This is a genomic window from Roseateles sp. GW821-FHT09H10 (assembly GCF_059415865.1).
Window position 1 is genome coordinate 1 of sequence record NZ_JBWKOB010000003.1, and the last position, 55,332, is coordinate 55,332.

Below are 55,332 nucleotides of genomic sequence, written 5' to 3' on the forward strand. Positions count from 1 at the left end.
GAAAGTAGGTCATCGTCAGGCTATTTATTAAGCAACCGCCCCAGTATCGAAAGATACTGGGGCGTTTTGCTTTGGCGTTGCAATCATGCTGGGCGGAGTTATCAGCATGACCAAAGATCAACTCGATCTGCTTGGCTTCGCCGACTCGGTGTCACCATGGACGCCAACGGCGCCAGCAGGGCACAAGCCCGCCAGGGAGTACGAGCTCTTCCTGGCGCTTCGGCCGGACATCGATGGTCAGCACAAGTCGCTGTGCTCTGCGGTCGAACGCGTGCTGCAGCGCTATCGGACATCAACATCGAAGTTGCGTCAGCCATCGCTCTGGCACATCACGTTGCTCCAGCTTGGCAAGTTCTCCGGCAGCTTCCCGCGCGGGGCGCTTGATGCGATCGAGGCTGCAGGCAATGCCGTTATCAGCCGACCCATCCCAATCTTGCATGAAGGGGTTGTCCGCTACGAGGCCAGCCATGCCTGCGTCCTGACCTGCTCAGCGGCAGCGACCCAAGCGGTTGCTCAGTTGCGGCAAGAACTGGCCGCGGCACTCAAGCGCAACGGGATCAAATGCAAATCCGGATCCAAGGCGCACATGACCTTCTCCTACGACAGCGGTCATGTCCTGCCGATGACACCGTTGGAGGAGGCGCTGACTTGGAATGCCAACGGCTTCATGCTGCTCTGCAGTCACAAGGGTTCGGGGATACCACGAAGTCGTTCGCGACTGGCCCGCCAAGCCTTGAGTACTGGCAACAAAAAAGGCCAGCGTCGAGCTGGCCTTTTTGCGCAGAGTCAGAGATTCAAACGTTGAACAGGAAATGCAGCACGTCGCCGTCCTTGACGACGTACTCCTTGCCTTCAGCGCGCATCTTGCCGGCGTCCTTGGCGCCCTGTTCACCGCGGTACTGGATGAAGTCGTCGTAGGCAATGGTCTGCGCGCGGATGTAGCCGCGTTCGAAGTCGGTGTGGATGACAGCTGCGGCTTGAGGGCCGGTGTCGCCGATATGAATGGTCCACGCGCGCACTTCTTTCACGCCGGCGGTGAAGTAGGTCTGCAGACCCAGCAGCTTGAAGGCGGCCCGGATCAGCCGGTTCAGACCGGGCTCATCCTGCCCCATCTCGGCAAGGAACATCGCGCGATCGTCGTCTTCCATCTCGGACAGCTCCGATTCGGTCTTCGCGCAGATGGCGACGACGGGGCCGTTCTGCGCGGCCGCGTATTCCTTGAGGCGTTCAAGGAAAGGATTGTTCTCGAAGCCGTCCTCCGAGACGTTGCCCACAAACATGGCCGGCTTGGCGGTGATCAGGCACAGCGGCCTGAGGATGACCAGCTCTTCCTTGCTGAAGTCGATGGTGCGAACCGGCTTGGCCTGGTCCAGCGCCGCCTGGCATTTCTCCAGCACCTTGACCAGGGCGATGGCTTCCTTGTCACCCGCGCGAGCGACCTTGTTGTAGCGGTGCAGGCTTTTCTCGACGGTGCCGAGGTCCGCCAGACAAAGCTCCGTCTGGATCACTTCAATGTCCGAGATCGGGTCGACCTTGCCATTCACATGGATGACGTTCGGATCTTCAAAGCAGCGAACCACGTTGACGATGGCGTCCGTCTCGCGGATATGTGACAAGAACTGGTTGCCCAGGCCTTCACCCTTGCTGGCGCCAGCGACCAAGCCCGCGATGTCCACGAATTCCACGACAGCCGGCATGACGCGCTCCGGCTTGACGATTTCCGCCAGGGCCGCGAGACGGGGATCGGGCAGCTCCACGATGCCCACATTGGGCTCGATGGTGCAGAAGGGATAGTTCTCGGCGGCGATGCCGGCTTTGGTCAGGGCGTTGAAGAGCGTGGACTTGCCGACATTGGGCAGGCCCACGATGCCGCATTTGAGGCTCATGGCGAGGGCTTTCCGTTGGGAGAGGCGGCCGGCGGCAAGCCGGCGCCGAAACGCTGATTTTAGTCGGCTGTCGCCCCCGGGCTCAGCCGCCTCGCCCTTGCCATGGTGCGGCCAAACCCCCTGCCTACAATCGGCGCATGCAAAGTGTGGACGTATTGGTCAGGGGGCGTGGTGCCGTGGGCAGCAGCTTGGCGCTCAGCCTTGCCGCCCAGGGCCTGACTGTGGGCATGGCTGGTGCGCAGGAGGCGCCCCGTGCCAACGACGTGCGAACCTATGCTCTCAACGCCGCTTCGGTGGCCCTGCTGACCGAATTGAAGGTATGGGACAGCCTGCCTGCGGACGCAGTCAGCCCCGTCTATGACATGGTGGTCAGCGGCGATGCGGCGGCCGATCAGCCCGCCGGCCGTCTGAGTTTTTCGGCTTGGCAGCAAGGCCTGCGGGAGCTCGCCGTCATCGTCGATGCCGCGGCCCTGGACGCCCAGCTCGCCACGGCGCTGCGCTTTTCCCCCCACGTCCACAGCGTCGCGGACGCTACGCCTGCAGCGCTGACCGCGCTCTGCGAAGGCCGGGAATCGGCCGCGCGGACGGCCCTGGGCGTCGACTTCAAGCCCAAGTCCTACGGGCATCGTGCGCTCGCTGCCCGTCTGAGTGCGGATCGAGCCCACCAGGGCATCGCCCGCCAGTGGTTCCAGCCGGGTGGTGAAGTGCTGGCTCTGCTGCCTTTCGAGAGACCGACGCCAGGAGCGTCCTATGGCCTGGTCTGGTCCTGCGCCGAGGCGAGGGCCGAGCAATTGCAGGCCATGCCGGCCGCCGATTTCGAGCGCGAGCTGAATGCGGCGACTGCCGGTGCGGCTGGCGAGCTCAGTCTGGGCAGCGAACGCTCGAGCTGGCCGCTGGCCCTGGCGCGCGCCGATGCCGTCAGCGGCCCCGGCTGGGTGCTGCTGGGCGATGCCGCCCATGTCGTGCATCCACTGGCCGGCCAGGGTTTGAATCTCGGGCTCGGCGATGTCGCAGCCCTGGCTCGCGTGCTGGCCGAGCGCGAGGCGTGGCGCCCCTTGGGCGACGAACGCCTGCTGCGCCGCTACGCGCGCGACCGCCTCGCGCCGACGCTGGCCATGGGCGAGCTGACCGACGTGCTGCAGCGCCTGTTTGCCCATTCCTCCCCCGCTGTCCAGGGCTTGCGCAACCGTGGCCTGGACGCGCTCAATCAACTCACCCCCGTCAAGCGCTGGCTCACCCAGCGTGCGCTCGGGCTCTGAACTCCAACCGGCCGTTTCCATCGTGCGTTCTCTTGTCCTTCGCCTCATGGGCGTTCTGCTCGTCGCCGCCAGCCTGCCCGCCATTGCCAACGAGGCCGTGATCCGCAAGGTCTTTGCCGAGCGCATGCCCAATGCGCCCAAGATCGACGAGGTTCGCCCCTCGGCCATGCCGGGGCTGTGGGAGGTTCGTATCGGCAACGAGATCCGCTATACCGACGCGGCAGCCAACTTCCTCGTCGAAGGCGAGCTCTTCGACCTCAAGGCCAAGAAGAACCTGACCGAGGAGCGCGTGACCCAGCTGAACCGGATCGACTTCGCGAGCCTGCCCTTCAAGGATGCGGTGGTGTGGAAGAACGGCAATGGCAAGCGCCGCATCGCCGTCTTCGCCGATCCCAACTGCGGCTACTGCAAGCGCTTCGAGAAGGGCCTGCAGGAACTCAAGGACGTCACCGTCTACACCTTCCTCATTCCCATCCTCGGCGGCGACTCTGCCGAGAAGACGCGTGCGATCTGGTGTGCCAAGGACAACACCAGTGCCTGGCTGGGTTGGATGCTCAAGAACGAACAGCCGGCCAAGGCGCCAGCCTCCTGCGATGACGCAGCCATCGAGCGCAACCTCGCGTTGTCACGCAAGATCCATGTGAACGGGACGCCGGCCATCCTGCTGGAAGACGGCAACCGGATTCCGGGCGCCGTCGGCCCCGTGGAGCTTGAGAAACGCCTGCAAGCCCTGGCCGCGCCGGCCAGCAAGTCCTGACCCCGATGACGGCCCAACACCGCGAGCTCGCGCATCGCCTGGGCTATGCGGGCCTGGTGCCCTTTGTGCTCGGCTGTGCCCTGATCTGGCTGATCGGGGACCGCGACCTCGACCAGCACACCTTCGTCAGCCTCGCGATGTCGGCCTATGCCGGCCTCGTCATCGCCTTTCTCGGCGGCATCCACTGGGGGCTGTCCTTCGCGCGCGGCCTGCCCGGGCGGCAGCCGCTGGTCTGGGGCGTCAGTGCCACGCTGCTGGGCTGGCTTGGGGTGGTGATGCCACCCTATGCGGGCCTGGCTCTGCATGGCGGTGTGTTGATCGCCTGCTATCTCGTGGACCGCCGCGTCTATCCGCAACTCGGCGCGGCCGATTGGCTGACCCTGCGTTTCCGGCTCACTGCCGTCGCGGCGCTGGCCTGCTTCCTCGCCGCCGCGGGCAGCTGATGCGTGGGCCGAGCTACCGCATCGACCTGGCCGACCCCGCGGCCCATCGCTATCGCGTCACGCTGACCCTGCCCAGCCCCGCGGCCGAGCAGTTCTTCAGCCTGCCGGTGTGGATTCCCGGCAGCTATCTGGTGCGCGAGTTCGCCAAGCAGCTCAGCGGTCTGACGGCCCGCCAGGGCAGCAAGGAGCTGCCGGTCGAGCAACTCGACAAGGCCAGCTGGCGCGTCCGCTGCAGCGGGCGTGCGGCCCTGACCGTGAGCTACGAGGTCTATGCCTTCGACGCCTCCGTGCGTACGGCCTGGCTGGACAGCCAGCGCGCCTTCTTCAACGCCAGCAGCCTGTGCCTGCGCGCCCATGGCCGTGAGGGCGCGCCGCATCGCGTCGAGCTTGCCGGCGTGCCCGATGGTTGGCGCATCGCCACGGAGATGCATGCCGCCGATGCAGGCTGGGAGTCCGCCGACTACGACGAGTTGCTCGACCATCCCTTCGAGATCGGCCCGCACTGGCAGGGCGAGTTCGTCGCGGCCGGCGTGCCGCACCGCGTCGTCGTGGCCGGCGCCTGGCCCAGCTTCGATGGCGAGCGCCTGCTGGCCGATGTCCGGCGCATCTGCGAGGCCCAGATCGCTTTCTGGGGCGCAGCCCCTTTCGAGCGCTACAGCTTCCTGCTGTGGGCCGTGGACGACGGGCATGGCGGCCTGGAGCATCGGGCCAGCACGGCCCTGATCTGCGCGCGACGCGAATTGCCGACCGCCGCGGAACCGGCTGCACCGGGCGACAGCTATGCGCGCCTGCTGGGGCTGTTCAGCCATGAGTACTTCCATGCCTGGAACGTCAAGCAGCTGCGCCCGGTCGAGTTCGCGAGCTTCGACTATCAGCGCGAGAACTACACCGAGCTGCTGTGGTTCTTTGAAGGCTTCACCAGCTACTACGACGAGCTCATGCTGTGCCGCGCGGGCCTCGTCGATGCCTCGCGCTATCTGAAGCTGCTGGCGGCCAGTGTCAACGGCGTGCTGGCCTCGCCGGGGCGGCGCGTGCAGCCCCTGGCCCAGGCCAGCTTCGAGGCCTGGACCAAGTACTACCGCCCCGACGAGAACAGCGTCAACGCCGCCAGCAACTACTACGCCCAGGGCGCACTGGTCGCGCTCTGCCTGGACCTGAGCCTGCGTGCGCACAAGTCCAGCCTGGATGCGTTGATGGTGCGGCTGTGGCAGGGCAGCGCCGGCGGCCCGGTCAGCGAGGCCGACATCCTCGACGCCGTGCGCGCCCTGTCCGACGACGACCTGGCGGCGCGGCTGCACCACTGGGTGCACGGCCGGGACGAGCTGCCGCTGCGCGAGCTGCTCGACACCCATGGCATCGCCTGGCGCGACGAGGGGCGCAACAGCGTGGCCCAGCGCCTGGGCCTGCGCGTGCGCGAGACGGCGCTGACCGGTATCGGCGTGACGCATGTGCTGCGCGGCGGCGCTGGCGAGGCTGGCGGCGTCAATGCACGCGACGAGATCCTCGGCTGCAATGGCTGGCGTCTGCGTCGTCTCGACGAGGCGCCGGCCCTGCTCGGCCCTGGCGAGACCCGCCTGCGCCTGCTGGTCAGCCGTGACCAGCGCCTGCTCGAGCTGGCCGTCGACCTTCCCGCGCCACAGTCCGCCGCCGTCGCCCTGACGCTGGTTGACGGCGGCCATGCCGCGCGCCACCGCTGGCTCGGCGCCTGATCCGTCATGAGGACGCCGCGGCCCCCGGGCCTGCTGGTGCTGGCCGTGCTGGCCCTGCACCTGCTGCTGGGCCGCGAGGTGCAGCGCATCCACGAAGGCTGGATCAGCGAAGGCCCGCCGCCCATGCCGCCCCGCATGCAGGTGGCCCTGGTGCGCGAGATGAAGCTGGAGGCGCCACCTGTGGTCCGGATGCGGGCCGTGCCACCACTCAAGGCAAAGCCCAAGGCGCCGTCCCTCAGCACGCTGCCGCCTGTGCCGCCGGCTTCCGCGCCGGAATCAGCCGCCTCGACGGCGCCAGCGCCGGCCGAGCCCGCCGTGGCTGCCGCATCCGCACCTGAAGCCCCCGCAGCGATCGCCCAGGCCGCCTCGGCGCCCGCTGACAACGAGCCCGGCCCCGAATGGCCGCTGTCCACCCGGCTCAGCTATGTGCTGACTGGCAACTACCGCGGTCCCGTCAGCGGCCAGGCCCAGGTCGAGTGGCTGCGCAAGGGGCGCGACTATCAGGTCCATCTCGACGTCGGCGTCGGTCCCAGCTTCGCGCCGCTGATCACCCGTCGCATGAGCAGCCAGGGCCAGCTGACGTCCGAGGGCATTGCGCCGCAGCGTTTTGACGAAGAGACCAAGGTCATCCTCGGCGATGCCCGGCGCGTCAGCGTGTTCTTCCAGGGGAGCGCGGTCCAGCTGGCGAACGGCGCGCGTCAGCCGGTGGAGCGTGGGGCCCAGGACTCGGCCAGCCAGTTCGTCCAGCTGACCTGGCTCTACCTGACCGGCCGTGAGCCCCTGCAGGCCGGCCGCACCGTGCAGTTTCCGCTGGTGCTGCCGCGGCGCCAGTACGCCTGGCAGTACGAAGTCGTGGGCGAGGAGATGCTGGACACGCCGATGGGCCCCCTGGCCAGCTGGCATCTCAGGCCCACGCGGGCGATCAGCCCTGGCGACCTGGCCGCCGAGGTCTGGCTGGCGCCGTCGCTGCAGTACCTGCCCGTGCGTCTCGTCATCCGCCAGGACGCCGACACCTTCATCGACCTCATGCTCAAGAGCGCCCCGCTGCAAGCCGCGCCAGAATCCACCAACGGCATCCCCAGGAGACTCTCCCAATGACCTACGAATGCATCATCACCGCCGTCCACGGCGACGGCCCGCGCAAGACGGCCCTCATCACGCTGAACCGCCCCAAGGCGCTGAATGCGCTGAACGACCAGCTGATGGACGAGATGGGCGAGGCCCTGCTCGCCTTTGACGCCGACGACGGCATCGGCTGCATCGTGCTGACCGGCTCCGAGCGCGCCTTCGCGGCCGGTGCCGACATCCCGACCATGCTGCCCCACACCTTCGCCACGGCCTTCAAGAGCGGCCTGATCTCCAAGAACTGGGAGACCATCCTGCAGGTGCGCAAGCCCGTCATCGCCGCGGTGGCCGGCTTTGCGCTGGGTGGCGGCTGCGAACTCGCCATGATGTGCGACTTCATCATCGCGGCCGACTCGGCCAAGTTCGGGCAGCCCGAGATCAAGCTGGGCATCGTGCCGGGGGCCGGTGGCACCCAGCGCCTGCCCCGCGCCGTCGGCAAGAGCAAGGCCATGGACATGCTGCTGACCGCCCGCATGATGGGCGCCGCCGAGGCCGAGAGCGCTGGCCTGGTGTCGCGCGTCGTGCCGGCCGACAAGCTGCTGGAGGAGGCCCTGGCCGCCGCCGAAACCATCAATGGCTTCAGCGGCCCCTCGGTCATGCTGATCAAGGAACTGGTCAACCTAGCCTACCAGGGCCCGCTGACCGACGGGGTCGCTGTGGAGCGCCGCTATTTCCATGCGCTGTTCGGCAGCCACGACCAGCGTGAGGGCATGGAAGCCTTCCTGGCCAAGCGGGCACCGAACTTCGAGCACCGTTGACTGGTTGTGGCGAAACGATGACGACCTAGGGATGACTATTTGCATTGAGTGAATAGTCAGTTCCCGCCAGCCTGGTATTTCTACTGAGGTCGGCTGCCTACAGTTCAGGCCATGGACACCGCGGTCGCGATGTCCGAAGTGTCCAAAGCAGGACGTTCCTGCCAGTAACTGAAGGAGCCCGTCATGAACAAGCTGTCCACCGTCATCGCCACCATCGCTCTCGTCGCCGCTGGTGTCGCTTCCGCCCAAACCACCACGCCGCTGACCCGCGAGCAAGTCGTCGCCGATCTGGTCGCCGCCCGCAACAGCGGTGAACTTGCCGCCATCCAGGGCGAAAAGGGCATCGAAGCCCCGGTTCCCGCTGCCGCCAAGGCTGCTGCCGTCGCCACCGTCAAGCTGCCCCGCCAGGCCGTGCTGACCGTCAAGCCCACCGAAGTGCGCGGCGACGAAAAGCTGGCCGCCGCGCTGGCTGCCGACCACGGCGAGAACGCCGCCCGGGAGCTGGGTGATTTCCCGGCCCAGGTCAAGCCCCGCGCCTCGGCCCTGGCTTCCGCCAAGTAAGGCGCTGGAACAAAGCGGTTTCAAACCGATGAAAGGCGACCCGCGAGGGTCGCTTTTTTGTTGCCTGCGTTCCTAGAATCCGCGGCCCGCACGACAAGGGCGTTGGAGACAAGATGCGAATGCAACAGATGTGGGCAGCGACGACGCTGTTGATGGCCTCGGTGACAGCGTTGGCTGCCGGCCCCGTGGTCGGCGTGAGCTGGTCCAACTTCCAGGAAGAGCGCTGGAAGACCGACGAGGCCGCCATCAAGGCCGAACTGGGCCGCTTGGGTGCCAGCTATGTGAGCGCCGACGCCGGTGGCTCGCCCGAGAAGCAAATCGCCGATGTCGAGTCCCTGCTGGCCAAGGGTGCCAAGGTGCTGATCATCCTGGCCATGGACAAGGACGCCATCGCGCCGGCCCTGAACAAGGCCAAGGCGCGCAAGGTGCCGGTCGTGGCCTATGACCGCCTGATCGAGGCCCCTGAGGTCTTCTACCTGACCTTCGACAACCGCGAGGTGGGCCGCCTGCAGGCCAAGGCCGTGCTGGCCGCCAAGCCCCAGGGCCGCTACGTGATGATCAAGGGCTCGCCCAGCGATCCGAACGCGGACTTCCTGCGCGCCGGCCAGCAGGACGCGTTGGCGGACGCCGTCAAGAAGGGCGACGTGAAGATCGTCGCCGAGGAGTACACCGACGGCTGGAAGCCCGAGGTGGCGCAAAAGAACATGGAGCAGATCCTGACCCGCCTGAAGGGCGGTGTCGATGCCGTCGTGGCGAGCAATGACGGCACGGCCGGCGGCGCCATCGCCGCGCTGGCGGGCCGCGGCGTCAAGGGCGTGCCGGTCAGCGGCCAGGACGCCGACCATGCCGCGCTGAACCGCGTGGCCCTGGGGACACAGACCGTGTCGGTCTGGAAGGATTCGCGTTCGCTGGGCAAGGAGGCCGCATCGGCCGCCGTGCAGCTCGCCAACGGCCAGAAGGTCGACGGCGCCGCAGCCTGGGCGGGTGGTGAACGCAAGGTGTCGCTGCAGGCCAAGTTCCTCGCGCCGGTGGCCATCACCCAGGCCAATCTGGGCGACGTCATCAGCGCCGGCTGGGTCAGCAAGGCCGTCGTCTGCAAGGGCGTCGACGCCGCCAAGGCCCCGGCGGCCTGCAAATAGGAGAGGCGATGAGCGCCCAGACCCAGCGGCTCGCCGTCATGGCGGCCGTGCTGGTGGCCATCGCCATCGGCTTTCATCTGCTGACCGGCAGCTTCCTGACGGCGGAGAACCTCTACAACATCGCCCAGCAGACGGCCGTCGTCGGCATCGTCGCCAGCGGCATGGCCCTGATCATCGTGGCGCGCCAGATCGACCTCGCGGTGGGATCGCTGCTCGGCGCCGTCGGCGTGCTGATGGCCTGGCTGCAGTACACGCAAGGCTGGTCGGTCGTCGCGTCGCTGTTCGCAGGCCTGGGCCTGGCGCTGCTGGTCGGGCTTTTCCAGGGCTGGCTGTCTGCCGTCGTCGGCATCCCGTCCTTTGTCGTGACGCTGGGCGGCCTGGTGTCGCTGCGCGGCGTGGCCTTTCTGGTCGCCGACGGCAAGACCCAGCCGGTCACCGAGCCCTGGCTGCTGGCCCTGGGTGGCGGGCTGGACGGTTCTCTCGGCGAGCGTGGCAGCTGGTTCCTCGGCGTCGGCCTGCTGCTACTGCTGTGGGGCTGGCAGCTCGTGCAGCGCCGCGCGCAGCTGCGTGCGGGTGGCGTGCCGGGCGACATCAAGCATGAGCTGCTGAAGGGCGGTCTCGCCGCGATCGCCGTGTTCGGCGCCGTGGCCGTCTTCAATGCCTACAAGATCGAAGGCCAGGAGCAGGGCCAGGGCCTGCCGCTGCCGCTGGTGATCTGGGTGGCCGTCGTGCTGTTGCTGGGCTTCGTCGCCAAGCACACGCGCTTTGGCCGCTACGTTTACGCCATCGGCGGCAATCCCGACGCGGCGCGCCTGGCCGGCATTCCGGTGCGGCGCGTGATGATCCAGTTGAACCTGCTGCTGGCGGCCCTGGTGGCCCTGGCGGCCATCGTCGCGATGGCGCGCCTGAATGCTGGCACGAACTCGATGGGGACGGGCATGGAGCTGACCGTCATCGCGGCGGCCGTCATCGGCGGCGTGAGCCTGGCCGGTGGCAGCGGCAGCGTGGGCGGCACGGTGCTGGGCGCCCTCATCATCCAGAGCATCGACAGCGGCCTGCTGCTGACCGATGTGGGCATTGGCTGGCGCATGGTGGTGCTGGGCCAGGTGCTCGTCGCCGCTGTTGTCTTCGATCGCGTGGTGCAGAAATGAGCCCCGCCCGGCCGCCCGAAGGGGCTCAACTCCCGCTTGGCGGGACAGCGCGCAGCGCGAAGGGTGCCGACATGAATGCCCTCCTTGAAGTGCGCGAGGCGCGCAAATCCTTTGGCGGCGTGCATGCGGTCGACGGCATCAGCTTGAGCCTGGCGCCCGGCGAGGTGCTGGCCGTGCTGGGCCACAACGGGGCCGGCAAGTCCACGCTGATGCAGATGATCGCGGGGGCGCTGCCCTTCGACGGCGGCGAGCTGCTGTTGAACGGCCAGCCCGTGAAGTTCTCCAGCCCGGCCGATTCGCGCGCCGCCGGCATCGAGACCATCCACCAGAAGCTGGCCCTGGCCGACAACCTCGACTCGGTCGCCAACCTCTTCCTCGGCCGCGAGCTGCGTACGCGACTGGGCCTGCTCGACGACGCCGCCATGCGCGCTGCCGCCGTGCCGCTGTTTGCGCGGTTGAACCCCAACTTCAAGAACATCGCTGATCCGGTGATGTCCCTGTCGGGCGGCCAGCGCCAGGTCGTCGCCATTGCGCGAGCCCTGCAGTTCAAGGCCCGCGTGCTCATCATGGATGAGCCCTGCGCGGCCCTGGGCCCGGCCGAGACGGCCATGGTGCACGACCTGATCCGCCGCCTCAGCGCCGAGGGCGTGGGCATCCTGCTGGTCACCCACGACATGCCGGATGTCTTCGCGCTGTCCAACCGACTGGCCGTCATGAAGAACGGCCGTCTGGTCGGGGTGACTCAGACGGCCGCGGTGACCGAGGACGAGGTGCTGGCGATGATCATTGCGGGCAAGGCGCCCGCCGCGATCGCCGCCTAGGTTCAGGCCTCTCGGCGCAGCGCCGGAGAAATCACGATTCCCGGCGCAAGGCCGGGAAGAGGATGACGTCGCGGATCGATGGCGAATCGGTGATCAGCATCATCAGCCGGTCGATGCCGATGCCGCAGCCGCCCGTCGGGGGCATGCCGTATTCGAGCGCGCGGATGAAGTCGGCGTCGAAGAACATCGCTTCCTCGTCGCCGGCATCCTTGTTGGCGACCTGGGCGTGGAAGCGGGCCGCCTGGTCCTCGGCATCGTTCAGCTCCGAGAAGCCGTTGGCGTACTCGCGGCCGGTGATGAAGAGTTCGAAGCGCTCGGTGATCTTGGGGTTGGCATCCGACGCACGGGCCAGCGGCGAGACCTCGACGGGGTAGTCGATGATGAAGGTGGGCTCCCAAAGCTTCTCTTCGACGACCGCCTCGAACAGGCCGAACTGCAGCTCGGCCAGGCTCCAGCGGGCCGGGGCTTCCTCGCCGGCGGCGACGATCTTGGCGCGCAGCACCTCGGGGTTGTCGGCTTCCTCACCGGTCAGGCCGGCGAACTGGATCAGCGAGTCGCGCACGGACACGCGGGCAAAGGGCTTGTCCAGGGCCACCGGCTTGCCGGCATAGGTCAGGGCGGCGCTGCCCGTTGCGGCGACGGCGGCATGGCGCAGCACGGCCTCGGTGAAGTCCATCTGGTCGTGATGCGTCCAGTAGGCCGCATAGAACTCCATCATCGTGAACTCGGGGTTGTGCCGGACCGAGATGCCTTCGTTGCGGAAGTTGCGGTTGATCTCGAACACCCGCTCGAAGCCGCCCACCACCAGGCGCTTCAGATACAGCTCCGGTGCGATGCGCAGGAACATCTCCTGGTCCAACGCGTTGTGGTGGGTCCTGAAGGGCTTGGCGTTCGCGCCACCCGGGATGGGGTGGAGCATGGGCGTCTCGACCTCCAGGAAGCCGTGCTCGACCATGAAGCTGCGGATGGCCGACACGGCCTTGGAGCGCGCCGTGAAGCGCTTGCGGGCGTCTTCGTCGGTGATCAGGTCGACATAGCGCTGGCGGTACTTCTGCTCCTGGTCGGTCATGCCGTGGAACTTGTCCGGCAGGGGGCGCAGGCTCTTGGTCAGCAGGCGCAGCGTCGTCACCGCGACCGACAGCTCGCCGGTCTTGGTGCGCATCAGCGTGCCCTCGGCGCCCAGGATGTCGCCCAGGTCCCAGTGCTTGAAGGCGTCGTAGACCTCGGGGCCGACGTTGTCGATGGTGACGCGCAGCTGGATGCGGCCGGTGGCGTCCTGCAGCGTGCAGAAGCTGGCCTTGCCCATCATGCGCTTGAGCATCATGCGGCCGGCCACCGTCACCTTGACGGCTTGAGGCTCCAGCTCCTCGTTGGGCACCTCGCCATACTGGGCCTGCAGGGGCTGGGCACGGTGCTGGGGCTTGAAATCATTGGGGAAAGGCACCGCCGTGGCGGCCCGCAGCGCGGCCAGTTTGGCGCGGCGCTCGGCGATCAGTTGGTTGTCGTCGGCAGCGGGAGTCGGAGGGGTCGTGGTCATTGCGGGCCTTCAGTCGAACCAGCGATTCTAGAATCTTGCGCCCCATGAGCTTGAAGCGCGCCACTCTCACCTTGCTAGCCGGCAGCGCGCTGGCCCAGGCCATCCCCCTTTTGCTGGGGCCGTGGATCGCCCGGCTCTACACGCCGGCCGAGTACGGGCAGTTCTCCCTCGTCTGGACGGTGGCCAGCAATCTGGCCGTTGTCGGCTGTGCCCGCTACGAGTTCGCGCTGGCCCTGGAGAAGGACGAAAGCGGTGCCGCGGGCCTGCTGGCCCTGTGCCTGCGCATGCTGCTGGCGATGACGGCCATGGCCATCCTCGTCGGCGGGGCCTGGATGCTGTGGGCCGACCTTGCCGTCGCCGCGGCCCTGCCGCTGATCGTGCTGGCGGCCTCGGCCAGCCAGGCCCTGGCCCAATGGGCGGCGCGGGCGGGCGAATTCGCCGCCCTGGCCTGGGCTCGGGTCGTGCAGTGGGGCGGTGGCGCGCTGGCCCAGGTCGGCTTCGGGCTGCTGCAGGCCGGGCCTTGGGGCCTGATCGGCGGCGCGACGCTGGCCACCGCCTTGGCCGCGGCGATGCAGGCCCGGCCGGCGCCCGCCGGCGGCTGGCAGGGCCTGCTGCAGCCCCAGCCGCTGCGCGAAATGGCCGCCAAGCACCGGGACTTCCCGCTGCTGAACACGCCCCATGCCTTCGCTGGCGCCCTGCAGGACACCCTGGCCATCGCCTTGCTGACGGCCTGGCTGGGCTCGCCCGAGGCGGGCGCCTGGGCCCTGGCCCTGCGCTATCTGAAGGCGCCCGCCACCCTCGTCGGCGGCTCGCTGTCCCAGGCCCTCTATCCGCGGCTGACGCAGGCCGAGAGCCTGGCCGAAGCGCGCGCCCTGGTGCGCCAGAACCTGCTGCTGCTGGCGGCCATTGCCCTGCCGCTGATGCTCGCCCTGCTGGCCTTCGGTCCCTGGCTGTTCACCACCGTCTTCGGCCCCGAGTGGCGCGGCGCTGGCGAGCTGGCGCGTTCGCTGGCACCCTATGTGGCCCTGCACTTCATCGCCTCGCCGCTGTCCGTCGTGCTGATGGCCTGGGGCGCCCAGGCCTGGGGGCTGAAGCTGGCCCTGGTCAGCCAGGTCCTCTTCCTGGCCGGCCTGGCGGCCGGGCTGTGGCTGGGTGGCCTGGCCGGCGCGGGCTGGGGGGTGTCCGCGGCGATGCTGCTCTACTTCGGCTACTTCTTCTGGGCACTGTGGACCTGGGAATGATGCGTGTCCTCCTCAACCGCCTGCGCCGCCGCCTCATGCGGCTGCTCGGCTTTCGCATGCTTTTCGGCGAGGCCGGCGCGCCGCATTCGCGCATCGCACCCAGCACCTGCATCGAGGGCGAGACCGGGCTGCGCCTCGGGGATCACGTCTTCATCGGCCAGTTCAATTTCATCGACGCCAGCGCCGGCCTCGTCATCGAGGAAGGCGTGCAGATCACCAATTTCTGTTCCATCGTGACCCACAGCACACACGACGCGCTGCGCGTCAACGGCCGGCGCACGGCGACGCTGGGCGGCGAACTGCCGGGCTATCGCAAGGCCGCCATCCGCCTCGGGGCCTACAGCTTTGTCGGCCCGCACAGTCTCATCGAACCCGGCGCCGTGCTGGGCAAGGGCGCCATGCTGTGCGCCTATTCCCAGTTGCGCGGCGCGGCGCCCGACTTCGCCATCATGGCCGGCCAGCCGGCCCGCCAGGTGGGCGACACGCGTGAGCGCGATGCAGCCCTGATTGCCAGGCATCCGGAACTGCGCGAGGCCTACGCTGCCTGGTCGGGAGTCCGCTCGTGAGCCTCGGTGGCGGTCTCAAGCTCGTCCTCATCGGTGACGGCGAAAGCCCCCATCTGCTGAAGTGGGCGAGGGCACTGAAGCCCCGCGTGCAGCTGCACGCCATCTCCTCGCGCGGCTTCCTGCCCGAGTTCCACCAGCTGCTGCCCGATGCCCAGCGCCTGGCGCTGCACACCGCGCCCGACCATGGTGGCGGCAATGTCGCCCTGATCAAGCAATTGCCCAAGGTGGGGGCCTGGCTGGCCGAGACCGACCCTGACTGGCTGCATGCCCATTACCTGACCTCGCACGGCAGCCTGGCCTGGGCGGCCCGCATGGGCTGGCGGCTGCGCGCCCAGATCGCCGGCTCGGCCTGGGGCAGCGACATCCTCGTCACGCCCCAGCGTGGCGGCGCCTGGCGCTGGATGACCAAGAAGGTGCTGCGCGAATGCGCCGTGACGACGTCGGACTCGGTCCACATGGCCGAGCGCATGCGCGAACTTGGTGCCAAGGAGGTCATGACCTTTCCTTTTGGCCTGGAGACCCTGCCCAAGCAGAACGCGAAGAAGCAGCCCTGGCTGTGCTTTGCCAACCGAGGCCTGGAGCCCATTTACAGGCCCCAGCTCGTCATCGACGCCTTCGCACGCATCGCGGCGGCCCAGCCCGAAGCACGCCTCGTCGTCGCCAATGACGGCTCGCTGCGCCAGGCGCTGGAGGCGGATGTCGCCGCCCGCGGCCTGGCCGACAAGGTCAGCTTTGTCGGCCGCCTCGATGCGCAAGCTCAAGCCGGCCACTACGCCCGCTCGACCTGGTTCCTGAGCCTGCCGGAGAGTGACTCGGTGTCGGTCTCGGTGCTGGAGGCCATGGCCCATGGCTGCGTGCCGCTGCTGTCGGAACTGCCGGCCAACCGCGAGCTGATCGGCGATTCGGCGCGTGGGCTCATCGTCGCTTCACTGGACGATCTGCCGGCCCGCATGGCGACGCTGGACGCGGCCAGGCTGGCCGTCGTCAACCGCGACTGGGTGGCGGTCAACGGCCTGTTCGAGCCTCATGTACAGCGCTTCCTGACCCGCCTCAAGGAATTGACCCCGGCATGAGGATCCTCCTCGTCAACCACTACGCCGGCTCACCCGCCCATGGCATGGAGTTCCGCCCCTACTACCTGGCCCGCGAATGGGTCAGGGCGGGGCATGAGGTCACCATCGTCGCGGCCAGCCACTCTCATGTGCGGGCCGTGCAGCCCGAGATGGCCGGCGGGCCTCGCGAAGAGATCATCGACGGCATCCACTACCGCTGGCTGCCGGTGCCCGCCTACCAGGGCAATGGCGTGGGCCGGCTGCGCAACATCCTGTCCTTCCTGCGCCAGCTGCGCGCCGACGCCTGGCGGCTGACGCGCGAGTTCCGGCCCGACGCCGTCATCGCGTCCAGCACCTACCCGATGGATGTCTGGGTCGCGAAGAAGCTGGCCAAGCTTGCCAAGGCCAAGCTGGTCTACGAGGTGCATGACCTGTGGCCGCTGTCCCTGATCGAACTGTCCGGCATGTCGCCCCGCCATCCCTTCGCGCTGATGTGCGGCAAGGCCGAGGCCGATGCCTATCGTGATGCGGACGTCGTCGTCTCCATGCTGCCCTGCGTGCACGAACACATGGCGTCACGGGGCCTGAATCTGAAGCGGCTGCGCATCGTGCCGAATGGCTTCGCACCCGAGGAATGGCAGGGCGAGAGCGCGCCGCTGGGCGAGACGCTGAAGGCCCATCTCGACGCCGAGCGCGCCGCCGGCCGTGTCATCGTCGGCTATGCCGGCTCCATGGGGCTGCCCAATGCACTGGACGTGTTGTTGGACGCCGCGGCCCGGGTGCAGGACGCACCGCTGAGCTTTGTCCTCGTCGGCGGCGGCCATGAGGCCGCGCGCCTGGCCCAGCGCGCGGATGCCGAGGGCTTGAAGAACGTGCGCTTCTTCGCCCCCATCCCCAAGGCCCAGATCCCGACGCTGCTGGGCCACTTCGACATCGCCTATATCGGCTGGCAGCGCACGCCCATCTACCGTTTCGGCATCGCGCCCAACAAGCTCATCGACTACCTGATGGCGGGTCGCGCCGTGCTGCATTCCGTCGAGGCCGGCAACGACCCGGTGGCGGAGGCAGGCGCCGGGCTGACCGTGGCGCCTGAGGATGCCGGGGCCGTGGCCCAGGGGCTGTTGAAGCTGGCGGCCCTGTCGCCGCAAGAGCGCGAAGCCATGGGCCAGCGCGGTCGGGCCTTCGCGATGGCGAATCACGCCTTTCCGGTGCTGGCGGCCCGTTTCATCGAGGCCCTGTCGTGAGCGAGCTGGAGCAGATCGCCGAGCGCTATGCCCGCCGCGACGCGGGTGACCGCTACAGCCTGCTGCGCCCCGAGGTCTGGCAAATGTGGCAGGAGCGCCAGCGCGCGCTGCTTTCCATGCTCGCCCAGCGTCCCGGCCGCCCCGCGGACTGGCGTGCCGCCGAAGTGGGCTGTGGCGCCGGCGGCAATCTGCTGGACCTGCTGCGCGTGGGCCTGCTGCCCGCCCATCTGACCGGCATCGAGTTGCTGCCGGAACGCCTCACTGCCGCCCGCGCAGCCCTGCCTGAAGGCGTGCGGCTGCTGGCCGGCGATGCCGCAGCCGCCGACGTCCCGCCCGCCAGCCAGGACCTGGTGCTGCAGTCCACGGTCTTCTCCTCCATCCTCGACGATGCCCTGCAGCAGCGCGTGGCCGATGCGATGTGGCGTTGGCTCAAGCCGGGCGGCGCCGTCGTCTGGTACGACTTCACCGTCAACAACCCACGCAACCCGGATGTGCGCGGCGTGCCCTTGAAGCGGGTCCGCGAGCTGTTCCCGCAAGGGCAATTCACGGCCCGCCGCGTGACGCTGGCGCCGCCACTGGCCCGCGCCCTGCCGGCGGCCTATGGGCTCTTCAATCTCATCCCCTGGCTGCGCACCCACCGCCTGGTCCTGATCACGAAACCCTGATCGTCGAAAATCCCGCCCAATGAGCGCCCAGCCCTTTCTCCCCTTTGCCCTTCCCGAACTCGGTGACGACGAGATCGCGGAAGTCGTCGACACGCTGAAGTCCGGCTGGATCACCACCGGCCCCAAGGCCAAGCGCTTCGAGCAGGCGTTTGCCGAATTCCTCGGCGACCCGCAGATCGAATGCATCGCCGTCAATTCGGCGACCGCCGGCCTGCACCTGGCGCTGGAAGCCATCGGCCTCGGCCCCGGCGACGAGGTCATCACGACGACCCACACCTTCACGGCCACGGCCGAGGTGGTGCGCTACCTCGGCGCTGACGTGAAGCTGGTCGACATCGACCCGGCCACGCTGAACATCGACATCGCCGCCATCGAGGCGGCGATCACGCCCAGGACCCGCGCCATCCTGCCCGTGCACTACGCCGGCCTGGCCGTCGACATGCTGGCCATCCTGGACATCGCCCGCCGCCACGGCCTGCGCGTCATCGAAGATGCCGCCCATGCGCTGCCGACGACGCTGGAGAAGGAGCTCATCGGTACCCTGGGCAGCGACGCCACGGTCTTCAGCTTCTATGCCAACAAGACCATGACGACGGGCGAGGGCGGCATGCTGGTGACGCGCAATGCCGAGCTGGCCAAGCGCGCCCGCGTCATGCGCCTGCACGGCATGAGCCGCGACGCCTTCGACCGCTTCACGGCCAAGACGCCGTCCTGGTACTACGAGATCGTGGCGCCTGGCTTCAAGTACAACCTGACCGACATCGCCGCCGCCCTGGGCCTGCACCAGCTCAAGCGCCTGCCGGCTTTCCAGGCCCGCCGCGAGCAGATCGCAATGCGCTATCACGAGGCCTTTGCCGATCTGCCGGTGATCCTGCCGCCGCAGGCGCCCGAGGGCGACACGCATTCCTGGCACCTCTATGTGCTCCGCCTGGCCGACGCAGCCGGCATCACGCGTGACGCCTTCATCGAGGGCATGTTTGCCGCCGGCATCGGCTGCAGCGTGCATTACGTGCCCCTGCACCAGCATCCCTACTGGCGCGACCGCTATGGCCTCACGCCGGAGCAGTTCCCGCAATCGCAAAAGGCCTACGAGCGCACGGCCAGTCTGCCGCTGTACACGGCGATGAGCGATGCGGACGTGGAGCGCGTCATCACGGCCGTGCGCGGCCTGCTGGCTTGAGCAAACGCCTGTTCGATGTGGTCTGCTCGGCGCTGGGGCTGCTGATCCTCGCGCCGCTGCTGCTGCTGGCCGCGGTCTGGGTCAAGCTCGACTCGCCCGGCCCGGCCCTGTTCCGCCAGACCCGTGTCGGCCGCTTCGGCGTGCCCTTCACCATCCACAAGTTCCGCACCATGCGCGTCGAGGCGGGGGCGGCCATCACCGTCGGCGCCGACCCGCGCATCACCCGTTCGGGTCAGCTGCTGCGCCAGACCAAGCTGGATGAGCTGCCCCAGCTCTGGGACGTGCTGCGCGGCGCCATGAGCCTGGTCGGCCCGCGGCCCGAGCTGCCGCGCTATGTCGAGCTCTACCCGGCCGACATGCGCGAACGCGTGCTGGCTGTGCGCCCCGGCATCACCGACCCGGCGTCGCTCGCCTTCAGTCATGAGGCCGAACTTCTGGCTGCCGCCGCCGACCCCGAGCGCGAGTACCGCGAGGTCATCCTGCCGGCCAAGCTGAAGCTGTCGGCCGACTACGCCGCCCGGGCGAGCGTGGCGACCGACCTGCGGCTGATCGCGCGGACACTGGCGCGCGTGCTGGGTGGTTGACGCGATGGCGGATCCAGACACCTCATCGGCCGCCAGCCTCGAGGCCGCGCGCCAGGCCAGCCTCGCCGGGCAGCACCAGCAGGCGGTGGACCTTTGCCTGGCTGTGCTGCGCCAGAGCCCGGGTGACGCGCGTGCGCTGGCCTTTCTGGCGCTGGCGCTCTGGCGCGCGTCGGCGTTTGTGCAGGCCGTGGAAGTGCTTCAGCAGGCCTTGCAGCACTTCCCAGCCCAGGAGGAACTGAGCCTGGCGCTGCTGGACTCATGCCTTGCCATCGGCAGGGGCGAGCAGGCACTTGGCTTCGCGGCCACATGGCCCGAGGCCTTGCTGGCGAAGCCGGCTTTCAGGTCGCGGATCGAGGGGCGGTTGGCGGCGCTGCTGAATGCCGGAGAGTTCAATCAGTGCGAGAAGGAGCTGCGGCCCTTGATGCGGGCGCAGCCGCGGTGGGCCTTTGCCCAAACCTTGCTTCTTGCCATCCTGTTCAACTGCAGTGGTCGTGGCGTGCCCGCCGCTGCCTTGAGCGCCCAAGGTACGGCGGCCGAGACTGGCAAGGCTTGGCGCAGCGAGCTGGCAGCCGCGATGTCGAACTACCGCGGCGCGATCCTGCAGGGGATCCCCGGCGCGCTCGGCAAGGGGCCGACGGATACGCAACTGCTGGAACTCCAGGCACTGGTTCGATTCGAAGAGGGGTTCAGCCTCGGTGCTGCGGAACTGCAGCAGCTGCAGCAACGGCTCGGTGCTGACTTGAGGGGGCCTTTCCCGCTCAGGTCTGCACTTGCACCGGGCGGTTGCGCCAAGGTGGAGTTGCTGGAGACGGCAAGGCTGTACACGATCCCCGAACCGCGCAGCGTCGGCGGAGCACTTCGGCTCGACGGATCCATAGGGCCTGTGCTGACCAGCGATCGCTATGTGGCGGAGGGTCGCAATGCCACGGTTTGCCCCGGTAGTGATGTCGTGCTGCTGGACGGCGGTGAAGCCTGGTGCGATTCGCTCACGCATCCCTTGGGTGAAATCACGGGCTGCTCCAGCGACAGCTGGATTGCCGTGGGGGCAGTTCAACAGGTGCTGCTGCGCAACGTGCCGATGACGCGCATCGGTGGGACGGCCTTGTCGCTGCTGGGCAGTGCCGCCAAGCATTACGGTCATTGGCTGCTGGACTATCTGGTTCGGCTGCGCGCCTTCGAACAGCATCCGGAAAGCGCATCTGCTCAGGTCCTGGTGGAGGACGACATGCCGGCCAGTCACTATGAGGCCTTGGAGTTGCTGCTGGGGCCACAGGCGCCTTTGCGGCGAACAGCTCGCGGACGCTGTGTTCAGGTGGATCGATTGCTGTTCTCTGGCCCCGATGTCTTCTTTCCTCACGCCACCCGCATCGAGGCGCCAGCGATTGCGTCGGTGGCACCGTCGTCCGCTGAGGGCATGGCCTGGCTGCGACAAAGCATGCTGGAGGCACTGTCCGGAACGACGGCGACGCGTGGTGGTCGGCTTCTCGTCAGGCGCCACAGTGTCACCCGCCGGGTGCTGAACGAGGATGCGTTGAGCGACATGCTGGTCAGCGAATGGGGTTTCGAGGAAGTGCAGCCGGAAACCCTGAGCTTTGCCGACCAGGTGCGGCGCTTCCATGCCGCGGAGGTCGTCGTCGGCGCCCAGGGGTCGGCGATGTCCAATTGCGTCTTCTGTGCACCGGGCACGCGGATCATCTCGCTGTGCTCGGACTTGGCGGCCAATTTTCCGTCGTGGGCGCATGCGCTCGAGCAGTTGGGCGTCCAGCATTGCTTCGTGGTGGGCGAGGCGCAGCAAGGTTCGCACGTCCTGCCGATACAGCGCGATGTGCTCGTTGACCCCGCTGCCCTTTGCGACGCCCTGCTTGGCCTGGGCGTTGCGCCGATGGCCAAGTCGACCTAAGGAGCGCAGCAGCATGTCCAGGCAGTCGACAATGGCGGGTTGGCCGACCCTGAACGGAATCCCGTCCCCGAACTGGACATGTTGAACTGGCAAGCCCTTGACACCTTCCTGACGCGCCTGCGCCCGAATCGCGAGGCGCTGGCCCTGCTGCTCGATCTGGCCGTCGTGGCGCTGGCCTGGCAGGCCACCTATCTCTTCCGCCTCGGCTTCGAGCGCTGGTTTGCCGCGCGCCCGGACTACGACGGCTGGGTGTTGCTGGGCCTGCTGGGCATCTACGCGGCCGTGCTGTGGCTGCTGCGCGTCCCCAAGGGCATGTGGCGCTTCTCCGGCTTCGGCGAGGTCAAGCGCCTGGCCGTCGCCTGCGCGCTGGCCGGCCTGATCGCCGCGGCCGCCGTGCTGATGGCCCATCTGCATGCCGTACCGCGCGCCGTGCTGGCCCTGCACCCCCTCTTCACGCTGATGCTGCTGGCCATGATGCGCATGGGCTACCGCATGCTCTACGAGCACATGCGCAGCCGCATCAGCGGCAGCGCCCAGGAGAAGCGCCGCGCGCTGGTGATGGGGGCGGGCGACGCCGGCCGGCTGCTGGTGGCGGGCATCCAGCACAGCCAGGGCTGGGTGGTGGTCGGCTTCCTCGATGACGACCCGGGCAAGCTGGGTGGGCGGGTGGCCGGCCTGGCGGTGTTGGGTGATCTGGCGCAGGCGGAGCGTTTCGCCGACATGCATGGCGTCACTCACGTCATCGTGGCCATGCCCGCGGCCTCGACCGCGCAGCGGCGCCGGGCGCTGGACCTGGCAGGCGCCACGGGGCTGCCCGTGCTGACCGTGCCCAGCAGCATGGAGTTGATGGCCGGCCGTCGCGTCAATGAAGTGCGCGACATCGAGCCCGAGGATCTGCTGGGCCGCCCGCCGGTGCAGCTCGACGAGGCGGGAATTTCCGAGACCATCAACTCGCGCGTCGTCATGGTGACGGGGGCGGGCGGCAGCATCGGCAGCGAGCTGTGCCGCCAGATCGCGCGCTACGGCCCGCGCGCCATCGTGCTCTACGAGCTCAGCGAGTACGCCCTCTACGCCATCGAGCAGACGCTGGCCGAGACCTTCCCGCATCTGCCCCTGGTGCGCGTCATCGGCGACGTCAAGGACCTCGACCACCTGCGCGCCTGCTTCGCGCGCCACCGGCCGCAGCTCGTCTTCCACGCCGCGGCCTTCAAGCATGTGCCGCTGATGGAGGAGGTTGACAACTCGGCGGCCTGCGTTCGCAACAACACCCTGGGCACCTACAACGCGGCGCTGGCCGCGGCCGAGATCGGCGCCGAACGCTTCGTGCTGATCAGCACCGACAAGGCCGTCAACCCGACCAATGTGATGGGTGCCACCAAGCGCGCCGCGGAATTGGCGCTCGTTGCCCTGGCCCAGCGGCATCCGGCCACGCGCTTCATGGCCGTGCGCTTCGGCAATGTGCTGGGCTCCAGCGGCAGCGTGATCCCGAAGTTCAAGGAGCAGATCGCCCGCGGCGGCCCCGTCACGGTGACCCATCCGGACATCATTCGCTACTTCATGACCATCCCCGAGGCGGCCCGTCTCGTCATCCAGGCCGCCGCCATCGGCGAGAGCGGCCAGGTGCTGGTGCTGGACATGGGCGAGCCGGTGCGCATCGCCGACCTGGCGCGGCAGATGATCCGCATGAGCGGCCATTCCACCGACGACATCCGCATTGAATACACCGGCCTGCGGCCCGGCGAGAAGCTCTTCGAGGAACTGCTCGCCGATCAGGAAACCAGCCTGCCCACGACCTGCGCCGGCGTGCGCGTGGCGCGGCTGGTGGACGATGGCGCCGGCGAGCGCGTGCTGCGCGATCTGGCCGGTCTCGATACTTCCCAGCCCAGGGCCCTGCTGGGCGCCTGGCTGGGCCCTGAATTCCACGCCCCCCATTCGGAACCTTGATGATGTTGTTGAACTCTTCTCGCCGCCCCCACTGGACCTCCCGCTTGTTGGCACCGCTGTCGGCAATGTTCATGGCCGTTGTGGCTGCGCCCGCAAGCGCCACGGCGACTCCGGGCGTGACCGAAACCGCACAGCCCACCTTGGCGCTGCCGGCCAAGCCCAGCGAACTGCTGCGCGCGCCGGCGGCCACCTGGAAGCCGCTGCTGGCCCAGGTCGGCACCCGCCTGGATGAGCGCGGCAAGGCCGTGCTGATGCTTCGCAAGCAGGCGCTGATCGAGCTGAATGTGCAGCGCACCGTCTATTCCCAGGCGAGGCAGGACTGGCCGGCGGTGTTCGAGGCCGTCAAGAAGACGCGCCAGCTGCAGGACGGCGAATCGGGCCGGCAGACGGCGGGCCTGCTCAACGAGGTGTTGGCTCGTCAGGCCGTCAGCCGCGGGGATGCGGCCTGGCTGCAGCGCCATCTGCGCGATCAGGTGCTGGCCATGTCCTGGGCCGACGTCGAGCCGGCCATCCGCTCGCTGCGCCAGCAACTGGCCGCGATGAAGGTCGAGGACATCGAGAACTATGTGCTCACCAAGATGGATGTGTCCGCGGGCGTGGCCGAGAACAAGGCCAACCTCGGGTATGTGATGCAGCTGATCGCGATCCGCTTCCAGTTGCTCGAAGTGATGCCACGCCGGGACGCCCTGCTCGCCGGCCTGGACGAAGCGATTGCCCAGCGCAGCGTTGTGCCGAAGTGAGCGGGCGGTGAGTGCGCTTCTTCAACCGCGCGTGCTGTGGCTGACCGGCCTGTCCGGCGCCGGCAAATCCACGCTCGCGTCCGGCTTGCATCGCCGCCTGGCTGAAGCCGGCGTCAAGGCCGCCGTGCTGGACGGCGACGCCGTGCGCGCTGGCCTGTGCCGTGGCCTGGGCTTCAGCCCCGAGGACAGGCGCGAGAACATCCGCCGCGTCGCCGAGGTCGCCAAGCTGATGCGCGAGGCCGGCCTCGTCGTCATCTGCGCGCTGATCTCGCCGCTGCGCGAGGACCGCGCGATGGCGCGTGACATCGTCGGCGCGGAGCACTTCCGCGAGGTGCATGTGGCGACGCCGCTCGAGGTCTGCGAGCGGCGCGACCCGAAGGGCCTGTACCGCAACGCGAGGGCCAACGCGCTGACCCAGTTCACCGGCGTATCGGCGCCCTATGAGGAGCCGCTGTCGCCCGCCCTGCGCATCGATGCCAGCCGCGACGACGCCAGCGAGGCCGTGACGGCCCTGCAAGCCCTGCTCAGGGCCTGAGCAGCTGCGCCGCGAGCGCGGCCGCATGCTCGCGCAGTTCCGGCACGGCGGTGGCCTCCCAGCGCTGGGCGCGCAGATGCGGGCCGAGGTAGTAGAGGCCGGCCTGGCCTTGGCCGTCGGCAGCGCGGATGCGATAGCCCTCGTCCACCAGCAGGCCCAGGCCATGAGGGCAGGGCGTGAGGCGGCCGGACTGCTGCAGCCGCCACATCAGCGGCGACGAAGCGGCATCGATGGCCGAGCTGGGGCCCGAGCAGTTGACGATGTGCGTCGCATCGAAAGTCTCGACGTCGCTCTGGCCACGGGCACGCCAATCGAGACGCAAGCGGTTGTCGAGGGCCTGGACCGACACGACCCGCCCCGCCGCCTGGCGCAGCCGGCCGCTGGCGAGGTCTTCTTCCAGCACGGCGCGCGCGCCAGGCGCTGCGCGGTGGCGATGCACATCCCAGTAGGGCAGCAGATGGCGCAGAAACTGGCCGCGGCCGCGCGCATCCAGGGCCTGCCAAGCCTTGGGCGTTTCGGCGCGGAAGGCGGCCCAGACATCGCGCCAGTCGACGCCGGCGGCCAGGGCGCGCTGGAGTTCGGCGCGGAACAGGCGCAATTGCTTGCGCAGAGGCTGGCCGCTGGCGATGGCCGGGTCCAGCGCCCAAGGCTTGGGCGGCCCTTCGTTGCGGCGGTGGCCTTGGGGCAGCAGGCCGCGGCGCGACAGGGCCAGCACCGGCCCGTGATGGCCGCGGGTGCGCAGCGTGATCAGCACGTCCAGCATGGTCAGGCCGCTGCCGATCAGCGCGACGGGCGCTTCGGGCGCCAGGTCCTGCAGGGCAACGCTCGCCCAGGGGTCAGCGACATAGCCGGGCAGGCCGGCCAGCGCGGGATTCGGATGCCGCGGTGCCAGGTGGCCGATGGCAAGGATGACGGCATCGAAGCCGACCGTCATGCCGTCGGCGAACTTCAGCTGCCAGCCGCCGCCGACGGGCTCGCAGGCGTCCACCAGGGCAATCTTCTGGCGCAGCGACACGCCCGCGCATTCGGCAGCGCGCTGCTCCAGCGCCGACTGCAGATAGTCGCCATAGCGCTGGCGTGGGACGAACTCGTGGCCGTCGATGGCCGCGTCGTCGCGACGCAGCCAGTCGACGAAATGATTCGGCTGGGCCGGGTCCAGGCTCATGCGCGCCGCAGGCACATTGAGCAGATGGTCGGCCGAGTGGGTGCCATAGGCCAGGCCGCGCGCGAAGCGGCCCGAGCCGTTGATCATCGTGACCGTGCTGCCGGCCGGCAGACGGCCCAGCAGCTGCCAGGCGATGGCGACGCCGCTGAAGCCGGAGCCGACGACGGCGACGTGCATGCCGGGCTCAACCGCCCGTTTCAACCGGCTTCACACACCAGGTAGATGGACGAGCAGAGGTCGGGGTATTGCTGGCCGAGCTGGAAGCAGCCTTCCAGGTAGGCCGGCGTGATGATGTCGGTCTTCAGCAGGCGGTCCCACTGGAAGTTGGCCAGGGCCTTGAAGAAGATGCCCGAGCGGTGGATGACCTTGAGGCCGGCGCGGGTGGCGTCGCGCTCCAGCGTGTCCAGCGCATAGGTGATGCGGTGGCCATGCTCGGCTTCGGCCGGCGTGACGGCGGCGTTGTGGTCGATCAGGCCCATCTTGACGGCGATCTGGCGCGACGGCGCGTTGGCATTGGGGCAGGCCAGGAAGAAGCGGCCGCCCGGGGCCAGCCATTCGCGGTTGATGCGGGCCAGCACGGCGATGGGGTCGTCCAGGTGCTCCAGCACATGCGTCATGACGATGTTGTCGTAGCGGCGCGGCAGCTGGACGGTCTCGAACAGCGAGTTGAAGTACTGCACCTTGTCGCCCAGGCGCTGGCGGGCTTCTTCCATGGCCTGGTCGGACGCCTCGACGCAGCTCAGGTCGCTGAAGTGCTCGGTCAGGCGGGCGGTGAAGTCACCCTTGAAGCTGCCCAGCTCCAGCATGCTGCCCGGACGGAAGAAGGGCGCGAAGGAGCGCACCATCAGCGGGTGCATGACGTCGAAGTCGAAGCCGTAGGCGTATTTGCGCGCGTTGTCGACGTGTTCGGCGTTGTAGTCGCGGGTGTTGCTCATCAAAGCTCTCGGTGCAGAAAGAGGGTGGGGCTGGCGGCAGCCGGTGGCTCGGGGCTGAAGCCATGGCGGCGGTACAGGGCCAGCGCGGCCGTATTGTCGGCGTAGACCTCCAGGCGCAGCCGAGGCAGGCCCAGCCTGGTGGCCAGGGCCAGGGTGCGGGTCAGCAGTTCGCCGGCAATGCCCTGGCCTTGATGGCCGGGCAGCACGCTGACATTGGTGATGAAGCCGCCTAGGGCGGCGTCGTTGGCGTACAGGGCGATCAGGCCGACCAGCACATCGTCCTGCCAGGCCTCGATGCGGCGGGCGCGGGCGGCCAGTTTGTCGGCGTAGTCGACGAGATCGATGCGGCTGCTCAGCGGCGGCGTGAAGCCGGTATCGGCTGCGCGCAAATGGGTCAGCAGCTCGGCGGCACCGACGCTGTCGAGCCGGTAGTTCATGCCTCGAGCACGGCCGCGCCAAAGCCTTCGCGGCCAAAGGCATTGCCGTTGTAGAGCAGCACGATGCGGCCGTCGATTTCCGTCAGGTGGGGATAGCAGACCATGTCGCCATCCCAGGCGCCGGCATCGGCCTCGAAGCGCGGCAGGTCGTCGGCGCGCGTCCAGGTGACGAGGTCATCGGACCAGGCCTGGCCCAGGCGGTAGCCGCGCGACGGATCGGTGCGGAAACCGTGGGCCTCGCGGTAGCAGAACACCATCAGCCAGCGCTCGCCGACGCGGATGACGGCCGGCAGGGCCTGGCATTCATCGGGGCCGAGGCGGTCGGGCACCAGGGCCTGGCCTTCGTCCTTGGTCCAGTGGATGCCGTCCAGCGAGCTGGCATGGCCGATCTTGTAGATGCGATCGGGCGCGGCCTCGCCGGGGAAGTGCTTCCAGCCGGTGCCGAACATCGTCCACATGTGGAAGCGCCCGTCGAAGCGGCGCACGAAGGCATCGCCGACCAGGCAGGGCTCATGGATGCTCGGGCCGAGCACGGGGCCGGGGCCGGCGCGCTCGAAGGTCGCGCCGCCATCACGGCTGATGACCAGGCCGACGGCCGTCTCGACAGACACGGCGACGCGCCGCGCCCAGCCGGTGGTGTAGGCCCAGATCTCGTTGCCGACCGGCGTCGGGCTGAAGGGGAAGATGCCGTGCTCGTCGAAGCAGCCCAGGCCGCCCAAGCCCAGCACCGGCTCGGTGTTGACGCGCAGCACCTGCTGCAGGTCCTTGCTGAAGTCGGCAAACGCGACCTGACTCAAGAACTTGCCGTCGGCGCCCTTGGCGCGCGTCGAGAAATAGATGCGCACGAAGTCGTCGAAGACGACGGCCTGAGGGGACTGCGCAAAGCCGGCGCCGGCCCCGGGCAGCTCGTGCTCGAAGGGGTTGAAGATGCGGCCGAGCTTGCGCCAGTGCATCAGAGTTCCCCTTCCAACCTGGCGAGGCCGAAGCCCTCGCGGCCCACGCCGTTGCCGAGATAGCCCATATAGGTCACGCCATCGACCTGGAAGATGTGGGGATAGGCCAGCATCTCGCTGTCCCAGCCTTCCTCGGACAGCTCCAGGCCGGCCTTGGCGTCGTCGCGCGTCCAGTGCTTGAGGTCGGTGCTGGAGGCGTAGCCGATGCGGTAGCCCTTCTCCTTGCCACGGAAGCCAGCGCTGTGGCGGTAGCAGAAGAACATGTGGAAGCGCCCGTTGGCCTCGAAGACATCGGGGCTGGCCTGGGCCTCGTCGGGCTCGATGCGGCTCTCGATGAGGTCGCGGTCCTCGCGCTTCCAGTTCAGGCCATCGTCGGAGGTGGCCATGCGAATCTTGTAGACCGGCTCGGCGCGGCCGTCGACCATCTTCCAGCAGCGGCCGGCGATGTAGAAGAGCTGGTACTGGTTGCCGTAGCGGCGGATCTTGGGGCCGCTGATGACGAAGGGCTCGTTCAGGCTGGCGGCCAGCACGGGGCCGTCACCCTCGCGCTGAAAGGTCTTGCCGCCGTCGCGGCTGATGGCCGTGCCGATGGCGGTGTCGAAGGGCACGGACTCGCAGCGCGTCCAGCCGGCGTAATAGGCGCGCAGCACGGCGCTGTTTTTGTGGTCCTGGATCACCGAGACGGGATAGGTGCCGAATTCGTCGAAGCAGCCCAGGCCGCCCAGCGGCAGGATGGGCTCGGTGGCCATGTCCAGCACGCGCAGCGGGTCGCGGCGGTCCAGGTCCACCCAGGCCGAGTAGCTGACGAACTGGCCGCGCGCATCGGGCTCGGGCCGGCAGGAGAAGTAGACGCGGATGCGGTCTTCCAGCAGCAGGGTGTGGGGCGCCTGCGCGAAGCTGCGCAGCCAGGGTCGGCCCTCGATCTGCTGGGGCACGAAGGGGCGGCCCAGCTTGGTCCAGCGGTAGGAGGTCACAACAGGTCGAACTGGTGGCGCACGGTGTCGTCGACGACCGCGGCGGGGTTGAACATCAGCACGTCGAGGACGGACAGCCAGGGCACGAAAGGCTCGCCGAGCTGGGCGTATTCGAAGGATCTGGCCTTGTGGAACTTGAGCTCGATGCCTTCGGCGGCAAAGGCTTCGCGCTCATAGAGTTCCATGCCGCCGATGGCATTGACATAGGTCGTCGCGCCGACGGCCTTGCAGATGGCCAGCACCTTGTCCTGGGCCTTCAGGCTCTCGTCGTGCTCGACCTCGGAGGACACGATCAGCTTCGTCGTCAGGCCGAGGTGGTCACGCGTCTTGACGATGGATTGCCAGAGGTAGTCGAAGAGGTTGTTGGCCGGGTCCAGCACGACGCTCTGCAGCCAGGGGCGCAGGGCTTCGAACTGCGGTGCCTTGCGGTAGGCGCCTTCGAACTGAGCCAGCAGCTTGCGGCGGTCGAAGCTCGGTGCGAGCTCGCGCTCGCAGACCATGAGCTGGTCCGAGCCCGCGGCCAGCTGCAGCGAGAACATCGCATCGCTGCCGTTGAGCAGCATGCGGTTGCGGTTGATCCAGCCCTTCTTGGTGTACTTGATGCGGTCGTAGACGACGAAGGCATCCACCGCCCCCATCAGCTGCCAGTAGCCGATGTAGGGCAGGAAATAGGGCTGCATGATGGCCAGCCGCATCGGCGCTTACTTCCGCTGGGCGCGGATCAGGTCGACGATCTGGTCCTGCTGCTCCGGCGTCAGGCCCGGGTAGATGGGCAGGCACAGCACCTGCTCGGCGGCGCGCGAGGCGACGGGCAGGTTGGCCGGCGCCGCCGAGGGCAGGGCGCGGTACATCGGGAAGCTGCTGATCAGCGGATAGAAATAGCGGCGCGCGTAGATGTTCTTGGTGCGCATGGCCGTGTAGAGCTCGTCGCGCGTGCTGCCGTATTCCGGCTTCACCAGGATGGGGAAGTAGGAATAGTTGTGCTTGCTGCCCGGGCTGGGCGGCAGGCATTCGATGCCGGGGATGTCGGCCAGCATGGCGCGGTAGCGGACGTCGATCTCGCCGCGCTGGCGCAGCGCGTCGTCGACGTGGTTGAGCTGCAGCAGGCCCAGGGCCGCATTGAACTCGCTCATCTTGCCGTTGATGCCGGGCGCGACGACGGTGGTCTCGTCGACGAAGCCGAAGTTCTTCAGCTGGTCGATGCGCAGCTTGGTCTTGGCGTCCTTGCAGACGATGGCGCCGCCCTCGAAGGTGTTGAAGACCTTGGTGGCGTGGAAGCTCAGCACCGACAGGTCGCCGGCGTTCAGCACGCTCTGGCCGTCGGACTCGACGCCGAAGGAGTGGGCGGCGTCGTAGATGACCTTGAGGTTGTAGTTCTCGGCGATCTTCTCGATGGCCGCCACGTCGCAGGGGTGGCCGTAGCAGTGCACCGGCATGATGGCCGTCGTCTGCGGCGTGATGGCGGCCTCGATCTTGGCCGGGTCCAGGTTCAGGTTGACCGGATCGACGTCGACGAAGACGGGCTTGATGCCGTTCCACAGCAGCGAGTGGGCCGTCGCGACGAAGGAATAGGGCGTAGTGATGACTTCACCCGTGACGCGCAGCGACTGCAGCGCCGTCAGCAGGGCCAGCGTGCCGTTGGAGAACAGCGCGATCTCCGGCACGCCCAGGTATTCGCACAGCGCCCGCTCGAACTTCTGGTGCATCGGCCCGCCGTTGGTGAGGAACTTGCTGTCCCACACCTCCTTCAGATAGGGCAGGAACTCCTCCAGCGGCGGCAGATGGGGCTGGGTGACGTAAATGGGTTTCTGGCTCATGGGATTCACGCGGGAATGGGTTCGCCGACCTTCAGCAGATGCTGGGAGCTGGCCTGCAGGGCTTCGTGGTTCTTGTACATCCAGTCGAAGGCGTCGACGAATTCGGTTTCATCCTCGGGGCGCGGCGGCTGGAAGAGGGCGGCCTTGACGTCGGTCGTCTTCAGATGATCGACGATGGCCTGGCGGGCTTCGTCGTCATGGATGACCTTCATGGCGGCCTGGAAGTAGTCCTCGTCGTTGTCGGACACCAGCCAGCTCGGCAGGCCCACCATGCGCATCACGTCGCGGTCGCCGATGCTCAGCACCTCGTTGGCGTAGTAGGCGACGGTGGGCACACCGAGCAAGCAGGTGTCGACCGTGCTGTTGGTGTTGCCGAAGGGGAAGGCGGCCAGGGCCAGGTCGCAGCGCTTCAACTGATGCAGGAAGGACGCGTAGGGGCGCGACGGCTCCAGCGTGAAATTGCGGAAGCGGCGCTCGAAGACCTGCCGGATGCGGTCGTACATGACGCCGGACGCACTGGCGAAGAAGTGGAAATGGATGGGCCGCTTGGAGCCCTTTTCCAGGCGTTCGCACATGGCCAGGAACCGGGGCGACAGTTTCATCAGGGAGCTGTTGACGGCGATATGCAGGGCGTCGTCGTCGAAGGGCAGCTTTTCCATACCGAAGTCGATGGTGTCGCTGTAGGGCGCGAAACTGCCCCAGGCCTTGCGTTCCAGCACCTTGGCACCGAACTCCCAGGCGGCCTCGCCGTGGCCCTCCTGCACGAGGGTGTAGTCCATCGTGTCCATCATGGCCGGCGCCGGATGGCCGAGCGTCATGACCTGGATGGGGGCAAAGCGCAGATTGGCGACCATCTGCGTCCATTCCGACATGCCCAGGCTGGGGTAGTAAATGATGTCGGGCGCGATTTTCACGACCTGCGCGCCGATGTCCTTCATGTTGGTGCCGTGCTCCAGCACGACGACATCGTCGAACAGGTCGAAAGCCGTTTCGGAGATGAAACCCTTCACCGCCATGCAGACCACGTTGTAGCGGGACTTCAACTGGCGGATGCTGGCTGCATAGCTGCGATACATCGCATGGCCCGTGGACATCCGCTCGGCAGCCACCAGGATGGTGGGGCGGTCGACGAGGCGGCGGACGCTGCTGCGGGACTTGAGCCCGCCGGTCTTGTCGATGCGCAGCCAGACGGCGTTGAGCGACTTCTTCAGGTTGTGCTTGTGCGCATGGTCGGCATAGCTGCAATGCATCCAGGCCGAGGTCAATGCCTGGATGATGCCCTGCGTCGGCACGGCGTTCTCGACCAGGGCGGAGTTCTCGATCAGCAGGCCGCGGTTGTGCTCACCCTGGGCGTTGTGGACGAATGGGGCGGTGAACCATCCCATCATCAGCGGCAGCAGCTGTTCGGGCGGCAGCTTGAGCACCCCTGACATCAACTCCGCAGGCATGTCGTCCAGCGAATAGAACAGCGACAGCACGAAAACCTGGTTCGGCCTCAGTGTCAGGCTGCCGTTGGCATTGCGGATGCCGTGATAACGCAGCAGATGGAAAGGGCCTTCGTAGCCGCTGAGTTCAAAAATGGCTTCGAGCGCCGGCTTGCGGCCGCAGAGAAACTCGATCTGCCCCATATCAATCTGGAAATCCGGGCTGCACAGCAGCGCCGAAATCATCGCGGCAATTCGCGTGTAAGCCGCGCGGCGCTGCTCCGGCGTGCAGGTGGGCGCGAGGATCCCGAAAGGATTGCGCGTCTGGCTGATATGGCTCAGCAGGTTCAGCAGCAGCACGACGCCTTCGCGCGTCTGGCGTTGGAAAACGGCTTGTTCCAGCTTGTCGAGGGTTTCGTCGACAAGCGCGGGGTTGTCTGCAGTGGTCATATCGCGAAGATGGGCGTCAGCTGTGGCGCAGGAAGCGCGTGCTCGACGCTTCAGATGCAGGGTGGCCGACCTGGCGGGCTATGCCAGATCGTTCAAGTCAGCCTAAGATTCTAAAGGGCGGGCCAAGTTCGGCCGGCCTTGGCAAGGGCTGCCACCCTGGCGGGGCTTGAGCCAAAGGGGCAGTGGGAAAGCGCCGTCATTGACGCTTCCTACTGATGTCAACAAGCAACGCATCTCGGGCAAACCCCGATCCTCGGTCAGTGCTGGACGGGCAAACACCTGTAATCGTCTGCTATGCTGCCGGGCAACCTGCTGAGCTGGACGGTATTGAGCCATGCCAGTCAAAGTAGGGGAGGCGAAGCATGAGCGCTTTGTGTCGACGCAGTGGTCGCCGCGTTGGTGGCTGCGACGGTTCGGAAACGGACCGAGGCAATCGACCCAATGCGGTGTTCTGAGCGTTCAGCTTCGCTTGTGTTCGGTTAATTTGTTGCAACAACGATCCGGAAGGTTCATTTAATGAAGAACTTCACCTACAAGGCCCTGGCCGTCGCGACCGCTGCGGTTTGTGGTGCTGGTGCTCAGGCGGCAGGCTCGGTCTCCTCGACGGCCGGCAAGTACGCCGTCGAAGCCATCACTTCGAGCAGCGCCATCACGCTGAACCCCGTCGTCTACACGATGGGCGTGTCGCGCGTGGTTTCGCAGCCGTTCACCATCATCGTGCGTGAGCCTGCTGGCGCCACGACGACCCTGAGCTGCGGCGCTGTGCCGACGGTCTCTGGTGGCGGTGCTGCCAACATCACCGTCAAGCGCACCTCGGCTTCCGAGTGCGTTTGGGACGTGAACGTCACCACCGACATCAACGTCGGCGGCAACATCACCTTCCCGAACCTGGCCATCAACGGCCACAGCCTGGCTACGGTCGGCGCTACCGAGAAGCTGAACGTCGCTCTGTATGACACGGGCGAAACCGCTCGCGTCGACAACTCCAACGACATCACCGCCACGGTTGCCACGTCTGGCCGCGCCATCACGCTGACGGCTACGCAAGACAGCAACACCAAGGCCGACGTGAACTTCAACGGTGGCAATCAGCCCCTGTTCGGTTTCGTTGCCAACGGTGACGACACGACCACCAACGCTGCCGCCAACTTCACCATCGGTGTGAACGGCACGCTGCTGAACGCCGCCGGTTCCCCCGTTACGGCCAACAGCATCCTGACGAACGTCGTCGTGACGATCGCTGGCGACTTCTCCGGCCTGAACACGAGCTTCAGCGGCGCTGGCAACAGCTCCGTGCAAGTGAACGCCACCGGCCCGGTCACGAGCACCGCTCAGACCGTGACGTACAACGCCACCACTGGCACGGCCGTGTTCACGGTCTCGCCGGCTGCCATGACGCAAAACGGCACGACCAACGTTCTGGTCAGCCTGAACAGCTCCGTGACGCAGTCGCTGGGTACCGCCCGTACCTTCGGCGTGTCGGCTGTTGCCAACCCGTCGCTGGCTGGCGTCGGTGCTCAAGCCCTGGCTGGCAACGCCAGCTGGTGGGTCTGGGGTGCCAACGGCATCGAACTGCGCTCGGCGTTCTTCAACAACTTCGCCGACGCCAACAACTTCACCCGCTTCTTCTTCCAGAACACGGGTTCGCAGATGGCCGACTACTCGGCTACCTGCCAAGCTGAAACTGGCAAGACGGTCACCTACGGTGCCGCCAAGTCGGGCAAGCTGGCTGTTGGCACGACCGCTCTGAACGCCGCAGACATCTGCACGTTCAGCACCGGCACCCGTGGTTCGATCACCTTCACGATCAACGCCAACATCGGCGTCGTCAAGGGCGTGTTCCAGCAAGCCATCAACGGCGCTGCTGCTGGCTACATCCCCCTGGAGCGTCCGTACGGCGCCAACACGTACTAAGCAACAGCGCTTACGCGCCAAGCAAAAAGGGCACCTTCGGGTGCCCTTTTTTTGTGCCCAACTCCATCACTTACACTGCCGACCTCTTGCGAAACTGCAGCACCATGGCTCGTTCATCTTCTGTTTCTCCGCGGCGCGCGCGCGGTTTCACCTTGCTCGAAATGCTGGTGGTGCTTGCCATCATTGGCCTGATTGCGGGCCTGGTGGGGCCGAGGCTTTTCCGCAAGGTCGATCAGTCGCGCATCCAGGCGGCGACGATCCAGATCAAGCAGTTGCGTGGCGCGGTGGAAAACCTGCGCCTGGATATCGGCCGTTATCCGACGGCCCAGGAAGGGCTGGCGCTGCTCAACAAGCCGCCGGCCGACCCCGCCTTGGCTTCGCGCTGGCGCGGCCCCTATCTCGAAGAATCGGTGCCGTTGGATCCCTGGTCCAAGGCTTATCAATACGCCCTCCCTGGCCGAGACGGCCAGCCGTTTGCCCTGTACTCCCTGGGTGCCGACGGCCAACCCGGCGGCGAGGCCGATGCGCAGGATCTTGGCGTTCTGCCGGCCAACTGAGCCTTTCTTCAATACCGATGACGGCGGATTCGCAAACCCGCCCGGGCGAGGCTGAGATGAGCCGCAGCCGCGGCTTCACGCTGTTGGAGATGCTGGTCGTGCTGGCGCTGATGGCGCTGGCGACGGGCATCGTCCTGCCACGCATGGCGGGCTGGCTGGACAGCGCCCAGGAGCGTGGCTGGCGCGCCGACCTCAAGGCCTATGTCGAGGCCATGCCGGTCCGCGCCTTTCTGTCCGGCGAAGAGAAGCGGCTCGATGCCGCCGCCATCCTGGCTGCCGTGCCGGGTGGCCCGCCCGGGCTCGAGTTGCAGCTGCCCGAGCCCCTGACCTATGACCCCTCCGGCGCCGCGAGCGGTGGCCGCATGCAGTTCACGCGCGGTGGTGTGCGTGAAGTCTGGCGGGTCGAGCCTTTCAGTGGCCGTGTCATCGAGGGCTCCTGAGGTGGTGCGGGACGGGCACCGCTTGCGTCAACACGGCTGCGCCGGGCCCTCCGCGCGGGGCTTCACCCTGCTCGAAGTGATCGTCGCGCTGGTCATCCTGTCCACCGCCGGCCTGGTGCTTTTCGGCTGGATCAATCAGAACCTGGCGACGGCCACACGGCTGCGCGAGTCCCAGGCCCGTTCCCAGTTGCAGATCGAGGGGGTGTCCTGGCTGTCGACCATCAACCCCGTCGCAGAGCCCGAAGGGGAGCGGGAGATGGGGGGCTTGCGCCTGACCTGGCGCGCGACCCTGCTGGAACCCATGCGCCCCGAGTTCGACTCCGGCGGAGCCATCGTGCCGCGCTGGACGCTCGGGCTCTACCGCGTGAACGCCAGCATCACGCGCCTGGACGGCGGCATGCGGGCCGATTGGGAGCAGGTCGCCACGGGGTGGCGGTCCGCTTTCGCGGCTCCGAAGGCGGGCTCGCCATGAGGAAGCCTGCCGGATTCGGAAGGGGGCGCCGTGCACTCGGCTTCACGCTGGTCGAGATGCTGGTGACCATGGCCTTGATGGCCATGATCTCGTCGCTGCTGTGGCAGGCCCTCCAGCAGGTGCTGAGGGTGGAGCAGCTGCTGCAGCGCTCGGGCGTCGACGGGCAGCTGGATGTGGTGCGCCGCGAATGGCTGCGCGGCCTGATCCAGGCCAGCCTGGTGGAGCAGACCGGCGTGCCTCAGCAATTGCAGGGCGACGACAAGCAGCTCACCGTCGCCAGTGCCGAAGCCCTCGGCTTGCCGGGCATGCAGGCCGCCCACCTGCTGATCCGCTTCGAGTCGGATCCGGTGACGAAGCGGCAGCGGCTGATGCTGTCGGAGGCGCCGGCGACCGATGCTTTCGCCCAGGGCCTGAGAACGCCCGCGGCGCCGGTCGAAGTGCTGGCCTGGCAGGGCAAGCCCGGAGCCATCCGCTTTCTCGATGCCAGCGGTCAATGGCTGGAGCAATGGCCGCCAGCGTTCTCGGTACGAATGGCTGCTGCGAGCGGCGAGGACAATGAAATGCGGGCGGCACGAGCGGGCGTGCCGCGTCTACCCCGGGCCGTGTGGCTGGAACTGGGGAGCGACGTCGGTGGGCCGCTGGTGACGACGCTGAGCGTCACCGAGCCTGGCCGCATGCGGCGGTCGCAATGGGAGCAGCAATGAGGGCCGGGCGATCCCGTGCCCGGGGCCAGCAGGGCTATGTGCTGCTGATGGTGTTGGCGGCGCTCGCCGTGATGATCTTTGTCGCGCAGCGCTTCGCCCTGCGCAACGACGAGTTGCGCCGCAATGCGCTGGACTTCAGCCAGTACGCGCAGGCTCGCGCGGCGACGGCGGGCGCGTTGTCGGCCACGCTCTACTGGAATGCCACGCGCCCGCTGATGCCGGCGGGGCGCGGGGTGGTGGACAGCCAGGTGCGACAGGACGGGCAGCGCTACACGACGACCGACGGCGCTTTCGTGGCCGTGCAGGATTTCCGCGGCCTGTTTGCCGTCAATGGCGTGGATCGCCGGGTGCTGACCAATCTGCTGGTGCAGGACGGCGCCACGCTGCAGCGCGCCCAGGCCATGGCCGACGTGCTGGACGACTACATCGACACCGACAACCTCAAGCGGCTGAACGGCGCTGAGAGGCCGGAGTACCGGGCCCTCGGTCTGGACGGGCCCCGCAACGACTGGTTGCTCAGCGAGCGGGAGCTTGAAAAGATGCCGCTGTGGCGTGACGACCCGGCCCAGCTGGCGAAACGGATGCGCTGGTTCAGCAGCGACATCGGCCATCCCATCAATCCGGCGACCGCATCGCTGCCCGTCTTGAGGGCCTTGCTGCCCACCGCCAGCCCGGCCCAGCTGGAATTGCTGCTGACCTTGCGGCGCTCCGATCAGCTGCGGGACGTGCGCGGCATGCAGAGTCTGGTGGGCCTGACACTCGACGAGGATGCCTACCTGTTCGCCCCGGGCAACGACAGCCGCATCACGGTCTGGGCGCCGGGGCTGCCCAGGGCCCTTGAGTACAATGTCCGGTTGATACCTGCAGGGGAGCTCGGCCCGTGGGTCATCACAGAACAGCACAGCATCACGCGGCTTACCCTCACCGATGAAGCTCCCCCAGCTCTCCCATTCCCCCTTGCGTTCGGTACTCGGTCCCAGGCCGCAAGCAGTCCTGCGCCTTGAGGGCTTCGACGCGCTGCCGAGCGCGAGCTGGTGGGCCAAGACCACCGTCGTCGTCGCCCGCAGCCGCTGCCGCGTGCGCTGGTTTCGGCTGGCGGGTCTGCCACCCGAGGAGCGCCTGGCCGCCTTGCGGCTTCAGGTCGAGGCCTGGCGGCCTTTCGAGAACACCGCGGCCCGGCTCGTGCTGTCGGGTGAGGATGGCCTGGCAATCGCCTGGGACGGTGCGGCCGCCGCTCAGCGCCTGCTGGCCGATGGCCTGGCGCCGGAGCGCAGCCACTTCATTCCCGAGACGCTGCTCCAGCCCCAGGGCCAGGAAGGCCTGCGCCTGCTGAGCGGCGCGGAAGGTTTCGAGGCGCAATGCTGGCGCGACGGCTTCCTGCGTGCCAGCCGCTGGTGGGCCGACCCACTGACCGCGCAGGACTGGCAGGAGTTCGTGCACGCAAGCGGCTCGATGGCCGATGCCGGCGGGCTGCCCCCGCAGCCGCAGCAGGCGGCCCTGGCTTCCAGTGCCTGGATCAAGCACTACCCCCTGCACGCCTCCGCCGACGGGGCCGAGGGCAGCGAGCAGCGCCTCGTGTTCGCCGGCGCGCTGGCGCTTGTCCTGGCCGCAGGCGTGCTGGGGCATCAGCTCTGGGACGCGGGTCGGCAGGGCCGCTCCCTGGCTGCGCAGATTGCCGATGTGAAGACGGCGACGACACCGGTGCTCACTGCCCGTGACGCCACGATGGCGGCTGTCGATGAGGTCGAGAAGATCGCGGCCTGGTTCGCGCTGCCGCTGCCGGTGGATGTGGTCGGCCATCTGCACGACATGCTGGGCAGGTCCGGCGTGCAGATCAAGGACATGGACCTGGAGGCCAACAAGCTGCGCATCAGCCTCCAGCTGACGCCGAACGCGACGCGCGCGGGTGTCGTGAAAGACCTGCAGGCCGGAGGCTGGTTCACCGACGTGAACGAAGTGCGAGCGGACAACGCGCGCGGCCTGCTGACCATGGAGATGCGCATCGTGGGCCCGCGGCCGCCCGTTGCCGGGGCCATCGACGTGGCCGCCGCACCAGCCGTGGAAGCGACCGCGCCCGTGCGTGCCGCTGCGGTCGCTGCGCCCGCGCCTGCGCCGGTCGTGCAGGTCCCCCCGCCGCCTCAGCCCGCAGCCGTTGCAGCGCGCCAGGCGCCGCCCCCCGCGGGGCCGCCCAAGCCCATCATGGCCAAGCCGGATGCCAACGGCCTGCCGCCCGCCGACGTTTTCAATGCCATACCGAATCGCTGATGAGTCGTGATGCTGTGCTGACGCCCTGGTCGCAATTGCGCGAGCAGTGGCAGGAATCCCGCCTGGTGCGCCTCGGCGCCTGGCTGGGCGCCGCCTTGCTGAGCGTCTATCTGCTGCTGGCCGGCTTCGACGAGGTCGACGTGCTGCTGGAGCGCAACCGCGGCCTGGCGGTCGAGCTGACCCGCCTCCAGGCCCTGGCCAAGGAGAAGGACTGGCCCGAGCGCCGCCGCGAGGCCCTGGCGCTCAAGGTGGCCTATGACACCGCGGTCTGGATGGACCCCGACCTGGCGCTGACCGAGGCCGGCCTGCAGGACTGGCTGCGCAATGTGACCCAGCGCCTGGGCCTGAAGGTGCGCGAGATCACCCTCGTGCGTGCCGACCCAGCGGCCAAGCCCGCCGGCAATGTGCCCGCCGGCTATGTCGAACTGCATGCCCGCGTCAGCGTCGAGCTGCAGCGCACGCCGCTGTTCGTGCTGCTGGCCGAGATGGCCAACCAGGAGCGGCGCATCGTCGTCGAGCGGCTGTCCCTGCGCAGCCAGAGCCAGCCGGCGGTGGCCGACATGGACCTGCGCATCCTCGCCAGGCCCGGAGGCAAGCCATGAAGGCCCTGCCCTGGATCCTGGTGGCCGTGGCCTTTGGCCTGGGCTGGCTGATCGCGCCGGCACCGGATGCCGACGCGCCACTCGTGCAGGCCCGCAAGGAAGGCTGGAAGCTGCCGGACCTGCCGCAGCGGCCCGACCACGCCAGCCGTGCCATGACCCTGGCCGGCTCGCCCATCTTCGAACCGGAGGCCGCCGTGCTGGCCGCCGCGGCCGCCAATGCTGCAGCCAAGGCAGAGGACAAGCGCTGGCGTGTCGCCGGGGTGTTCGGGCGTGGCCAGGAGCGCAAGGTGTTGATCAGTTTTGTCGCCGCCGACAAGGCGCCGCTGCGCCTGGCCGTGGGCGACAAGGTTCCCAGCGGCGAGCGCATCGCCCTGATCCGCGACGGCGAGGTGCTGATCCGCGTCGGCAACAAGCAGGTTCCGTTGGGAGCTGATTACCGTGAGTGAAAAAAGAATGTCCCTGACGCTGCGACCGATTGCCCTCGCGGCCGGTGCGATGCTCGCCCTGAGCGGCTGCGCACCCATCGTGCCCGTGCTGCCCCCGCCCCTGCCTCTGGCCAGCCTGGCCCCGGATGCCGCGCCCCGCGTCGATGCCGAACGCCGTGACACGACGCGCGTCGTGCCGGGCCCCAAGGCGCCGGAAATCGAGCAGCCGAGCCTGGCCATCACGGCGCCCGTGGCCCAGCAGGCCCCGGACGAAGTCGTGGCCGCGGTGAATCTGCAGCAGGTGGCCCTGCCGACCTTCATCCAGGTGGTCTATGCCGACGTGCTGAAGAAGAACGTCAGCGTCGACCCCGCCGTCATCGCGCGGCCCGATCTGGTCACCTTCAAGGCCGGTGGCGGCCAGACGGCGGCCCAGGTCGAGACCGCGGTGCGCCTGCTGCTGAAGAGCTATGGCCTGTCGGTCATCGAGGTCGGCGGCCTGGTGCGGGTGGTGCCCGACAACGCCAGCCAGGGAGGCGACCTGCCCGGCATCCGCTACGGCGCGGCCCTTCCCGCGGTGCCGCCGTCGCTGCGGCCGGTCTTCCAGCTCATTCCGCTCGAATCGGTGCGCCAGGTCGACGTGACGGGCTGGCTGCGCACGCTGTTCGGCGACCGCATCAAGGTCCAGGAAGACTCGACCCGCAACGCAGTGCTCATCAGCGGCAATCCCGACAACGTCAAGGCCGCCGTCGAAGCACTGGCGGTGCTCGACCAGCCGGCGCTCAAGGGGCGCACCAGCCTGACGCTGACGCCCGCCTTCTGGTCCGCCGAGGAACTGGCCCGCCGTCTGGGCGAAGTGCTGTCGGCCGAGGGCTATGCCGTCCACCCGGTGGGTTCGCCCGTCACCCAGGGCGGTTTGCGCAGCCCCATCATCCTGCTGCCGGTCTCCAGCCTCAACCAGGTCTTCGTCTTCGCCGCCGGCGACAAGGTCGCCGGCCACATCGCCGAATGGGCCAAGACCCTGGACCGCCCCAATGAGCGCGGCGTCGGCAAGAACCTGTTCACCTACCCGGTCAAGCACAAGGACGCTGAGCAGCTGGCGGTCACGCTGGAGCGCGTGCTGGGTGGCGGCGGTTCGGTGGCCAGCACGACGCAGGCGGCGGGCGGCGCTTCGCCCTCGACGGCCACGACGACGACGACGGCCAGCCGGCTGTCCAATGTCGTCGTCGACAAGGCCAGCAACACGCTGATCTTCCAGGTCAACCCCGAGGAGTTCGGCCAGGTCTCGGCCCTGCTGCAGACCCTGGACAAGCCGGCCAAGTCCGCGCTGATCGAGGTGACGGTTGCCGAGCTGAAACTGGAAGACGGCGCCCAGTTGGGCGTGCAGTGGCTGAGCAACCATCTCGAAACCACGAAGGGCCCAGGTTACACGGTCAGCGCCGGCAGCGGCTCGGGTGCCGTGGGCGGCTTCAACGTTTCCGTCCTCAATGCGCTGGGCGGACAGCGCGTGGCCATCGATGCGCTGGCGAGCAACTCGCGCGCCACCATCCTGTCCAGCCCACGCCTGATGGCGCGCAATGGCGAGACGGCCCTGATCCAGGTCGGCGACGAGGTGCCGGTGCTGAGCCAGCAGATCGCCACCCCCGGCACCACGGGCGGCGCGGCCGGCAATCTGCTGGCCACCTTCCAGTACCGCTCGACCGGCGTCATCCTGAAGATCAAGCCCGTCATCCACTCGGGCGACCAGATCGACATCGATCTGTCCCAGGAAGTCAGCCAGCCGGTGCAGACCACCGCCGGGACGACGACGACGCCCACCATCTCGACACGCAAGGTCGAGACCAAGCTGACCCTTCGCAATGGTTCCACCATGCTGCTGGCCGGCCTCATCGACGGCACGTCCTCGGACGGCGGCGGCGGCGTGCCCTTCCTCAAGGACATTCCGGTGCTGGGCAATCTGTTCAGGAACCAGACGGTCAAGAAGACCCGGCGCGAGATGATCATCCTGATCACGCCCTATATCGCCAACGACTCCACCGAGGCCGAGGCCATCACCGAGAGCTTCCGCAAGTCGCTGGGCGACTGGGCGCGCATGCCGGCCTCCGAGAAGGGCGGCGTGACGCCGAAGCCATGACCGAAGCCGCCGTTCCGCGCCTGATCGGCGAGCTGCTGCTCGCCCGCGAACAGATCCGCGCCGACGACCTGAATGCGGCGCTGCGCTTCCAGGCGGAGCAGGGCGGCCGCATCGGCGCCGTGCTGCTGCGCATGGGGGCGATCACGGCCGAGCGCCTCTATGCGGCGCTGTCCGAGCAGCTCGGCATGGGCTGGCTGCGCTTTGACGATCTCGACGAAGCGGCGCTGCGCGCGGGCCTGCAGGAACTGCAGTCGGCCTCCAGCCAGCTGCTCAGGCTGGGCGTGCTGCCCTGGCGGGACGAAGGTGGCTGGCAGCTCGCCTGCGCCGATCCCCTCGATGCCGAGGCGCGTGAGTACGCCCAGCAGCAGCCCGCGCTCAAGCAGGCTCGCTGGTGGCTGATCGCCCCGGACGATGCGCAGCGCTGGGTGCAGCGCCTGCAGCAGGGCGATCTCGCCATGCAGACGCTGGACGAGCGGGCGCTGCGCGAGATGGCCGAGGACGCGCCCGTCATCGCCTGGGTCAACAACCTCATCGCGCAGGCCGTCGAGTCGCGCGCCTCCGACATCCACCTCGAGCCCGGTGAACGCGAGTTCGAGGTCCGCCTGCGCATCGACGGCCAGCTGCACACCCGCCTGGCCCTGGGCATGGACCGCTATCCGGCCGTCGCCTCGCGCATCAAGCTGATCGCCGGCGTCGACATCGCCGAGCGCCGCCTGCCGCAGGACGGCCGCATCTCCACGCGCGCCGCCGGCGCCGAGATGGATGTGCGGGTGTCCTCCATCCCGGCCGTCTATGGCGAGTCCATCGTCATGCGCCTGTTGCCCAAGAAGCGCGCCGACCTGACGCTGGAGCGCCTGGGCCTGCGGCCCTCGCAGCTGCGCCAGTTCAAGCGCTGGCTGGGCCTGGCCAACGGCCTGGTGCTGGTGACCGGCCCGACCGGCGCCGGCAAGAGCACGACGCTGTACTCCGCGCTGGCCGCCACCAACGACCAGACGCGCAAGATCCTCACCGTCGAGGACCCGGTCGAGTTCCGCCTGCCCCAGGTCATCCAGGTGCAGGCCCAGCCCGAGATCGGCTACACCTTCGCGCGTGCGCTGCGCGCCTTCCTGCGCCACGACCCGGACATCATCATGGTCGGCGAAATCCGCGACCGCGAGACGGCCGAGATCGCCATCCAGTCCGCGCTGACCGGCCACCTCGTGCTGGCGACCCTGCACACCAACGACGCCCCCTCGGCGGTGACGCGTCTCGTGGACATGGGCGTCGAGCCCTTCCTCGTCGGTGCTTCCCTGCGCGCCGTCATGGCCCAGCGCCTGGTTCGCCGGCTCTGCGAGGCCTGCGCCCAGCCGACCGAAGAAGCGCCCGCGCTCGGTGATGCCGAGCTGGCCGCCGCGATCGCCGACGCGCGGGGCGAGGAGGGCGCCGGCGAGCTGCCGCGCTGGCGTCGCCATGTCGGCTGCCCGGCCTGCCAGAACACCGGCTTCAAGGGCCGCGTCGGCATCTACGAGATGCTGGACGTGGGCAGCGAGATGCAGCATGCCATCGCCCGCGAAGTGGGCCTGCCCGAACTCGTCGCCATGGCGCGCCAGACCGGCTATCGCTCGCTGGCCCAGGAAGGCGCCCTCAAGGTCGTGCAGGGCGCGACGACGCTGGATGAAGTGCTGCGTGCCGTCGGCGCGGCTGACGCCTGATGCGCTTCGACTACACCGCGCGCGATCCGGGCGGCCAGCCCCACAGCGGCCAGATCGAGGCGGCTGACCAGGCCGAGGCCGTGGCCCGCCTGGCCGCCCAGGGCATGACGCCGGTCAGCCTGCAGGCGCGCACGGCCGCGCTGGCGCGCGTGAAGGCACGCGGCCAGGTCAAGCTCGCCGACCAGGTCGTGCTGCTGCGCGAACTTGCCACGCTGCTGACCGCCGGCGTCACGCTGGGCGACGCCCTGCCCAGCCTCGCCCAGGCCTATGAAGGGCAGGCGCTGGGCGCGCCGCTGGCCCAGATGGAAGCCCAGGTGCGCGGCGGCGGCCGGCTGTCGGACGCGCTGCGCACCGAGGCCCTGCGCATGCCGGTCTATGTCATCGCGCTGGCCCAGGCCGGCGAGGCCAGCGGCGACATCGCGCGTGCGCTGCAGGATTCGGCCGAGCAGATGGAACTCGCCCGCAAGGCCAACGAGGACCTGCGCAGCGCCCTCATCTATCCGAGCGTGCTCGTCGGTGCGGGCTCCCTGGCCGTCTTCTTCATCTTCGTCGGCGTCGTGCCGCGCTTCGCCAACCTGATCAAGGGCAGCCGCCAGGTGCCCGAGCTGTCGCGCTGGGTCATCGAATCGGGCGTCTTTGTGCGCGCCCATCTCTTCGAGGCCCTGCTCATCCTCGCCGCGCTGGTGGCCCTCCTCGTGACCAGCCTGTCGCGCGAATCGACGCGCCAAGCCTTGCTGCAGACGCTGCAGCGCGTGCCGGTCGTCGGCCCGTGGCTGGTGCAGGCCGAGATCGGCCGCTGGGCCACGGTGCTGGGCAGCCTGCTGTCCAACCGCGTGCCGGTGCTGACGGCCATGGAGCTGGCCCAGAACGTCATCCGGCTGAACCTGCTGCGCGCGGGCCTGGAGCGGGCCACCAAGGGCCTGCAGCAGGGCCAGACGCTGAGCGCCGGCCTGGAGAGCCAGGCCTGGTTCCCGCGCACGCGGCTCAACCTGATCCGCGTCGGCGAGCGCTCGGGCGAGCTGCCCAAGATGCTGCTCGCCCTGGGCCACAGCCAGCGCGACGCGGCCGCCGTGCTTCAGCGCCGCATGCTGGGCCTGATCGAGCCCATCGCCATCATCCTCATCGGCGCCGTCATCGGTGTCGTCATGGTGGCGGTCATGATGGCCATCACCAGCTTCGACACCCTGGTCTAGGGCTGCGCTGCCGAAGCCGCAGCCGCAGCCGCAGCCGCAGCCGCAGCCGCAGCCGCGGGAAGGAGGGCAGGCCAGCCCTGCGCCCGCACTTGGGCGGCGATCTCGGCGGCCGCCAGCGCGTGGCCTTCGGCGGTCCAGTGGCCATCGTTGGGGAAGTGGTAGCCCATGGGATGGCCGCCCTTCTCGAAGGCCGGCGCCAGGTCGACGACCGGCACGCCCAGCGCGCGCAGGCGTTCGACGAAGCCGGCGTGCAGCTTGCGCTCCTGCTCGATGTTGTTCCCGACCCAGCGCAGCCGCGACGGAATGATGACGGTGATCACCTGATGCTTGGCCGCGATCGCGGCCACGCGTTCCGCCGACTGCTCGATGGCCGCGGTGGAATAGACATTGCGCAGTGCGCCGTCGGTGGTCTTGGTGATGACGCCCATTCGAGCGAGGAGCGACTGCAGGGCCTCCGACGCATGCGCCTGATGGCCCAGGGCGCGGTAGGCGCTGGAATTGCGCTGCAGCCAGAGCTTGGTGCGGCGCAGGCCCTCGGCAAAGTTGCGGCGCTCGCGCAGCCGCGACACCGGCGTGATGCGGTCGCGGTACTGGCCGATGTCGTTCTCCATGCAGACGCCGAGAATGACCTTCTGCACCGTCGCGCCCTGCTTCTCGGCGTACTGGATCAAGGTCTCGTAGCCCGCGATGTCCGTGGGGATGGCGACGTTGAAGACGCGCTGGCCCAGCAGGCCTTCGAGGCGGTTCGAGAAGCGCTCGGTTTCCTCGACGCCATGTCCGAGCGAGAACGAGTCGCCGACGACGAAAAGATCGTCGGCCTTGGCCTTGGACAGGTCCTTCACGTCGCGCAGGCCCAGGCGGTTGATGGACACCTTGACCCGGTAGTCGCCGGTGTTCTTCCACTGCACCACCTCGGTGTTCGCCGGTGCCAGCGGCACGCCGTCGACGACGGTGTATTCGATGTCGCCAGTCGCGGCGTACTGGGGCAGCAGCCAGCGCACGGCGAACTCCAGGATCAGCAGGCTGACGACGATGGAAGTCAGCAGCAGCGCAAGGGAAAGGGCCGCCGAGCGGCAGCGAGCCATGAAGCGAGAGGTCACTGGATCAACATCCGATGAGAAAGGACAGGGGGTCGGAGGCGTGCAGGCAGCCGGGCATCAATCCAGCTCGAACGCCTCTTCATAGCGCGTGGCGAGGGACGGGTCCTGAGCCTCCTTGCGCATCAGGCAGTTGCCGATGGCGAGCACCTCGATGTCCGTCCCCATGAAGCAGCGGAAGGCGTCTTCGGGCGTGCAGACGATGGGCTCGCCGCGCACATTGAAGCTGGTGTTGACGATGACGGGCACGCCCGTCAAGGCCTTGAACCTGCTGATGAGGGCGTGATAGCGGGGGTGGGTGTCGCGATGGACCGTCTGGATTCTTGCCGAATGGTCGACGTGGGTGACGGCGGGGATCGAGGAGCGCGGCTGGTTCAGCCTGTCGATGCCGAACAGGCGCTGATCCGTCGCCGCTTCCAGCCGGTGCTTCTCCAGCACGTCGGCCACCAGCAGCATGTAGGGGCTGTCTTCGTCCAGGTCGAACCACTCGGCCACGTCCTCGCGCAGCACCGAGGGCGCGAAGGGCCTGAAGGACTCGCGGAACTTGATCTTCAGGTTCAGCAGCTTTTGCATGCTCGGCGAGCGCGCATCGCCCAGGATGGATCGGGCACCCAGCGCGCGCGGGCCGAACTCCATGCGGCCCTGATGCCAGCCGAGCGCCTTGCCCTCGCTGATGGCCTGTGCGCATTGGTCGATCAGGCGGTCGTCGTCCAGCGTCTCGAAGCGCGCGCCCACGGCCGCCAGCCGCTGCTCGATGTCCTGCTGGGAATAGGACGGCCCGAGATAGCTGCCCTGCATGCCGTCGACGCCACCGAAGGCGCGCGGCTCGTGCTTGTACATATGCGAGGCCACCAGGGCGGCGCCCAGCGCACCGCCCGCGTCGCCGGCGGCCGGCTGTACCCAGATGCGATCGAAGTGGCCGCTGCGCAGCAGCTTGCCGTTGGCCACGCAGTTCAGCGCCACGCCGCCCGCCAGGCAGAGATTGCGCTCGCCCGTTTCCGCGGCGATGGATTTGCCCAGCTTCAGGACCACTTCCTCCAGCACCGCCTGCACGGAGGCCGCCAGATCCATCTCGCGCTGGCCCAGCCGGTCTTCTGGCTTGCGCGGTGGCGCGCCGAACAGGCCGTCGAAGCGGCTGTTGGTCATGGTCAGGCCGGTGCAGTAGTCGAAGTAGTCGAGATTCAGCCGGAAGCTGCCGTCCGGCTTGATGTCGATCAGGTGCTCCTTGATCGTGTCGACAAAGCGCGGCTCGCCATAGGGCGCCAGCCCCATGACCTTGTATTCGCCGGAATTGACCTTGAACCCCGTGTAATAGGTGAACGCCGAATACAGCAGGCCCAGTGAATGCGGGAAATGAATCTCGCGGACGATGCTGAGGTCGGAGCCGCGGCCCAGCGCCAGCGAGGTCGTGGTCCATTCGCCGACGCCATCCATGGTCAGCACCGCGGCGCTTTCAAACGGCGAGGGGAAGAAGGCGCTCGCGGCGTGGCTGAGGTGATGCTCGGAGAACAGCAGGCGGGCCCGCCAGTCGACGCCCGGCAGCAGGGTTTCGAGTTCCTTGATGAGCAGGCTCTTCTGGAACAGCTTTTCCTTCAGCCAGATGGGCAGGGCTTTGCGGAATGAAGTGAAACCGCGCGGCGCGAAGGCCAGATAGGTTTCGAGCAGGCGCTCGAATTTCAGGAAGGGCTTGTCGTAGAAGACGACGTGGTCGATATCCGTCGCCGCGATATTGCCGATGGCAAGGCAGGCGCGAATCGCATGGACCGGGAAGGCGGCATCGTGCTTGCGGCGCGTGAAGCGCTCTTCCTGCGCGGCCGCCACGACGCGGCCATCGATGACCAGCGCCGCCGCTGCATCATGGTAGTAGGCCGAAATGCCGAGGATCTTCACGTGTCAGAACAGCGTGTAGATGAAAGGCGCGATCACCGAGCCCTTGGCCACGATGAGCAGGCCGCCGAGCAGCAGCATGACCAGCACGAAGGGGAAGAGCCAGAGCTTTTTGCGCGATTTCAGGAAGCGCCACAGCTCAACGAGCAAGGACATTCATTCACTCCGTCGAAAGAATCAGAACTGGTCGGCGAGGCCGCCGACATCAGGTCCAGGGGGGGAGCGTTCAACCCAATAGGAGGGGGCCGACGGATCAAGACGACGATGCAGCACGTCGCGCCCGAACATGCGCATGGCAAAGCCGGTGGGCGTGAACATGCCGAAATACAGCAGGCCGAGGGCCAGGGGGCTGAACAGGCGATGCAGGATATCGGCGAATGCCATCCAGGCGCGGTTGAGCGGTGTCAACCAGCGCGGCCTCAGCAGGGTGACCGCCAGCACCAGCAGGGCGGCGCCCAGCCACCACCTGAAGCTCATGCCGCCGTGCAGCCACTGATAGCCGCCCACCGCGCCAAAGAACGCGACGAACAAGGCGCCAAACGACAGGTTTGACGGCAATCTGGATTCCGGCTTGGTCATCATCCATTCACTCCATACGCACTGCCCGCGCGACGTTGGGCTTCATCGAGCGCCGCCACCCCCGCGGCAGCAACGCCGGGCAAGGGCCGTTCATAGCGCTCGATGCGGCCCTGGCGGGTGCGCGCCAGCGCCGCGTCCAGCGCCGCTTGCGGGCGGGCCGCGAGTTGAAGCTGGCGCATGACATCGGCCACCACCTGCTGTGGCGCTTCGGCCAGGCGCGTCTGCTCGACGGTGATCCAGCGCTGTGGCGGCAGTGTCGCCGACAGCTGCGCCAGCACCGACGCGCAGCCTTGCAGGGCGGCGCCCAGGAAGGCGTCGAGCCCGTCCGGCGCGCCCGTCGTCAGGCGGTGTTCCGCGAACATGGCCTGCCACATCTTGCGGTTGGAATGGAAGACCGTGGCCGCGTCGCGCACCATCCACACGACCTGGGCGTCGGGGAAGCGCTTCAGCAGGGCGGGCAGCCGGAAGCTGTGGTTGGGCGACTTGAGGATGAGGCGCCGGCCGGCTTGGCCGCTGGAGGCCAGCACGCCGGCCATGAAGCGCTCGAAGCGCGGCAGCCAGTCGGCCTCGCGTTCGCTCCAGTAGCGGGGGTCCAGCGTGTGCAGCAGCTCCGGCAGGCGTTCCGGCATCAGGAACCCGCGGTAGGCCGAGTCCACGCCCAGGCTCAGCAGGGCGAACTCGTCCTCCTGGGGCGACAGGGCGCTGATCTCCAGCCCGTCCATGGGCCTGGCCACGCCTATGCTTTTTGGCGGCGCCGGCAGCAGCTGGAAGGCGGTGGCGTTCATGCACTGCCAGGTCAGCGGCGTTGGCCAGCCGGTGGCGGCCGTCAGCAGCTCGTGCATGACGGTGGTGCCGCTGCGCCAGGGGCCGACGATGAAGAGGGGCGGGGCCAGCGGCGGCGCTTCGGCGACGCGGGCCTCGCTGAGGCGTCGGTTCAGCGTCGCCCAGGCCGAGCGCCAGCGCAGTTGGGCGCGCGTGCCCAAGCCCAGTGCGGGCCAGCCGGAGCCGGCCTTCAGCCAGGCCAGCAACTCGGCGTCGAAGCTGTGCAGTGGGCTGCTCATTTGCCGCCGAACTGCGCCGCGCGCTTCTTCTCGACGGCGGCGAGCTGCTGATCCAGCAGGGCGCGCAAGCGCGTCGCCGTGGCGGGGTCGGTTTTGCTCAGGTCGTGCAGCTCATGCGGGTCGGCGGCCAGGTCGAACAGCTCGGCGACGTTCTCGCCCAGGTCCAGCACCAGCTTGTGCGAACCATCGACCACGGCGTAGTGGCCGTGGCGGATGGGTTGGAAGCGGCTCTGGCGTTCCATGGCCATCGAATACACCGGCTGCACGGGCAGGTCCGCACCGAGCAGGGCCGGCTTGAGGCTGCGGCCGTCGGCCAGCGGCAGGGGCGGCAGGCCCAGCACGTCGACGATGGTCGGCGCCACGTCGTCCAGGCCGACCGGCGTCTGCACCACGCGGCCGGCGCGCTGGCCGGGCAGCTTGATGACCAGGGGCACGCGGATGACGGCCTCGTGCAGCCACTGGCCGGCGTGGCCGATATAGCCGCGCTCGAAGGATTCGCCATGGTCCGAGGTCACGATGACCAGGGCCTTGTCGAGCTTGCCCTGGCGGTCGAGCTCGTCGAAGAAGCGGCCCAGGGCCTCGTCGGCGCCCATGATGGCTTCGCGGTAGCGCAGCCGGTGCTTGTCGATCAGGCCCTGCTGCGGTGGGTTGTAGCGCGTCATGCCCAGCATCTGCGACCAGCGGTCCAGTTCGCCCTGGGGCAGCAGCTTGTGCTTGGTGCTGGCGGGCGGCAGATAGGGGTCGTGCGGGGGCAGGGTGTGCAGCCACAGGAACTGCGGGCGCCGGGCCTGGGCGATCAGCGGGCGCGCGGCCTCGTAGGTGCGCTCGGGCGCGAAGGGGCTCTGCTCCGGGAAGAGCTGCACGTCCAGCGTGTCCAGCAGCGGGATCAGGCCGGACAGCCAGAAGGGCAGCGTCGTGTCGGGGAAGGCGCTCAGTGCCACGCGCGGCTTCAGGCCCAGCGACGGCGATGCGGCGATGGCCTGGGTCGTGTATTCGTCGAAGCTGCCGTGGTGGCGCGGGCTGGCCATCAGGTTGGCGCTGATGGAATGGGCTTCGTAGCCCTGGGCGCGCAGCACGCTGGCCAAGGTCTGGCCGCGCATGGCCGGCGCCATCTTAGCGACGATCTGCACGCCCCAGTGCGACCAGGGCAGGGCGCCGGTCTCCATGGTCGCCGTGCTGGGCGTCGTGAAATTGCCCGAGGCGTAGTGGCGGTCGAAGCAGCTTGCCTGGGCCGCGAAGGCGCGCAGGCGGGGCATGGTCGTCGGGCCGCCGCTGCATACGCCGGCGTCCTCGGCCGCCAGCGTGTCGATGGTGATCAGGTAGACATCGGGCAACTGGCCCGCCACGGGCGCCGAGGCGGGGGGCGGGGTCAGGCCCGTCATGCGCGGCGGATGCAGCAGCAGCCAGCCGGCCGAGATGACGAGCAGCAGCAGGGCCGGCGCCTGCAGGCTGCGCAGCGGCGGCACCAGGCGGGCCAGCGCCTGCGACAGGCGCCGGCCGCGCAGCATCAGCGCGAAGGCCAGCAGCAGCAGGCCCACGGCCGTGAGGCGCGCATTCGCCGACAGCGTGAAGTCGCCCTCCGTGACCAGCTTCAGCCAGGCCCAGCTCGCCGAGCCGAACTGCCACAGGCACATCCAGCACACCGGCAGCAGCGTGGTGGCCCAGGCGACGACGTCGGCGCGGTGCGCGGACGCGCCCAGGCGCCGCAGCAGCCGGGCCAGCACGCTGGACAGGCCAGCCAGCAGCAGGGCCGGCAGCGTCAGCAGCAGCAGGGCCAGGGCGACGTCGCGGGCCAGTTCGGCCGTGGTCTGGAAGGCCAGGAAGGCATCGACCTGGCGCAGCAGCACCCAGGGCATCCACAACAGGCCCAGGGCCGCGAAGGCCACGCCGAAGCAGGCGAAGAAGCGCGCCGGCGGCAGCTCAGGAGGGGAGCGTTCGGCGCTCGCGCCGAGCTTCATTCAGCGCCGCGTCCCGTCAGCCGGCGCCACAGGCGGCGCACCACGGCACTGATCCACTGGCGCAGGAACAGCCAGACGCCCACGATGCCCGCGAACACCGGCGCCAGCAGCTGGAACAGCATGCCGCCGGCATTGGGGTCGATATAGGCATGCGCCGGTTGGCTCACCAGTGCGAGGCACAGCGCCATGCAAAGCAGAAGAGGGGACGGCTTCATGTCGGCTTCTTGAACGGCCCGGAGCAGCCGGGCAACAGGCCGACGCGCGCGGCGGCCAAAACCTCCATTTTATCGGGCTGCTCAAGGTGTCGATTTGTGAAGCGCCGCGGCGGGGCGGCCGCGTGGCCCCCTCCTTACAATCCGCGCCCTTTCTCTCCCTTCGCCGGCCCATCTTCTTGAAGCTCGCCAAGCACACGCTTCTCAACCTGCTCGGGCTCGGTGCGCCGCTGCTGCTGGCGCTGTTCTCCATCCCGGCCCTGATGCAGGGCCTGGGCGTCGAGCGCTTCGGCCTGCTGACCCTGGTCTGGGCCGTGACCAGCTATTTCGGCCTCTTCGACCTGGGCCTGGGCCGGGCCCTGACCCAGCAGCTGGCCATCCTGATCGACCGCAGGGACGATGAGCGCATCGGGCCGCTGAGCGCCTCGGCCCTGCTGCTGATGGCGGCCCTGGGGGCCGTGGCCGGCGTGCTGATGATCCTGCTGGCGCCCTGGGGCGTGGATCTCATCAAGGCCCTGCCGGACCGCGGCGAGGCCATCGCCGCCTGCTGGGTCATGGGTCTGGCCGTGCCCTTCATCGTCGTCACGGCCGGCCTGCGCGGCATGCTGGAGGCCTGCCATGCCTTCGAGGTGCTGAACTATGTGCGCCTGCCCATGGGCGCCTGGACCTTTGCCGGCCCCTGGATCGTGCTGCATTTCCTCGGGCCCAATCTGCTGCTGATCACCGTTGCGCTGGCCCTGGGCCGGGTGGTTGGCTTCGCGGTGCACGGCTGGCTGGCCTGGCGGGCCCTGCCGCAGCTGCGCGGGCGCCTGCAATGGCAGGGGCAATGGCTGCGCCCGCTGCTGGTGTCGGGCGGCTGGCTGACGCTGAGCAATATCGTCAGCCCTTTCATGGGCTATGTGGACCGCTTCATGATCGGCGCCACCGTGTCGGCCGCGGCCGTCGCCTATTACGCGACGCCGCAGGAGATCGTCACCAAGCTGTGGATCATCCCGGGGGCGCTGACGGCCGTGCTGTTCCCGGCCTTTGCCGCCCAGGCCGCCCGCAAGGACGCCGCAGCCTGGGCCCTGTACGACAAGGCCGTGCGCATCCTGTTCGCCGTGCTGCTGCCGATCTGCGCGGTGCTGGGCCTGTTCGCCGGCCCCATCCTGACGCTGTGGATAGGCCCGGAGATCGCGGCCCACAGCGCCCCCATCCTGCAGGTGTTCTCGGTGGGCATCCTGATCAACTGCCTGGCCCATGTGCCGCTGACCTGGCTGCATGGCGCCGGGCGCTTCCGCGCGCCGGCCCTGCTGCATTGCGCCGAATTGCCGCTGTTCCTGGCGGCGCTGTGGCTGCTGGCACGCGAATGGGGCCTGATGGGTGCGGCCACGGCCTGGCTGCTGCGCATGGTGGGCGATGCGGCGGCGCTGTTCTGGCTGTGCCGGCTGGAGCGGCGCGGCGCCTGAGGCGCCCCGCACCGGCTGCCTACAATCCGCGCGCTCATGTCCCAGCCCCTCGTCACTCTCGTCACCCCCGTCTACAACCAGGCCGAATACCTGGCGGCGACCCTGGAAAGCGTGCTGGCCCAGGACTACGCGGCCCTCGAATACCTCGTCATCGACGACGGCTCCAGCGACGACTCCCTGGCCGTGGCGCGCCGCTACGAAGCCGCCCACCCCGGTCGCCTGACCGTGCTGACCCAGGCCAACAGCGGCCAGGCCGCCACGCTGAACCGCGGCTGGGGCATGGCCCGGGGCGACATCCTGGCCTACCTCAGCTCCGACGACTGCCTGCTGCCCGATGCGGTGTCGACGATGGTCAAGGCGCTCGAGGGCCAGCCGCAGGCCAGCGTCGCCTATTGCGATTTCTGGCTCATCGATGCCCAGGGGCGGCGCATCCGCCAGGTCTTCACCGAAGACTTCAATGAGGAGCGCCTGCGCCAGGATCTGGTCTGCCAGCCGGGCCCCGGCGCTTTCTTCCGGCGTTCGGTGTTCGACCGCAGCGGCGGCTGGAACCCGGCGCTGCGACAGGTGCCCGACTTCGAGTTCTGGCTGCGCGCCCGGGCACAGGGGCCCTTCTTGCGGGTGCCGCAGGCCTTGGCCGAATACCGCATCCATGAAGGCTCGGCGTCCTTCCGCGCCATGCCGCTGGAGCGTGCCGAGGAGATCGTTGGCGTGGTCGACAGGCATTGGCAGGCCGAACCCGGCAGGGCTCAAGCCGCCGCCCTGGCGCAAGCCCGCGCCATTGCCGCCAAGAACCATGCGCAATCGGGCCGCGTGCTGGCCGCGCTGAGGCAGTTCGCCAAGGCCTGCCAGACGCGCCCGGCCCTGCTGCTGCAGCCGCACATCTGGCGGCAGATCGTCGTGGGCTTTCTGCGGCGCAGCTGGTATCAATGGCTGTCGAGGAACGGGTGATGGAGTCTCCACTCGTCCTGCGCGGTGAGGCCGCCGGCTCCGGGCCGGCCGCCGCTGCGGTCAACGAAGCGACGGTCAGGTGGCTGGGCCTGCTGTTCCTGGCCCTGGTCTTCAGCCTGCACTCCGCCTTCAAGGGCCTGCATGCCGACCTGGACGCCCTGGCCTATGCGGAATGGTTTCAGCTGATCTCGCGCTTCGATGCCGCCTCCTTCTGGGGTGCGCTGCAGGAATCGGACTTCTATTTCCAGGGCGACCTGTTCTTCAGCTTCGAGACCGGGTTCGCCATCCTGACCTTCCTGCTGACCCAGCTGTTCTCCAGCATGGAGGCCCTGTTCTTCAGCATCGCCTTCCTCAGCCTGATGCTGAAGTTCTGGGCCTTTCAGAAGATGCGCCTGCCGCTCTTCTGGGTGCTGGCCTGGTATTTCAGCTGGTACTACCTGCTGCTGGACATGACGTCCATCCGCGCCGGCCTGGCGGCGTCGGTGGTGCTGGTGGGCGTGGCCTTCCTGCGCGAAGGCGGCCCGCTGCGCGCCTGCCTGTGCTTCCTGCTGGCGACGACCTTCCACGTCTCCGCCGCGCTGGCCTTCGTCGTCCTGCTGGTGCACTGGAAGCCGCTGGGCCCGCGCGGCCTGCTGGTGCTGGCCGTCACGGGCGTGGCGCTGAGCTTCCTGTCGCTGCTGCCGCTGATCGAGGTCGCGGGTTTCTTCGTGCCCAAGCTGGCCGAGTACTACCAGATCTATACCGACATCGGCTTCTACACCGAGCTCAACCGCTTCAACGTGATCCTGTTGCTGCG

Annotated in this window: 54 protein-coding genes (1 of these 54 only partly in view); 37 read left to right on the forward strand and 17 right to left on the reverse strand. The window is 68.3% G+C overall.

What is annotated here, in order from left to right; genetic code table 11:
• Nucleotides 1-106: 106 nt before the first annotated feature.
• On the forward strand, nt 107-805 hold the full coding sequence (locus AC07OY_RS15650) for a 2'-5' RNA ligase family protein (protein WP_495043531.1): 699 nt from the start codon (nt 107-109) through the stop codon (nt 803-805).
• On the opposite strand, the gene ychF is transcribed toward AC07OY_RS15650, so the two are convergent.
• The gene (gene ychF / locus AC07OY_RS15655; protein ID WP_495043532.1) at nt 795-1,886 is read right to left on the reverse strand and encodes a redox-regulated ATPase YchF; all 1,092 of its coding nucleotides are present in this window, start codon (nt 1,884-1,886) and stop codon (nt 795-797) included. The two genes, AC07OY_RS15650 and ychF, sit on opposite strands and share 11 nt — an antisense overlap.
• 263 nt (nt 1,887-2,149) lie before the next feature.
• Here ychF and AC07OY_RS15660 point away from each other — a divergent pair, with 263 nt between their 5' ends.
• The 10 genes from AC07OY_RS15660 to AC07OY_RS15705 all read left to right on the forward strand — a co-directional run bounded on the left by AC07OY_RS15660 (nt 2,150) and on the right by AC07OY_RS15705 (nt 11,609).
• On the forward strand, nt 2,150-3,145 hold the full coding sequence (locus AC07OY_RS15660; RefSeq protein ID WP_495043533.1) for an FAD-dependent monooxygenase: 996 nt from the start codon (nt 2,150-2,152) through the stop codon (nt 3,143-3,145).
• 46 nt (nt 3,146-3,191) lie between these two features.
• The gene (locus tag AC07OY_RS15665) at nt 3,192-3,902 is read left to right on the forward strand and encodes a DsbC family protein (protein ID WP_495043534.1); all 711 of its coding nucleotides are present in this window, start codon (nt 3,192-3,194) and stop codon (nt 3,900-3,902) included.
• Nucleotides 3,903-3,907: 5 nt separating this feature from the next.
• A complete protein-coding gene (locus AC07OY_RS15670) occupies nt 3,908-4,345 on the forward strand; it encodes a DUF3429 domain-containing protein (protein ID WP_495043535.1) in 438 nt (145 codons plus the stop codon).
• The gene (locus AC07OY_RS15675; protein WP_495043536.1) at nt 4,345-6,054 is read left to right on the forward strand and encodes a M61 family metallopeptidase; all 1,710 of its coding nucleotides are present in this window, start codon (nt 4,345-4,347) and stop codon (nt 6,052-6,054) included. Before AC07OY_RS15670 ends, AC07OY_RS15675 begins: the two co-directional genes overlap by 1 nt.
• Nucleotides 6,055-6,060: 6 nt before the next feature.
• Entirely contained in the window at nt 6,061-7,152 is a 1,092-nt protein-coding gene (locus tag AC07OY_RS15680) for a DUF3108 domain-containing protein (RefSeq protein WP_495043537.1), read from the forward strand.
• A complete protein-coding gene (locus AC07OY_RS15685) occupies nt 7,149-7,937 on the forward strand; it encodes an enoyl-CoA hydratase (protein WP_495043538.1) in 789 nt (262 codons plus the stop codon). Before AC07OY_RS15680 ends, AC07OY_RS15685 begins: the two co-directional genes overlap by 4 nt.
• Nucleotides 7,938-8,120: 183 nt before the next feature.
• A complete protein-coding gene (locus tag AC07OY_RS15690; protein WP_495043539.1) occupies nt 8,121-8,498 on the forward strand; it encodes a DUF4148 domain-containing protein in 378 nt (125 codons plus the stop codon).
• 119 nt (nt 8,499-8,617) lie between these two features.
• Nucleotides 8,618-9,637, forward strand: a complete 1,020-nt coding sequence (locus AC07OY_RS15695; RefSeq protein ID WP_495043540.1) for a substrate-binding domain-containing protein — start codon at nt 8,618-8,620, stop codon at nt 9,635-9,637.
• 8 nt (nt 9,638-9,645) lie between these two features.
• A complete protein-coding gene (locus tag AC07OY_RS15700; RefSeq protein WP_495043541.1) occupies nt 9,646-10,788 on the forward strand; it encodes a sugar ABC transporter permease in 1,143 nt (380 codons plus the stop codon).
• Between the two features lie 71 nt (nt 10,789-10,859).
• Entirely contained in the window at nt 10,860-11,609 is a 750-nt protein-coding gene (locus tag AC07OY_RS15705) for an ATP-binding cassette domain-containing protein (RefSeq protein ID WP_495043542.1), read from the forward strand.
• A 31-nt stretch (nt 11,610-11,640) separates the two neighbouring features.
• Here AC07OY_RS15705 and lysS read toward each other — a convergent pair whose 3' ends face one another.
• Nucleotides 11,641-13,146: a lysine--tRNA ligase gene (lysS, locus tag AC07OY_RS15710; RefSeq protein ID WP_495043543.1), complete on the reverse strand. Its 1,506-nt coding sequence runs from the start codon at nt 13,144-13,146 to the stop codon at nt 11,641-11,643.
• A 44-nt stretch (nt 13,147-13,190) separates the two neighbouring features.
• Here lysS and AC07OY_RS15715 point away from each other — a divergent pair, with 44 nt between their 5' ends.
• From AC07OY_RS15715 to cysC, 11 genes are all read left to right on the forward strand, one after another.
• Nucleotides 13,191-14,387: a lipopolysaccharide biosynthesis protein gene (locus tag AC07OY_RS15715; RefSeq protein ID WP_495043544.1), complete on the forward strand. Its 1,197-nt coding sequence runs from the start codon at nt 13,191-13,193 to the stop codon at nt 14,385-14,387.
• Nucleotides 14,387-14,953, forward strand: a complete 567-nt coding sequence (locus AC07OY_RS15720) for an acyltransferase (protein WP_495044063.1) — start codon at nt 14,387-14,389, stop codon at nt 14,951-14,953. Before AC07OY_RS15715 ends, AC07OY_RS15720 begins: the two co-directional genes overlap by 1 nt.
• Nucleotides 14,950-16,026, forward strand: a complete 1,077-nt coding sequence (locus AC07OY_RS15725; RefSeq protein ID WP_495043545.1) for a glycosyltransferase — start codon at nt 14,950-14,952, stop codon at nt 16,024-16,026. The genes AC07OY_RS15720 and AC07OY_RS15725 overlap by 4 nt, the downstream gene beginning before the upstream one ends.
• On the forward strand, nt 16,023-17,249 hold the full coding sequence (locus tag AC07OY_RS15730) for a glycosyltransferase family 4 protein (protein ID WP_495043546.1): 1,227 nt from the start codon (nt 16,023-16,025) through the stop codon (nt 17,247-17,249). Before AC07OY_RS15725 ends, AC07OY_RS15730 begins: the two co-directional genes overlap by 4 nt.
• The gene (locus tag AC07OY_RS15735; protein ID WP_495043547.1) at nt 17,246-17,914 is read left to right on the forward strand and encodes a class I SAM-dependent methyltransferase; all 669 of its coding nucleotides are present in this window, start codon (nt 17,246-17,248) and stop codon (nt 17,912-17,914) included. Before AC07OY_RS15730 ends, AC07OY_RS15735 begins: the two co-directional genes overlap by 4 nt.
• A 19-nt stretch (nt 17,915-17,933) precedes the next feature.
• On the forward strand, nt 17,934-19,094 hold the full coding sequence (locus tag AC07OY_RS15740) for a DegT/DnrJ/EryC1/StrS family aminotransferase (RefSeq protein ID WP_495043548.1): 1,161 nt from the start codon (nt 17,934-17,936) through the stop codon (nt 19,092-19,094).
• Nucleotides 19,091-19,678 carry a sugar transferase gene (locus tag AC07OY_RS15745; RefSeq protein ID WP_495043549.1) on the forward strand — a complete coding sequence of 196 codons (588 nt, stop codon included), beginning with the start codon at nt 19,091-19,093 and terminating at the stop codon, nt 19,676-19,678. Before AC07OY_RS15740 ends, AC07OY_RS15745 begins: the two co-directional genes overlap by 4 nt.
• A 4-nt stretch (nt 19,679-19,682) precedes the next feature.
• Nucleotides 19,683-21,578 carry a glycosyltransferase family 61 protein gene (locus AC07OY_RS15750; RefSeq protein ID WP_495043550.1) on the forward strand — a complete coding sequence of 632 codons (1,896 nt, stop codon included), beginning with the start codon at nt 19,683-19,685 and terminating at the stop codon, nt 21,576-21,578.
• Between the two features lie 78 nt (nt 21,579-21,656).
• Nucleotides 21,657-23,522 (forward strand): polysaccharide biosynthesis protein, encoded by a 1,866-nt coding sequence (locus AC07OY_RS15755; RefSeq protein ID WP_495043551.1) that lies wholly within the window; start codon nt 21,657-21,659, stop codon nt 23,520-23,522.
• A 116-nt stretch (nt 23,523-23,638) separates the two neighbouring features.
• Nucleotides 23,639-24,262: a hypothetical protein gene (locus AC07OY_RS15760; protein ID WP_495043552.1), complete on the forward strand. Its 624-nt coding sequence runs from the start codon at nt 23,639-23,641 to the stop codon at nt 24,260-24,262.
• 7 nt (nt 24,263-24,269) lie between these two features.
• Nucleotides 24,270-24,797 carry an adenylyl-sulfate kinase gene (gene cysC / locus AC07OY_RS15765; RefSeq protein ID WP_495043553.1) on the forward strand — a complete coding sequence of 176 codons (528 nt, stop codon included), beginning with the start codon at nt 24,270-24,272 and terminating at the stop codon, nt 24,795-24,797.
• On the opposite strand, the gene AC07OY_RS15770 is transcribed toward cysC, so the two are convergent.
• Genes AC07OY_RS15770 through AC07OY_RS15805 form a run of 8 tightly spaced genes read right to left on the reverse strand, consistent with a single transcriptional unit; the run spans nt 24,787 to nt 32,952 of the window.
• The gene (locus AC07OY_RS15770) at nt 24,787-26,139 is read right to left on the reverse strand and encodes an FAD/NAD(P)-binding protein (protein WP_495043554.1); all 1,353 of its coding nucleotides are present in this window, start codon (nt 26,137-26,139) and stop codon (nt 24,787-24,789) included. The genes cysC and AC07OY_RS15770 overlap by 11 nt on opposite strands.
• Before the next feature lie 20 nt (nt 26,140-26,159).
• Nucleotides 26,160-26,897, reverse strand: a complete 738-nt coding sequence (locus AC07OY_RS15775) for a class I SAM-dependent methyltransferase (RefSeq protein WP_495043555.1) — start codon at nt 26,895-26,897, stop codon at nt 26,160-26,162.
• Nucleotides 26,897-27,334, reverse strand: coding sequence for a GNAT family N-acetyltransferase (locus tag AC07OY_RS15780; RefSeq protein ID WP_495043556.1), 438 nt, complete (start codon nt 27,332-27,334; stop codon nt 26,897-26,899). The genes AC07OY_RS15775 and AC07OY_RS15780 overlap by 1 nt, the downstream gene beginning before the upstream one ends.
• Nucleotides 27,331-28,287, reverse strand: coding sequence for a glycoside hydrolase family protein (locus AC07OY_RS15785; RefSeq protein WP_495043557.1), 957 nt, complete (start codon nt 28,285-28,287; stop codon nt 27,331-27,333). Before AC07OY_RS15785 ends, AC07OY_RS15780 begins: the two co-directional genes overlap by 4 nt.
• A complete protein-coding gene (locus AC07OY_RS15790) occupies nt 28,287-29,261 on the reverse strand; it encodes a glycoside hydrolase family protein (RefSeq protein ID WP_495043558.1) in 975 nt (324 codons plus the stop codon). Before AC07OY_RS15790 ends, AC07OY_RS15785 begins: the two co-directional genes overlap by 1 nt.
• Nucleotides 29,258-29,956 carry a WbqC family protein gene (locus AC07OY_RS15795; protein ID WP_495043559.1) on the reverse strand — a complete coding sequence of 233 codons (699 nt, stop codon included), beginning with the start codon at nt 29,954-29,956 and terminating at the stop codon, nt 29,258-29,260. Before AC07OY_RS15795 ends, AC07OY_RS15790 begins: the two co-directional genes overlap by 4 nt.
• Nucleotides 29,957-29,962: 6 nt before the next feature.
• Nucleotides 29,963-31,078: a DegT/DnrJ/EryC1/StrS family aminotransferase gene (locus AC07OY_RS15800; RefSeq protein WP_495043560.1), complete on the reverse strand. Its 1,116-nt coding sequence runs from the start codon at nt 31,076-31,078 to the stop codon at nt 29,963-29,965.
• A gap of 5 nt (nt 31,079-31,083) precedes the next feature.
• Nucleotides 31,084-32,952: a hypothetical protein gene (locus tag AC07OY_RS15805; protein WP_495043561.1), complete on the reverse strand. Its 1,869-nt coding sequence runs from the start codon at nt 32,950-32,952 to the stop codon at nt 31,084-31,086.
• 516 nt (nt 32,953-33,468) lie between these two features.
• Between AC07OY_RS15805 and AC07OY_RS15810 the strand changes: the two genes are divergently transcribed.
• The 12 genes from AC07OY_RS15810 (at nt 33,469) to AC07OY_RS15865 (ending at nt 45,346) form a co-directional block, all read left to right on the forward strand.
• On the forward strand, nt 33,469-34,866 hold the full coding sequence (locus AC07OY_RS15810; RefSeq protein ID WP_495043562.1) for a hypothetical protein: 1,398 nt from the start codon (nt 33,469-33,471) through the stop codon (nt 34,864-34,866).
• A gap of 104 nt (nt 34,867-34,970) precedes the next feature.
• Nucleotides 34,971-35,423 carry a type II secretion system major pseudopilin GspG gene (gene gspG / locus AC07OY_RS15815; RefSeq protein WP_495043563.1) on the forward strand — a complete coding sequence of 151 codons (453 nt, stop codon included), beginning with the start codon at nt 34,971-34,973 and terminating at the stop codon, nt 35,421-35,423.
• Nucleotides 35,424-35,479: 56 nt separating this feature from the next.
• Nucleotides 35,480-35,863 (forward strand): prepilin-type N-terminal cleavage/methylation domain-containing protein, encoded by a 384-nt coding sequence (locus AC07OY_RS15820; RefSeq protein WP_495043564.1) that lies wholly within the window; start codon nt 35,480-35,482, stop codon nt 35,861-35,863.
• The gene (locus AC07OY_RS15825; protein WP_495043565.1) at nt 35,754-36,335 is read left to right on the forward strand and encodes a type II secretion system protein; all 582 of its coding nucleotides are present in this window, start codon (nt 35,754-35,756) and stop codon (nt 36,333-36,335) included. Before AC07OY_RS15820 ends, AC07OY_RS15825 begins: the two co-directional genes overlap by 110 nt.
• Nucleotides 36,332-37,039 carry a PulJ/GspJ family protein gene (locus tag AC07OY_RS15830; protein WP_495043566.1) on the forward strand — a complete coding sequence of 236 codons (708 nt, stop codon included), beginning with the start codon at nt 36,332-36,334 and terminating at the stop codon, nt 37,037-37,039. Before AC07OY_RS15825 ends, AC07OY_RS15830 begins: the two co-directional genes overlap by 4 nt.
• 38 nt (nt 37,040-37,077) lie before the next feature.
• Complete coding sequence (locus AC07OY_RS15835) at nt 37,078-38,043, forward strand: hypothetical protein (RefSeq protein WP_495043567.1); 966 nt, start codon at nt 37,078-37,080, stop codon at nt 38,041-38,043.
• The gene (locus tag AC07OY_RS15840; protein ID WP_495043568.1) at nt 37,997-39,304 is read left to right on the forward strand and encodes a hypothetical protein; all 1,308 of its coding nucleotides are present in this window, start codon (nt 37,997-37,999) and stop codon (nt 39,302-39,304) included. The genes AC07OY_RS15835 and AC07OY_RS15840 overlap by 47 nt, the downstream gene beginning before the upstream one ends.
• Nucleotides 39,304-39,906: a GspMb/PilO family protein gene (locus tag AC07OY_RS15845; protein ID WP_495043569.1), complete on the forward strand. Its 603-nt coding sequence runs from the start codon at nt 39,304-39,306 to the stop codon at nt 39,904-39,906. Before AC07OY_RS15840 ends, AC07OY_RS15845 begins: the two co-directional genes overlap by 1 nt.
• Nucleotides 39,903-40,352: a hypothetical protein gene (locus AC07OY_RS15850; RefSeq protein WP_495043570.1), complete on the forward strand. Its 450-nt coding sequence runs from the start codon at nt 39,903-39,905 to the stop codon at nt 40,350-40,352. Before AC07OY_RS15845 ends, AC07OY_RS15850 begins: the two co-directional genes overlap by 4 nt.
• Before the next feature lie 7 nt (nt 40,353-40,359).
• Complete coding sequence (locus tag AC07OY_RS15855; RefSeq protein WP_495043571.1) at nt 40,360-42,462, forward strand: secretin GspD/PilQ domain-containing protein; 2,103 nt, start codon at nt 40,360-40,362, stop codon at nt 42,460-42,462.
• Nucleotides 42,459-44,153 carry a GspE/PulE family protein gene (locus tag AC07OY_RS15860; RefSeq protein WP_495043572.1) on the forward strand — a complete coding sequence of 565 codons (1,695 nt, stop codon included), beginning with the start codon at nt 42,459-42,461 and terminating at the stop codon, nt 44,151-44,153. The genes AC07OY_RS15855 and AC07OY_RS15860 overlap by 4 nt, the downstream gene beginning before the upstream one ends.
• Complete coding sequence (locus AC07OY_RS15865) at nt 44,153-45,346, forward strand: type II secretion system F family protein (RefSeq protein WP_495043573.1); 1,194 nt, start codon at nt 44,153-44,155, stop codon at nt 45,344-45,346. The genes AC07OY_RS15860 and AC07OY_RS15865 overlap by 1 nt, the downstream gene beginning before the upstream one ends.
• On the opposite strand, the gene AC07OY_RS15870 is transcribed toward AC07OY_RS15865, so the two are convergent.
• The 7 genes from AC07OY_RS15870 to AC07OY_RS15900 form a co-directional block, all read right to left on the reverse strand.
• Nucleotides 45,343-46,431: an alginate O-acetyltransferase AlgX-related protein gene (locus tag AC07OY_RS15870; protein WP_495043574.1), complete on the reverse strand. Its 1,089-nt coding sequence runs from the start codon at nt 46,429-46,431 to the stop codon at nt 45,343-45,345. The two genes, AC07OY_RS15865 and AC07OY_RS15870, sit on opposite strands and share 4 nt — an antisense overlap.
• A gap of 72 nt (nt 46,432-46,503) precedes the next feature.
• Nucleotides 46,504-48,333 (reverse strand): carbamoyltransferase family protein, encoded by a 1,830-nt coding sequence (locus AC07OY_RS15875; protein WP_495043575.1) that lies wholly within the window; start codon nt 48,331-48,333, stop codon nt 46,504-46,506.
• A 3-nt stretch (nt 48,334-48,336) separates the two neighbouring features.
• On the reverse strand, nt 48,337-48,486 hold the full coding sequence (locus AC07OY_RS15880; protein ID WP_495043576.1) for a DUF5989 family protein: 150 nt from the start codon (nt 48,484-48,486) through the stop codon (nt 48,337-48,339).
• A 21-nt stretch (nt 48,487-48,507) separates the two neighbouring features.
• Nucleotides 48,508-48,912, reverse strand: a complete 405-nt coding sequence (locus AC07OY_RS15885) for a hypothetical protein (protein WP_495043577.1) — start codon at nt 48,910-48,912, stop codon at nt 48,508-48,510.
• The gene (locus AC07OY_RS15890; protein ID WP_495043578.1) at nt 48,909-49,970 is read right to left on the reverse strand and encodes a sulfotransferase family protein; all 1,062 of its coding nucleotides are present in this window, start codon (nt 49,968-49,970) and stop codon (nt 48,909-48,911) included. Before AC07OY_RS15890 ends, AC07OY_RS15885 begins: the two co-directional genes overlap by 4 nt.
• Nucleotides 49,967-51,928 (reverse strand): sulfatase family protein, encoded by a 1,962-nt coding sequence (locus AC07OY_RS15895; protein ID WP_495043579.1) that lies wholly within the window; start codon nt 51,926-51,928, stop codon nt 49,967-49,969. The genes AC07OY_RS15890 and AC07OY_RS15895 overlap by 4 nt, the downstream gene beginning before the upstream one ends.
• On the reverse strand, nt 51,925-52,143 hold the full coding sequence (locus AC07OY_RS15900; RefSeq protein ID WP_495043580.1) for a hypothetical protein: 219 nt from the start codon (nt 52,141-52,143) through the stop codon (nt 51,925-51,927). The genes AC07OY_RS15895 and AC07OY_RS15900 overlap by 4 nt, the downstream gene beginning before the upstream one ends.
• A 176-nt stretch (nt 52,144-52,319) precedes the next feature.
• Between AC07OY_RS15900 and AC07OY_RS15905 the strand changes: the two genes are divergently transcribed.
• The 3 genes in view from AC07OY_RS15905 to AC07OY_RS15915 are tightly spaced (at most 36 nt apart) and all read left to right on the forward strand, a layout consistent with a single transcriptional unit that may run on beyond the window.
• Entirely contained in the window at nt 52,320-53,588 is a 1,269-nt protein-coding gene (locus tag AC07OY_RS15905; protein WP_495043581.1) for an oligosaccharide flippase family protein, read from the forward strand.
• A gap of 36 nt (nt 53,589-53,624) precedes the next feature.
• A complete protein-coding gene (locus tag AC07OY_RS15910) occupies nt 53,625-54,536 on the forward strand; it encodes a glycosyltransferase family 2 protein (RefSeq protein WP_495043582.1) in 912 nt (303 codons plus the stop codon).
• Nucleotides 54,536-55,332, forward strand: partial view of an EpsG family protein gene (locus AC07OY_RS15915; protein ID WP_495043583.1) — the 5' portion only. The gene runs 343 nt beyond the window's last position; 797 of the gene's 1,140 nt are visible here — the first part of the coding sequence; the start codon lies at nt 54,536-54,538; its stop codon lies beyond the right edge, outside the window. The genes AC07OY_RS15910 and AC07OY_RS15915 overlap by 1 nt, the downstream gene beginning before the upstream one ends.

What these genes read in the sequence shown, in the direction of transcription:
- AC07OY_RS15805 (WP_495043561.1), bottom strand. Translation starts at nt 32,952, where the DNA reads ATGACCACTGCAGACAACCCCGCGCTTGTCGACGAAACCCTCGACAAG.
- AC07OY_RS15800 (WP_495043560.1), bottom strand. Translation starts at nt 31,078, where the DNA reads ATGAGCCAGAAACCCATTTACGTCACCCAGCCCCATCTGCCGCCGCTG.
- AC07OY_RS15780 (WP_495043556.1), bottom strand. Translation starts at nt 27,334, where the DNA reads ATGAACTACCGGCTCGACAGCGTCGGTGCCGCCGAGCTGCTGACCCAT.
- AC07OY_RS15700 (WP_495043541.1), top strand. Translation starts at nt 9,646, where the DNA reads ATGAGCGCCCAGACCCAGCGGCTCGCCGTCATGGCGGCCGTGCTGGTG.
- AC07OY_RS15890 (WP_495043578.1), bottom strand. Translation starts at nt 49,970, where the DNA reads ATGAGCAGCCCACTGCACAGCTTCGACGCCGAGTTGCTGGCCTGGCTG.
- AC07OY_RS15685 (WP_495043538.1), top strand. Translation starts at nt 7,149, where the DNA reads ATGACCTACGAATGCATCATCACCGCCGTCCACGGCGACGGCCCGCGC.
- ychF (WP_495043532.1), bottom strand. Translation starts at nt 1,886, where the DNA reads ATGAGCCTCAAATGCGGCATCGTGGGCCTGCCCAATGTCGGCAAGTCC.
- AC07OY_RS15690 (WP_495043539.1), top strand. Translation starts at nt 8,121, where the DNA reads ATGAACAAGCTGTCCACCGTCATCGCCACCATCGCTCTCGTCGCCGCT.
- AC07OY_RS15720 (WP_495044063.1), top strand. Translation starts at nt 14,387, where the DNA reads ATGCGTGTCCTCCTCAACCGCCTGCGCCGCCGCCTCATGCGGCTGCTC.
- AC07OY_RS15740 (WP_495043548.1), top strand. Translation starts at nt 17,934, where the DNA reads ATGAGCGCCCAGCCCTTTCTCCCCTTTGCCCTTCCCGAACTCGGTGAC.
- AC07OY_RS15675 (WP_495043536.1), top strand. Translation starts at nt 4,345, where the DNA reads ATGCGTGGGCCGAGCTACCGCATCGACCTGGCCGACCCCGCGGCCCAT.
- AC07OY_RS15825 (WP_495043565.1), top strand. Translation starts at nt 35,754, where the DNA reads ATGACCCCTCCGGCGCCGCGAGCGGTGGCCGCATGCAGTTCACGCGCG.
- lysS (WP_495043543.1), bottom strand. Translation starts at nt 13,146, where the DNA reads ATGACCACGACCCCTCCGACTCCCGCTGCCGACGACAACCAACTGATC.
- AC07OY_RS15870 (WP_495043574.1), bottom strand. Translation starts at nt 46,431, where the DNA reads ATGGCTCGCTGCCGCTCGGCGGCCCTTTCCCTTGCGCTGCTGCTGACT.
- AC07OY_RS15755 (WP_495043551.1), top strand. Translation starts at nt 21,657, where the DNA reads ATGTTGAACTGGCAAGCCCTTGACACCTTCCTGACGCGCCTGCGCCCG.
- AC07OY_RS15680 (WP_495043537.1), top strand. Translation starts at nt 6,061, where the DNA reads ATGAGGACGCCGCGGCCCCCGGGCCTGCTGGTGCTGGCCGTGCTGGCC.
- AC07OY_RS15810 (WP_495043562.1), top strand. Translation starts at nt 33,469, where the DNA reads ATGAAGAACTTCACCTACAAGGCCCTGGCCGTCGCGACCGCTGCGGTT.
- AC07OY_RS15830 (WP_495043566.1), top strand. Translation starts at nt 36,332, where the DNA reads ATGAGGAAGCCTGCCGGATTCGGAAGGGGGCGCCGTGCACTCGGCTTC.
- AC07OY_RS15895 (WP_495043579.1), bottom strand. Translation starts at nt 51,928, where the DNA reads ATGAAGCTCGGCGCGAGCGCCGAACGCTCCCCTCCTGAGCTGCCGCCG.
- AC07OY_RS15750 (WP_495043550.1), top strand. Translation starts at nt 19,683, where the DNA reads ATGGCGGATCCAGACACCTCATCGGCCGCCAGCCTCGAGGCCGCGCGC.
- AC07OY_RS15695 (WP_495043540.1), top strand. Translation starts at nt 8,618, where the DNA reads ATGCAACAGATGTGGGCAGCGACGACGCTGTTGATGGCCTCGGTGACA.
- AC07OY_RS15885 (WP_495043577.1), bottom strand. Translation starts at nt 48,912, where the DNA reads ATGATGACCAAGCCGGAATCCAGATTGCCGTCAAACCTGTCGTTTGGC.
- AC07OY_RS15900 (WP_495043580.1), bottom strand. Translation starts at nt 52,143, where the DNA reads ATGAAGCCGTCCCCTCTTCTGCTTTGCATGGCGCTGTGCCTCGCACTG.
- gspG (WP_495043563.1), top strand. Translation starts at nt 34,971, where the DNA reads ATGGCTCGTTCATCTTCTGTTTCTCCGCGGCGCGCGCGCGGTTTCACC.
- AC07OY_RS15860 (WP_495043572.1), top strand. Translation starts at nt 42,459, where the DNA reads ATGACCGAAGCCGCCGTTCCGCGCCTGATCGGCGAGCTGCTGCTCGCC.
- AC07OY_RS15770 (WP_495043554.1), bottom strand. Translation starts at nt 26,139, where the DNA reads ATGCACGTCGCCGTCGTCGGCTCCGGCTTCAGCGGCGTCGCCATCGCC.
- AC07OY_RS15855 (WP_495043571.1), top strand. Translation starts at nt 40,360, where the DNA reads ATGTCCCTGACGCTGCGACCGATTGCCCTCGCGGCCGGTGCGATGCTC.
- AC07OY_RS15705 (WP_495043542.1), top strand. Translation starts at nt 10,860, where the DNA reads ATGAATGCCCTCCTTGAAGTGCGCGAGGCGCGCAAATCCTTTGGCGGC.
- AC07OY_RS15775 (WP_495043555.1), bottom strand. Translation starts at nt 26,897, where the DNA reads ATGAGCAACACCCGCGACTACAACGCCGAACACGTCGACAACGCGCGC.
- AC07OY_RS15910 (WP_495043582.1), top strand. Translation starts at nt 53,625, where the DNA reads ATGTCCCAGCCCCTCGTCACTCTCGTCACCCCCGTCTACAACCAGGCC.
- AC07OY_RS15670 (WP_495043535.1), top strand. Translation starts at nt 3,908, where the DNA reads ATGACGGCCCAACACCGCGAGCTCGCGCATCGCCTGGGCTATGCGGGC.
- AC07OY_RS15730 (WP_495043546.1), top strand. Translation starts at nt 16,023, where the DNA reads ATGAGGATCCTCCTCGTCAACCACTACGCCGGCTCACCCGCCCATGGC.
- AC07OY_RS15650 (WP_495043531.1), top strand. Translation starts at nt 107, where the DNA reads ATGACCAAAGATCAACTCGATCTGCTTGGCTTCGCCGACTCGGTGTCA.
- AC07OY_RS15795 (WP_495043559.1), bottom strand. Translation starts at nt 29,956, where the DNA reads ATGCGGCTGGCCATCATGCAGCCCTATTTCCTGCCCTACATCGGCTAC.
- AC07OY_RS15880 (WP_495043576.1), bottom strand. Translation starts at nt 48,486, where the DNA reads ATGTCCTTGCTCGTTGAGCTGTGGCGCTTCCTGAAATCGCGCAAAAAG.
- AC07OY_RS15665 (WP_495043534.1), top strand. Translation starts at nt 3,192, where the DNA reads ATGGGCGTTCTGCTCGTCGCCGCCAGCCTGCCCGCCATTGCCAACGAG.
- AC07OY_RS15820 (WP_495043564.1), top strand. Translation starts at nt 35,480, where the DNA reads ATGAGCCGCAGCCGCGGCTTCACGCTGTTGGAGATGCTGGTCGTGCTG.
- AC07OY_RS15715 (WP_495043544.1), top strand. Translation starts at nt 13,191, where the DNA reads ATGAGCTTGAAGCGCGCCACTCTCACCTTGCTAGCCGGCAGCGCGCTG.
- AC07OY_RS15845 (WP_495043569.1), top strand. Translation starts at nt 39,304, where the DNA reads ATGAGTCGTGATGCTGTGCTGACGCCCTGGTCGCAATTGCGCGAGCAG.
- AC07OY_RS15785 (WP_495043557.1), bottom strand. Translation starts at nt 28,287, where the DNA reads ATGCACTGGCGCAAGCTCGGCCGCATCTTCAACCCCTTCGAGCACGAG.
- AC07OY_RS15865 (WP_495043573.1), top strand. Translation starts at nt 44,153, where the DNA reads ATGCGCTTCGACTACACCGCGCGCGATCCGGGCGGCCAGCCCCACAGC.
- AC07OY_RS15850 (WP_495043570.1), top strand. Translation starts at nt 39,903, where the DNA reads ATGAAGGCCCTGCCCTGGATCCTGGTGGCCGTGGCCTTTGGCCTGGGC.